This is a genomic window from Allobosea sp. GW822-FHT05A11, from assembly GCF_058800455.1.
Window position 1 is genome coordinate 1 of sequence record NZ_JBXAMI010000005.1, and the last position, 57671, is coordinate 57671.

General features: G+C 64.7%; 45 protein-coding genes and 1 pseudogene (1 of these 46 running past the window's edge). 19 read left to right on the top strand and 27 right to left on the bottom strand.

The features are described from left to right. Nucleotides 1-906: 906 nt before the first annotated feature. The 5 genes from bcsN to AC1RLU_RS17090 are packed head-to-tail and all read left to right on the top strand — an operon-like array spanning nt 907 to nt 9496. Nucleotides 907-1683 carry a cellulose biosynthesis protein BcsN gene (bcsN, locus tag AC1RLU_RS17070; protein WP_492796978.1) on the top strand — a complete coding sequence of 259 codons (777 nt, stop codon included), beginning with the start codon at nt 907-909 and terminating at the stop codon, nt 1681-1683. Nucleotides 1684-1708: 25 nt separating this feature from the next. After that, nucleotides 1709-3892, top strand: a complete 2184-nt coding sequence (gene bcsA / locus AC1RLU_RS17075; RefSeq protein ID WP_492796980.1) for a UDP-forming cellulose synthase catalytic subunit — start codon at nt 1709-1711, stop codon at nt 3890-3892. Continuing rightward, nucleotides 3889-6345 carry a cellulose biosynthesis cyclic di-GMP-binding regulatory protein BcsB gene (locus AC1RLU_RS17080; protein WP_492796982.1) on the top strand — a complete coding sequence of 819 codons (2457 nt, stop codon included), beginning with the start codon at nt 3889-3891 and terminating at the stop codon, nt 6343-6345. The genes bcsA and AC1RLU_RS17080 overlap by 4 nt, the downstream gene beginning before the upstream one ends. After that, nucleotides 6342-7361, top strand: a complete 1020-nt coding sequence (locus AC1RLU_RS17085) for a family 8 glycosyl hydrolase (RefSeq protein WP_492796984.1) — start codon at nt 6342-6344, stop codon at nt 7359-7361. The genes AC1RLU_RS17080 and AC1RLU_RS17085 overlap by 4 nt, the downstream gene beginning before the upstream one ends. Beyond that, a complete protein-coding gene (locus AC1RLU_RS17090; protein ID WP_492796985.1) occupies nt 7352-9496 on the top strand; it encodes a tetratricopeptide repeat protein in 2145 nt (714 codons plus the stop codon). Before AC1RLU_RS17085 ends, AC1RLU_RS17090 begins: the two co-directional genes overlap by 10 nt. A 387-nt stretch (nt 9497-9883) precedes the next feature. Here AC1RLU_RS17090 and AC1RLU_RS17095 read toward each other — a convergent pair whose 3' ends face one another. The 6 genes from AC1RLU_RS17095 to AC1RLU_RS17120 all read right to left on the bottom strand — a co-directional run bounded on the left by AC1RLU_RS17095 (nt 9884) and on the right by AC1RLU_RS17120 (nt 16387). Continuing rightward, nucleotides 9884-10759, bottom strand: a complete 876-nt coding sequence (locus AC1RLU_RS17095) for a flagellar motor protein MotB (protein WP_492796986.1) — start codon at nt 10757-10759, stop codon at nt 9884-9886. A 28-nt stretch (nt 10760-10787) separates the two neighbouring features. Further along, a complete protein-coding gene (motA, locus tag AC1RLU_RS17100; protein ID WP_492796987.1) occupies nt 10788-11891 on the bottom strand; it encodes a flagellar motor stator protein MotA in 1104 nt (367 codons plus the stop codon). A gap of 156 nt (nt 11892-12047) precedes the next feature. Next, nucleotides 12048-13682 carry a class I adenylate-forming enzyme family protein gene (locus AC1RLU_RS17105; protein WP_492796988.1) on the bottom strand — a complete coding sequence of 545 codons (1635 nt, stop codon included), beginning with the start codon at nt 13680-13682 and terminating at the stop codon, nt 12048-12050. 37 nt (nt 13683-13719) lie between these two features. Continuing rightward, nucleotides 13720-14130, bottom strand: coding sequence for a Zn-ribbon domain-containing OB-fold protein (locus tag AC1RLU_RS17110; RefSeq protein ID WP_492796989.1), 411 nt, complete (start codon nt 14128-14130; stop codon nt 13720-13722). After that, the gene (locus AC1RLU_RS17115) at nt 14127-15281 is read right to left on the bottom strand and encodes a thiolase family protein (RefSeq protein ID WP_492796991.1); all 1155 of its coding nucleotides are present in this window, start codon (nt 15279-15281) and stop codon (nt 14127-14129) included. The genes AC1RLU_RS17110 and AC1RLU_RS17115 overlap by 4 nt, the downstream gene beginning before the upstream one ends. Before the next feature lie 83 nt (nt 15282-15364). Continuing rightward, nucleotides 15365-16387, bottom strand: coding sequence for a LysR family transcriptional regulator (locus tag AC1RLU_RS17120; RefSeq protein ID WP_492796993.1), 1023 nt, complete (start codon nt 16385-16387; stop codon nt 15365-15367). 136 nt (nt 16388-16523) lie between these two features. On the opposite strand from AC1RLU_RS17120, the gene AC1RLU_RS17125 reads away from it, so the two are divergent. The 5 genes from AC1RLU_RS17125 (at nt 16524) to AC1RLU_RS17145 (ending at nt 24055) form a co-directional block, all read left to right on the top strand. Continuing rightward, a complete protein-coding gene (locus tag AC1RLU_RS17125; protein WP_492796995.1) occupies nt 16524-17966 on the top strand; it encodes an MmgE/PrpD family protein in 1443 nt (480 codons plus the stop codon). Between the two features lie 98 nt (nt 17967-18064). Beyond that, entirely contained in the window at nt 18065-19147 is a 1083-nt protein-coding gene (locus AC1RLU_RS17130) for an ABC transporter ATP-binding protein (RefSeq protein ID WP_492796997.1), read from the top strand. Between the two features lie 25 nt (nt 19148-19172). Further along, on the top strand, nt 19173-20279 hold the full coding sequence (locus AC1RLU_RS17135) for an ABC transporter substrate-binding protein (RefSeq protein WP_492796999.1): 1107 nt from the start codon (nt 19173-19175) through the stop codon (nt 20277-20279). A 128-nt stretch (nt 20280-20407) separates the two neighbouring features. Then, nucleotides 20408-22111: an ABC transporter permease subunit gene (locus AC1RLU_RS17140; protein ID WP_492797000.1), complete on the top strand. Its 1704-nt coding sequence runs from the start codon at nt 20408-20410 to the stop codon at nt 22109-22111. Nucleotides 22112-22270: 159 nt separating this feature from the next. Then, nucleotides 22271-24055: a peptide ABC transporter substrate-binding protein gene (locus tag AC1RLU_RS17145; RefSeq protein ID WP_492797652.1), complete on the top strand. Its 1785-nt coding sequence runs from the start codon at nt 22271-22273 to the stop codon at nt 24053-24055. Nucleotides 24056-24077: 22 nt separating this feature from the next. Here AC1RLU_RS17145 and AC1RLU_RS17150 read toward each other — a convergent pair whose 3' ends face one another. Both AC1RLU_RS17150 and AC1RLU_RS17155 read right to left on the bottom strand, forming a co-directional pair. After that, nucleotides 24078-25466 carry an MmgE/PrpD family protein gene (locus tag AC1RLU_RS17150; RefSeq protein ID WP_492797002.1) on the bottom strand — a complete coding sequence of 463 codons (1389 nt, stop codon included), beginning with the start codon at nt 25464-25466 and terminating at the stop codon, nt 24078-24080. A gap of 4 nt (nt 25467-25470) precedes the next feature. Then, complete coding sequence (locus AC1RLU_RS17155) at nt 25471-26199, bottom strand: RraA family protein (RefSeq protein ID WP_492797004.1); 729 nt, start codon at nt 26197-26199, stop codon at nt 25471-25473. A gap of 237 nt (nt 26200-26436) precedes the next feature. Between AC1RLU_RS17155 and gcvA the strand changes: the two genes are divergently transcribed. Next, nucleotides 26437-27363 (top strand): transcriptional regulator GcvA, encoded by a 927-nt coding sequence (gcvA, locus tag AC1RLU_RS17160; RefSeq protein ID WP_492797006.1) that lies wholly within the window; start codon nt 26437-26439, stop codon nt 27361-27363. A 15-nt stretch (nt 27364-27378) separates the two neighbouring features. On the opposite strand, the gene AC1RLU_RS17165 is transcribed toward gcvA, so the two are convergent. The 9 genes from AC1RLU_RS17165 to AC1RLU_RS17205 all read right to left on the bottom strand — a co-directional run bounded on the left by AC1RLU_RS17165 (nt 27379) and on the right by AC1RLU_RS17205 (nt 38888). Further along, nucleotides 27379-28398, bottom strand: coding sequence for a 2-hydroxyacid dehydrogenase (locus AC1RLU_RS17165; RefSeq protein ID WP_492797008.1), 1020 nt, complete (start codon nt 28396-28398; stop codon nt 27379-27381). A 735-nt stretch (nt 28399-29133) separates the two neighbouring features. Continuing rightward, complete coding sequence (locus AC1RLU_RS17170; RefSeq protein WP_492797010.1) at nt 29134-29730, bottom strand: HutD/Ves family protein; 597 nt, start codon at nt 29728-29730, stop codon at nt 29134-29136. 99 nt (nt 29731-29829) lie between these two features. Further along, complete coding sequence (locus AC1RLU_RS17175; protein WP_492797011.1) at nt 29830-30765, bottom strand: LysR family transcriptional regulator; 936 nt, start codon at nt 30763-30765, stop codon at nt 29830-29832. Between the two features lie 103 nt (nt 30766-30868). Further along, nucleotides 30869-32449: an ABC transporter substrate-binding protein gene (locus AC1RLU_RS17180; RefSeq protein ID WP_492797013.1), complete on the bottom strand. Its 1581-nt coding sequence runs from the start codon at nt 32447-32449 to the stop codon at nt 30869-30871. A gap of 24 nt (nt 32450-32473) precedes the next feature. After that, the gene (locus tag AC1RLU_RS17185) at nt 32474-33640 is read right to left on the bottom strand and encodes a M24 family metallopeptidase (protein WP_492797015.1); all 1167 of its coding nucleotides are present in this window, start codon (nt 33638-33640) and stop codon (nt 32474-32476) included. Beyond that, entirely contained in the window at nt 33637-35541 is a 1905-nt protein-coding gene (locus AC1RLU_RS17190; protein ID WP_492797016.1) for a dipeptide ABC transporter ATP-binding protein, read from the bottom strand. The genes AC1RLU_RS17185 and AC1RLU_RS17190 overlap by 4 nt, the downstream gene beginning before the upstream one ends. After that, nucleotides 35538-36380, bottom strand: coding sequence for an ABC transporter permease (locus tag AC1RLU_RS17195; protein WP_492797018.1), 843 nt, complete (start codon nt 36378-36380; stop codon nt 35538-35540). The genes AC1RLU_RS17190 and AC1RLU_RS17195 overlap by 4 nt, the downstream gene beginning before the upstream one ends. Continuing rightward, nucleotides 36373-37326 (bottom strand): ABC transporter permease, encoded by a 954-nt coding sequence (locus AC1RLU_RS17200; protein WP_061970776.1) that lies wholly within the window; start codon nt 37324-37326, stop codon nt 36373-36375. The genes AC1RLU_RS17195 and AC1RLU_RS17200 overlap by 8 nt, the downstream gene beginning before the upstream one ends. A gap of 581 nt (nt 37327-37907) precedes the next feature. Further along, nucleotides 37908-38888 (bottom strand): helix-turn-helix transcriptional regulator, encoded by a 981-nt coding sequence (locus AC1RLU_RS17205; protein ID WP_492797020.1) that lies wholly within the window; start codon nt 38886-38888, stop codon nt 37908-37910. Nucleotides 38889-39028: 140 nt separating this feature from the next. On the opposite strand from AC1RLU_RS17205, the gene AC1RLU_RS17210 reads away from it, so the two are divergent. From AC1RLU_RS17210 to AC1RLU_RS17220, 3 genes are all read left to right on the top strand, one after another. Further along, on the top strand, nt 39029-40129 hold the full coding sequence (locus AC1RLU_RS17210) for a helix-turn-helix transcriptional regulator (RefSeq protein WP_492797022.1): 1101 nt from the start codon (nt 39029-39031) through the stop codon (nt 40127-40129). Nucleotides 40130-40379: 250 nt separating this feature from the next. Beyond that, the gene (locus tag AC1RLU_RS17215) at nt 40380-43655 is read left to right on the top strand and encodes an autotransporter domain-containing protein (protein WP_492797024.1); all 3276 of its coding nucleotides are present in this window, start codon (nt 40380-40382) and stop codon (nt 43653-43655) included. Next, the gene (locus AC1RLU_RS17220) at nt 43642-43896 is read left to right on the top strand and encodes a LysR substrate-binding domain-containing protein (RefSeq protein ID WP_492797025.1); all 255 of its coding nucleotides are present in this window, start codon (nt 43642-43644) and stop codon (nt 43894-43896) included. Before AC1RLU_RS17215 ends, AC1RLU_RS17220 begins: the two co-directional genes overlap by 14 nt. A gap of 90 nt (nt 43897-43986) precedes the next feature. Here AC1RLU_RS17220 and AC1RLU_RS17225 read toward each other — a convergent pair whose 3' ends face one another. Beyond that, a complete protein-coding gene (locus tag AC1RLU_RS17225) occupies nt 43987-44859 on the bottom strand; it encodes a PhzF family phenazine biosynthesis protein (protein WP_492797026.1) in 873 nt (290 codons plus the stop codon). 56 nt (nt 44860-44915) lie between these two features. Between AC1RLU_RS17225 and AC1RLU_RS17230 the strand changes: the two genes are divergently transcribed. Further along, nucleotides 44916-45386 (top strand): MarR family winged helix-turn-helix transcriptional regulator, encoded by a 471-nt coding sequence (locus tag AC1RLU_RS17230; RefSeq protein ID WP_492797028.1) that lies wholly within the window; start codon nt 44916-44918, stop codon nt 45384-45386. Nucleotides 45387-45645: 259 nt separating this feature from the next. On the opposite strand, the gene AC1RLU_RS17235 is transcribed toward AC1RLU_RS17230, so the two are convergent. The 7 genes from AC1RLU_RS17235 to AC1RLU_RS17265 form a co-directional block, all read right to left on the bottom strand. After that, a complete protein-coding gene (locus AC1RLU_RS17235; RefSeq protein WP_492797030.1) occupies nt 45646-46662 on the bottom strand; it encodes a Gfo/Idh/MocA family oxidoreductase in 1017 nt (338 codons plus the stop codon). Then, nucleotides 46662-47564: a sugar phosphate isomerase/epimerase family protein gene (locus AC1RLU_RS17240; RefSeq protein ID WP_492797032.1), complete on the bottom strand. Its 903-nt coding sequence runs from the start codon at nt 47562-47564 to the stop codon at nt 46662-46664. The genes AC1RLU_RS17235 and AC1RLU_RS17240 overlap by 1 nt, the downstream gene beginning before the upstream one ends. Continuing rightward, on the bottom strand, nt 47561-48397 hold the full coding sequence (locus AC1RLU_RS17245; RefSeq protein WP_492797034.1) for a carbohydrate ABC transporter permease: 837 nt from the start codon (nt 48395-48397) through the stop codon (nt 47561-47563). The genes AC1RLU_RS17240 and AC1RLU_RS17245 overlap by 4 nt, the downstream gene beginning before the upstream one ends. Further along, nucleotides 48394-49293 (bottom strand): carbohydrate ABC transporter permease, encoded by a 900-nt coding sequence (locus AC1RLU_RS17250; RefSeq protein ID WP_492797036.1) that lies wholly within the window; start codon nt 49291-49293, stop codon nt 48394-48396. The genes AC1RLU_RS17245 and AC1RLU_RS17250 overlap by 4 nt, the downstream gene beginning before the upstream one ends. A gap of 66 nt (nt 49294-49359) precedes the next feature. Further along, a complete protein-coding gene (locus AC1RLU_RS17255; protein ID WP_492797037.1) occupies nt 49360-50580 on the bottom strand; it encodes an ABC transporter substrate-binding protein in 1221 nt (406 codons plus the stop codon). Between the two features lie 24 nt (nt 50581-50604). Then, nucleotides 50605-51534 carry an alpha/beta hydrolase gene (locus tag AC1RLU_RS17260; protein ID WP_492797038.1) on the bottom strand — a complete coding sequence of 310 codons (930 nt, stop codon included), beginning with the start codon at nt 51532-51534 and terminating at the stop codon, nt 50605-50607. Further along, a complete protein-coding gene (locus AC1RLU_RS17265) occupies nt 51531-52196 on the bottom strand; it encodes a GntR family transcriptional regulator (protein ID WP_492797040.1) in 666 nt (221 codons plus the stop codon). The genes AC1RLU_RS17260 and AC1RLU_RS17265 overlap by 4 nt, the downstream gene beginning before the upstream one ends. A gap of 66 nt (nt 52197-52262) precedes the next feature. Between AC1RLU_RS17265 and AC1RLU_RS17270 the strand changes: the two genes are divergently transcribed. Next, nucleotides 52263-53387: a mandelate racemase/muconate lactonizing enzyme family protein gene (locus tag AC1RLU_RS17270; RefSeq protein ID WP_492797041.1), complete on the top strand. Its 1125-nt coding sequence runs from the start codon at nt 52263-52265 to the stop codon at nt 53385-53387. 104 nt (nt 53388-53491) lie between these two features. Here the strand turns inward: AC1RLU_RS17270 and AC1RLU_RS17275 are convergent, their stop codons facing one another. Then, the gene (locus AC1RLU_RS17275) at nt 53492-54436 is read right to left on the bottom strand and encodes a LysR family transcriptional regulator (RefSeq protein ID WP_492797042.1); all 945 of its coding nucleotides are present in this window, start codon (nt 54434-54436) and stop codon (nt 53492-53494) included. Between the two features lie 324 nt (nt 54437-54760). Here AC1RLU_RS17275 and AC1RLU_RS17280 point away from each other — a divergent pair, with 324 nt between their 5' ends. The 3 genes and pseudogenes from AC1RLU_RS17280 to AC1RLU_RS17290 form a co-directional block, all read left to right on the top strand. Continuing rightward, nucleotides 54761-55966 carry an MFS transporter gene (locus tag AC1RLU_RS17280; RefSeq protein ID WP_492797044.1) on the top strand — a complete coding sequence of 402 codons (1206 nt, stop codon included), beginning with the start codon at nt 54761-54763 and terminating at the stop codon, nt 55964-55966. A gap of 12 nt (nt 55967-55978) precedes the next feature. Continuing rightward, nucleotides 55979-56908: an amidohydrolase family protein gene (locus AC1RLU_RS17285; RefSeq protein WP_492797046.1), complete on the top strand. Its 930-nt coding sequence runs from the start codon at nt 55979-55981 to the stop codon at nt 56906-56908. Between the two features lie 81 nt (nt 56909-56989). Then, a pseudogene (locus AC1RLU_RS17290) lies at nt 56990-57388 on the top strand (biotin/lipoyl-containing protein); the annotation flags it as partial. 279 nt (nt 57389-57667) lie between these two features. On the opposite strand, the gene AC1RLU_RS17295 reads toward AC1RLU_RS17290, so the two are convergent. After that, a protein-coding gene (locus AC1RLU_RS17295) for a helix-turn-helix domain-containing protein (protein ID WP_492797048.1) crosses the window boundary here: on the bottom strand, nt 57668-57671 show its final stretch. It continues 584 nt past the right edge of the window; the window shows 4 of its 588 coding nt (coding positions 585-588); the start codon falls outside the window, past its right edge; its stop codon occupies nt 57668-57670.

Sequence of the window (57671 nt, forward strand, 5' to 3'; positions counted from 1 at the left end):
GCCCCGTCGCAATCGCGGCGGGGCTTTCGTGTTCTCAGAGCAAACAGCGAAATCCGCCCCAGGTCGCCGTGGAACTCAAGGTTGATCTCCGCGCCAGGCATAGGTGGCGTCGCCGGTCTGCTTCAGGATGAACGCCTTCTGAGCGTCCGAGAACTTCGAATCCTTCATCGTCTTCCGCTCCTCCCAGCCCAAGGGAAACGACGCCAACCCAAAGCGATCCAGTTTTAAGGGCTCAAATCACCAAGCGCCTGCACGTAGCAAGCGCGTCGCATCGTTCTTGCAGAGCGTCGGTCTCCCGGAAGCCGACCAGGATTTCTTGGCGACCTATGCTTCTCCTGAAAGCTCTGCCGCCTGAACCATGCGTATAGCGCGCCGATGGCCTGAGCGGCGAAGCGCATACATGGCCCTTTACTGACATTCCGAAGGGCTGTTTATGGGCAGTGCGATGAAGGCGGCGGGTGAGAGCCGGACCTTGCCCTTCGCCGCTGGTGTGGGTGAATGCCTCCCGGTACTGGGCCGCACCGGCCGCTCGGGACGGCAGGATCTTCCTCGCCTTTGATTGTGGTAAAGATAGCTCGTTTCCCGACGACGGGAACATTTATCCAACTGTAGGTTGGAATAACCTCACGAATCACTTGTACTGGGTGCCGCAGCCATGCGCGGGCGCCACAGCGCCCCTTCGACGAGAGTAACCGCTCGTTAACCGGCGTTAACCAATGGTGAAGACATGACGATGCTGTACCGACATCGGCACGCGTGCCTATGAGGGCCTGGAGCTTCATCGATCGGGTGTCTTCGGACAGGCTCCGTGATGTGTCTGGGCCCCTTGCAGGGATGCTCGCGGCATGTGGACTGCCTCTCCTCCTTGCAGGCTGCGGCGAGCAACGGCTGTCGAGCGATGAACTCGTGTCGGCCTCGCGCGCGATAACCGTCGACGTGGGCCGCGCCCTGGCGCTGCCTCCGCCCGGCAGCCTGCCTGTGACCGCAGTCTCCCAGAGAACCTATGAGAACGCCGTCTCGCAGACCGTCTCCCTGGCAACCCGTGGCCGGACGCCCGGCGAGAACGCAATCCATGTCGCGTTTTTCACGGCGGCAGATATTCCTGAGGCCACCGGCGTCGAGGGCAACCTGCTGAAGGAGCCCGGCATCGACGACTTCGCCATCGGCAAAGAGATGGAGGAACGTCTTCCCGGTGTCGCGATGGCCCCTTCCGCCGTTTTCGTCCAGAACAGTTACGGTCCATTCGGCTATGCTTTCGGTCGCGGCACCGGTGGCGAGGCCTGCCTCTATGCCTGGCAGCGACTGGTGGGCAAGGACAGTCTCTTCCGCCCGAAATCGGGCATGATCTCGGTGCGCCTGCGTGTCTGCGACCCCACCGCGACCGAGGCCTCGCTTCTGCGCCTGGCCTATGGCTACACGTTCAACGCCAAGCTGAAGCGCTCGGGCTGGAATCCGATTGGCGATGCACCCGAGCCGGCGCCTGAGCTCGGTCAGGCTGGAACCCCTATCTATCCGCAAGCGCCGCAGTCCTCCTTCGGCGAGGCCCCGCAGCGCCCGCAAGCCGTCCGTCCGCGGCCGGAGCATCGGCGCAGCGCGGTTCCCGCGGAGTCGCAGGCCCCCGATCCGACCCCGACCAAGCCGCTTGAAGGATACCCCGCCGTCCCGCCGCCGCCCGCGCCCTGAACCCACCCGGATTGCCGAAAGCCCGATGCGAACAGCGAGCTACGTCATCTTCTGGGCCGTCACTGCGATGGTCGTTATCGCGCTGGTCACCCTGCCGATCAGCCTGCAGGCGCATCTGATCGCCGGGGCGATCGTGGTCGGCGCGATGATGGTCCTGAAGTTCCTGCGGCCTTATGGCGTCTGGCGCCTGATCGCGCTCGGCTTGGGCACCGCGATCGTGCTGCGTTACGTCTACTGGCGCACGACCAGCACCTTGCCGCCGGTCAACCAGCTCGAGGATTTCATCCCGGGGCTGATCGTCTACCTCGCCGAGCTCTACAACATCGGCATGCTGGGCCTCAGCCTCTTCGTCGTGGCGATGCCGCTGCCGAAGCGCAAGACGCCGCCGATCGACCTCGCCAACGCACCGACGGTCGACGTCTTCGTGCCGACCTACAACGAAGAGCCCGAGATGCTCGCGACGACGCTCGCGGCTGCGCAGGCGATGGATTATCCCGCGGGGCGCCTGAACACCTTCCTGCTCGACGACGGCGGCACCGACGAGAAATGCAACGCCGACGACTTCGCCGCGGCCAGCGCCGCCCGCGAGCGCCGCGCGACGCTGACGAAGCTCTGCGAAGGGCTCGGCGTCACCTATCTCACGCGCGAGCGCAATCTCAGCGCCAAGGCCGGCAATCTCAATAACGGCATCGCCAACTCCCAAGGCGAGTTGATTGTCGTCTTCGACGCCGACCATGCCCCTGCACGCAGTTTTTTGACCGAGACGATCGGCTATTTCGGGCAGGACCCGAAGCTTTTCCTGGTCCAGACCCCGCATTTCTTCATCAATCCGGACCCGCTGGAACGCAATCTCCAGACCTTCCGCTCGATGCCGTCCGAGAACGAGATGTTCTACGGCATCATCCAGCGCGGTCTCGACAAATGGGACGCCTCGTTCTTCTGCGGCTCGGCCGCCGTCCTCCGGCGCACGGCACTGGAAACCACCAGCGGCTTCTCCGGACGCAGCATCACCGAAGATGCAGAAACGGCGATCACGCTGCACGCCACCGGTTGGCACAGCGTCTATGTCGACAAGCCGCTGATCGCGGGGCTTCAGCCGGCGACCTTCACCAGCTTCATCGGCCAGCGTTCGCGTTGGGCGCAGGGCATGATGCAGATCCTCATGTTCCACCGTCCGATGTTCAAGCGCGGCCTCTCGCTGCCGCAGCGGCTCTGCTACTCCTCTTCGGCGCTGTTCTGGCTCTTCCCCTTCGCGCGGCTGACCTTCCTGGTCGCGCCCCTGTTCTACCTGTTCTTCGGCCTGGAGATCTTCACCGCCTCCGGCGCGGAATTCATCGCCTATGTGCTGAGCTACATGGTGGTGAACCTGATGATGCAGAACTACCTCTATGGTCGCTATCGCTGGCCGTGGATTTCGGAGCTCTACGAGTTCATCCAGTCGGTCTACCTGCTGCCGGCCGTGGTCTCGGTGCTCATCAATCCGACCAAGCCGACCTTCAAGGTCACCGCCAAGAACGAGTCTCTGGAGACCCGGCGAGTGTCGGAGCTTGGCCGGCCGTTTTTCATCATCTTCGCGGTGCTCTCGCTCGGTGTCGTCGCCACCTACTGGCGCATGCTCACCGAGCCCTACAATGCAGACATCACGTTGGTCGTCGGGCTGTGGAACATTCTGAACCTGTTGATGGCCGGCTGCGCGCTTGGCGTGGTCTCGGAGCGGCCGGAGGGTCGCGGCGCGCGGCGCTTCGCCGTGAAGCGTCGGGGTGAGATTACCATCGACGGACGCAAGGCCCGGATCGTCACCGAAAACGTCTCCGTCGACGGTATCGCCGTCCGCGTGATGTCGAAAGAATTCGATAAGCTTCCGGTCGGTTCGACCGGGGAGATTACCGTCGAGACCACGATCGACATGCCCCGGGGCGCCCTGCCTGTGCGCGTCCGCCGCCTCGCGCCCGACGACAAGGGATTGCTGCTGGGCTGCAGCTACGAGCCGGCGGAGCCGGTGCATAGTCGCATCATCGCCGACCTCGCCTTTTCCGATGCCGAGAACTGGAGCCGGTTTCAGAAGGCGCGGCGCCACAATCCCGGCGTCATCTACGGGACGCTGCGCTTCCTGCGGCTCGCCATTTTCCAGACGAGCCGAGGATTGTCCTATCTCTTCGGTCTCTACCGCCTGTCCCGCTCGACCACCCGGCCGGGAGCGGCGGAATGAAGCGCCTCCGGTTCCAGGCCCATCTCGCCGCGCTCGCATCCTGCGCGCTCCTTGTCGGCTCGCCGCTCCCGGCACAGGAATCTCCGGTCGTCCAGCCCGGCCCGGCACCCTTCATGATCGCGCCGCCCGCGCCGTCCCCGGCTCCGACGAGCCCTGCGCCTTCCGCGAAGCCGGCTCCGGTTCCGGTACATGAGACCAGTCCGACGCCAGCCTCGCTGCTGTTCAAGCCGCTGCTGCCGGCGGGGCGCGTCACGCTGGAAGGCGAGAGCGACGTCCGCAGTTGGGGGTTCTACCTGACGCAGGACGAGGCGACAGCCGATCTGAACCTCGACATTGCCTTTCAGAACGCCCTCGTGGTGATGCCGGAAGCCTCGCGATTGACGGTGCGCATAAATGGCGAGCGCGTCAGCGAAATGCCGATCGCCTCCTCCGACCGCCTGAAGCGCAGCTCCATCGCCTTGCGCAAGGGCCTGCTCCGGACCGGACAGAACACGATCAGCTTCGAGGCCGTGCAACGCCATCGCATCGATTGCACAGTCGGCTCGACCTATGAACTCTGGACGCGTATCGATGGCGCCGGCACGCGGCTGGCTTTCAGGAATGCGAACACCCGATCCTTCGCCCTGCGGAGTCTCGACGATCTGCCCGCTGTCGGCGCCGATGAAAACGGGCTGACGACGATCGCCATCGTCGCGCCCGGCGCGGCGCGCGCGAGCGCCGCGAACAGCATCCTTGCCGTCGCCCAGGCGCTGGCATTGCGCGGCCGCTACGGGCAGGTCACGATCAGCGTAACCGAGCAACTGCCCGCCCGCATCCGGCCGGGCACGCTGACCGTCGCGCTCGGCACGAGCGAGGAGATGCGCGCGCTGCTCGGCGCATTACCGGCCGATGCGGGTGGCCGCAGCTTCGTCGGCTTCGTCCCGAATCCGCAGAAAGGCGCCGATCTCCTGCTCGTCACCGGCGAAGGCTGGCCCGATCTTGAAACCCTCATCGCCAAGTTCCTGACCGCGCCTGTAGCCCGGCCGGCCAATATCAACCGCAAGACCATGGATACCGCGAGCTGGCACGTGCCGGACGCGCCCTTCATCTCCGACAAGGAGGCGATCCGCTTCTCCGAGCTCGGCATTCCCACTCAGGAATCGACCGGCCGGCGCATGCGCGTGCGCGCCATCGTCGCGATGCCCGGCGATTTCTACGCCAATGCCTATGGCGAGGCGACGCTCTATCTCGACGGCGCCTATTCACAGGAGGTCCTGCCGGGCGAGAGCCATATCGAGGTCTTCGTCAACGGCAACGTCGCGGCAACCGTGCCGCTCAATGCGGCGACGGGCGGGTTGCTCCAGCAGTTCCCGATCACGATCCCGCTGCGGCATTTCCGGCCGGGGATCAACGAGATCTGGTTCGAGGCGGTGACGCTGGCCAAGTCCGATCTCGCCTGCGGCCCCGGCGCGACCCTGGCCGGCAAGAGCCGCTTCGCCCTGTTCGACACCACCGTCCTGTCGATCCCGAACTTTGCGAAGATCGGCGTCAGCCCCAATCTCGGGGCCATCGCCGGCACCGGCTTCCCGTATTCGGTCGCTTCCCGCGTCGCGCTGGTCATGGGCCGTCAGGACAATGCCAATCTCAGCGCGGCAGCGACGCTGCTTGCGCGCATCGCCCGCAATGCCAGCCGCCCGCTTGCCATCGATCTCCTCGCCGGGACAGCGGCCGTGGGCGACAGGCCGGCGCTGATCGTCGGCGCCGCCGGCCAGATGCCGGCCGGCCTATTGCCCCGGGTCGGCGTCGCCGACAATGTCCGCGCCACCTGGCCCCAGCGTGCCGATGCCGTGGTGGTGACGCCGGATGCCGAGGGTGCGGCCGTCTTCGACGCCGTCATCAACCGCTTGCAGGGCCGGGAGGCCACGCCCGAGGCCTCCGGCGGCGTGGCTCCGACCACCGAAGCGGTCCGCGATCGCTGGCGCGGCTCGCTCGGCGGCCCGCTGGCGCGCTATTTCATCGGCTTCGATCAATGGCTCCAGCACACCTTCGATCTCTCCTTCGCGCAATTGCGCGCGCCATCGCGCGCGGCCTCGCTCTACGAGCCGGCGGAAGGGACGGAACTGATCGCGGCTCAGGCCGCCGATCCCGAGACGCGGCAGGTCTGGACCGCTTTCATCGCCCGCCGCGACGAAACCCTGCAGAGCGCCGTCAACCGCATCGTCACGCCGGGCAACTGGGCGGGCATGGCCGGCCGGATCACCGCTTTCCGCGGCGCCCAGGACGCGCATGTCATTTCCGCCGATAGCACCTCCTTCGTCATGACGCGGCCCTTCAGCCTCGCGAATATGCGGCTCGTCTTCGCCAACTGGATGTCCAGCAATATCGGCATCTACGCGCTGGCGCTTCTGATCGCCTGCATCGGGCTCGGCATTGGAACCTCCCTGATGCTCGGGCGGTTGGGTCGGCGATCATGAGATGGACGCTGGCAGCGATGATGGCGACCTTCCTCGGTCTGGCGCCGGGCGTGCGCGCAGCCGTGCCGGCGGATGCCTGGGCGCTCTACCGACAGAAATTCGTCACTGCGGAAGGGCGGGTCGTCGACGATCTCAACGGCGGCATCAGCCATAGCGAGAGCCAGGGCTACGGCCTGCTGCTGGCCTGCCTGGCCGATGATCGCACGACCTTCGCCAGCATCTTCGCCTTCACCCGGACCGAGCTTCTGATCCGCGATGACGGGCTCGCAGCCTGGCGCTGGGACCCGAAGGCGAGCCCGCACGTCACCGATATCAACAATGCCAGCGACGGCGACCTGTTGATCGCCGATGCCCTCGCTTGCGCAGGCACGCGCTGGAACATGCCGGCCCACAGCGCCGCCGCACGCCAGATCGCGACATCCCTCGCAAAGGTCGCGCTGCGCCAGCACGCCGGGCAGACCTGGCTCATGCCGGGCGCTGTCGGTTTCTCGGAGAAGGACCGCGCCGACGGGCCGGTGATCAATCCGTCCTATTGGATCTTCGAGGCCTTCCCGACCTTGGCGAAGCTGACCGGGGACCCGCGCTGGATGCAGGTCCAGACCAGCGGTCTGAAGCTGCTGGACGATCTCGCCAAGCGGAAGATGCCGGCGCCGGAATGGCTCTCGGTCAAGGCCGAGCCTCGGCCGGCGGAGGGCTTTCCGGCCCAGTTCGGCTACAACGCCATCCGCATCCCGCTCTACCTGCTGCGCGCAGGGCTGGGCGACAAGGCGCGGCTCGCGCCGTTCCGACAGGCCTGGGCCGGCGGCACGGCGGTCGTCGATGTCGCCAGTGGCAAGCCCGTCGAGCCCTTGCCGGACGCAGGCTACCGCATCCTCTCCGCGTCGCTCGCCTGCGCACTCGACGGCACGCCGATTCCCGCCGAGCTCAAGGCCTTCCAGCCTACCGCCTATTACCCGTCGACGCTGCATCTCCTCTCCCTCTCGATGCTTGACGAGAGGTATCCGCAATGTCTGTGAAACCCATTTTGATCGCCGTCGCCGTCTCGGGTCTCGCTTTTTACACGCTGGGCCGCTACGGCCATGACATCGCCTCGCGTGAAGCCGTGCAGCCCGTGATCCAGCCGGCACTGGCGCAACAACAGCCTCCGCAGGCGCCGGCCGAAGCTGTGCCGGCACCGAACGATGCCGCGCAAGCCAAGGCCCCGGACCGCCCCGCCGCCGCCCAACCCGCTGCGCCGAAGGTTGACGAGACCGCGCTGCGCTATTTCGCGGGGCAGGGCGACACCCGCCGCTACGAGGCCGAGCTCGCGCGGCTCAGGGCGCTCTATCCGGATTGGAAGCCGCCGACGGACCTGAGCTCGCAAGGGAAGGGACAGGCCGGCGATCCTGAGCTGGAGCGGATGTGGCGGCTCTTCGCCGAAGGCAAATATGGCGAGGTCCGTGCCGCGATCGCCCAGCGGGGCAGCACCGATCCGAACTGGCGCGCTCCGGCCGACCTGACAACCCAGCTCGACACCGCCGAGGCACGTCAGCGCCTCGTCAACGCGTCGAACGCCCGGCAATGGGAACAGGTCATCCGTCTGGGCACCGAGATTCCAGCCATGCTGACCTGCGCCAGTGTCGATGCGCTCTGGCGCGTCGCCGAGGCCTTCGTCCAGATCGGTAAGCCCGAGCGTGCGCGCGACGCCTATGCCTATGTCCTGACCAATTGCACCAATCCGGCCGAGCGCACCGGCACGATGCAGAAGGCGCTCGCCACCCTACCGGAAAACATCGTCGAAGCCTTGCTGTCGCAGGAACAGCAGAACGAGTTCGCGAGCATCCGCGACGAGATGGCACGACGCCATATCGGCAAGGCCGCCGGCGATCCGACGCAGAAGGCGACGCCCGCGGAAATCCAGCGCATCGAAGCCCTAGCCAATGCGGCCTCGACGCCCGATGACGCTATCCTGCTAGGCTTTTACACGCTCCACCATGACGAGCCGGCCAAGGCCGCGACTTGGTTCCAGACGGCGCTCGCGCGCAATGGCGGGGCCAAGGCGGCCGAGGGAGCGGTGCTCGCATTGGGCGATACCAAGAAGTATCAGGAGGCCGAAACGCTCGGTGCCCAGTGGCTCGAAGCCGGCGCGGCCAATCGCAAGGCCTATCTCGATGCCATCACCGCCCTGCTCACCCAGGAGCCGCCGCCGCGCCTGGACCGCGCCGTGATCGAGCGCATCGTGAAAACCGTGGGGCAGGACAAATACGCCGCCGGCGCCGGAGCGCTCGGCTGGTATGCCTACAACGCCGGGCAGATCAGCCCGGCGGGAACCTGGTTCGAGACGGCGCTCTCCTGGGATCGTGGCAATGAGCCGGCGGCGTACGGGCTGGCCCTGGTCCGCGAACGCCTGCGCGACCAGGCTGGCTTGCGTACCCTCGTTGCCGAATGGGGCAGCCGCTCGCAGAGGATCGCGGACATCCTCAATCCCCGGCGCCCGCGCTCGGCCCCGACAGCCGAGCATGAGCGCCAAACACGTCAGATGCCGGCGGCGGAATCGGCCCATCGCCGACCAACTCCTATCGTCAGGTCCGGCTCCGACGAGCCGATCGCACGCGACGCGGCTCCGGAGCCGGCGAGACGGTCGGACGCTCCCCGCGCGACCGGTGGCAGTTGCGGAGGTGGCAGCTCAGGCGCCGCCGCCTTGCAGCGCGGCTGGTGTCTCCTCAATCTCAAGCGGCCGGTCGCAGCAGCGCAGGCTTTCGAAGCCGCACGGCGCGGCGGCAATGCGCAGGTTACCTCCGATGCCGCCGCAGGCGTGGCTTATGCCAAGATGCAGCAGGGGCTGACGGCCGAAGCGACCGTAGCGGCCAGCGCCGCCAACCTGCCACCGGCGCGCCGCAAGGAGCTGTCCACGCTGCTCCTCGCCGAGCAATTCTATGCCCAGTATGATGCCAAGGATTACAACGGCGCGCTCATCACCCTGTCGCAGCGCCGCCGCCTCGCGCCCGAGACGACAGACCTGATGCTGATGCGCGGATGGTCCTATTACAATCTCGGCCGCTACGACGACGCCGCGCACATCTTCGAGGCGCTGTACAAGGCCAACAAGTTGCCCGAGGCCCTGTCCGGCCTGACGGCGATCCGTGATGTCACCAAGCGCAACGCCCAGTGATCACGGCGCCATGCGAAGCTTCGTACCGACCATCTCCGGGAATGTGTGTCGGCTTCCTAGCGCAACATGCCAATCTTCTCCGTGATTGGCGACGACGGCTAATGATTGCATTTTTTCCGACGAAAATGGCTAAGTCGCTCTGAACGTTGAACGATGGATGCGAGCCTGCAAGCCTCATGAAGCGCCCCCTGTTTCAGGCTCGCATCACTGACCTCGAAGCCCTTTTCGAGCGTCGCGTCGATGATTGCTAGCGGCGCCCTGCCCGTAGCTTCGCGCAGTACATCGACGTTTCCGAGGCCTTGGTCCGCGTCGCGATGGTCCCCGTTTGCAGGCCAGCCACTGAACTCAATCTCAAACGGTCACTGAGGCGATCCACGCGCCTTGCCGTCAGGGAAAGGTTCCCGGGGGTAGCGGTGGCTCCGCATTGAGGAGCGTGATCGTAACGCGTCGGTTAGACGGGCTGTAAGCATCGTCGATGAAGAGCGGCTCGGTGTCGGCGTGTCCCACCACGGAAGCGAAGCGGGTGCTGGGAAGCCCGGCCCCCGACAGGATCTCGCGCACGGCGAGTGCGCGCCCGGCGGTGAGGGCCCAGGAATCGGTGGCCTGCACCGAGCCCGGGCGCGCGGCGGACGTGTGGCCGGCGACAGACAGCTGGTTGGGCAGCCGGCGCAGGGTGGGCGCGAGCGCCTCCAGCACGAGACGGGTGCGCTCGTAGGGCCGGACCGAGCCTTCGGGGAACATGGAGCGGCCGTACTCGTCCACGAGGGAAACGTTCAAGCCCTCCTTGGTCGGCTCGATCACGATGTTGCGCGACAACTCGGAAATTTCGGGCATTTTCTGGAGCGCCTGCCGCAGGCTGGCTACGGCGCTGTAGTTGGCCTGCATGTCGGCGGCCGGGCGGCTGGCCTCGCGGTCGCTGGCGCGGCCCGAGCTGGTCGGGCGCGCTTTGTCGTCCTGCCCGGAAGTCCCCCTCGCCGCGTCGCGGGGCACTGAGGGCCTGTTGCCTGACTTGTCCAGGGCACTGCCCATCAGGACGCCACCAGAGCCGCTGGTCGTCGGACTCACAGATGCCGGCGCAAAGTATTCCGCCAAGCCGATCTTCTGCTCTTGCGTCGTCATGCTGATCAGCCACATCAGCAGAAAGAACGCCATCATGGCGGTTACGAAGTCCGCATAGGCGATCTTCCAAGCCCCGCCGTGGTGCGCATGAGCGGCCTTCTTGACCTTCTTGACGATAATCGTCGGCTGGGTGGGCTTAGTCATCGAGTCTCTGCCGGAGATTGGATCAGATCTAGGCGGGGAGGCCGGCGGTTGCCGCTTCCACTTCGTTGAACGTTGGGCGGACGTCGCTCATCAGAGCCTTGCGGGCAAATTCTACCGCCATCACCGGCGGCTGGCCGCCGATATGCGCGAGGAGACCCGCCTTGAGTGAAAGAAAGTATTTGGATTCCGCCTCGAACGTGCCCTTGAGCGACTGCGCCATGGGCCCGAAGAAGCCGTAGGCGACGAAGACACCGAAGAAAGTGCCTACGAGCGCGCCGCCGATCAGATGTCCCAGCACCTCCGGCGGCTCGGTGATCGCCCCCATCGTCTTGATCACGCCGAGCACGGCGGCGACGATGCCGAGCGCCGGTGTACCGTCGGCAAGCGACTGCATTGCCGCAACCATACGCTCCTGCTCCTGATGGTGCGTCTCCAGTTCCTCGTCCATGAGAGCGTCGATCTCGTGGACGTTGTTGGCACCCATCGTCAGCATTCGCATGTAGTCGCAGACGAACTCGACCGCATGATGGTTCGCTGCAAAAGTCGGGAAGGCATTGAACAAACTCGACTCGCTCGGATTTTCGATGTGCTCCTCGACAGCGAGCATGCCCTTCTGCTTTACAAACTTGTACAAGGAATACTGCATCCCGAGCAGTTCGACATAGCATTCCTGCTTGTACTGGGGACCCTTCATGAGCGTGCCGAGCATGGCGGGCACAGCCTTGAGCACCGGCGCAGGGTTGCCGATGACGAAGGCACCAATCGCTGCACCGAGGATGATGACAAACTCGAACGGCTGCCAAAGCACCTCAAGGTGGCCGCCCATCGCCGCGTAGCTTCCGAAGACGCAGACGAAGACGATTATTGTGCCGACGATCAGCCGCATGGTCTGCCACCCTCGCGCCGCAGCAGGTACAGCCCGCGCGAAGCCACTAACTAGCCCAACGAACTGACCGATTAAGGTTAAGGGCGAGTTTATGACCAGCGGACGGCAGGGTTGTAAGCGTCGTCCTTCGACGACGGCTTTGAAGTTTGGGTCGGTAGGGTAAGTGATCAGGAGTGCCCGGATTTGGGCATTGAGATCGAGCCGGCGGGTCTCGGCGAACATCAGCAATTGGCCCTTAGCGGACATCGAGAAGGTCCGCTTCCGGGCGGGTTTGACGAGGCTGATAGTGGGGCAGCCGAACGTCAGGCTCCGCTTATCGCACTGTGCAACCGTGAGTTTTTTGGCTCGCCGTCCGGCAGTTAATGCTCGCAGCGCTCCTTGTTGCAGATTTAGCCTCGGCCGCTACTTCCAGCATTTCTCGACGGCATCGTAACTGCCGCTGGTGAGATTGGCTCGCGCTGCCCGCAGCTCGGACTTCTTCACCTTGCCCCCGGGCGTTCGCGGGAAGGCTGAGACGTACTCGAAATAGCGCGGGATCTTGAAGCGCGCGAGTTGGGAAGAGCAATCAGCGATGATCCGCTCAGGCGGCACGCTGCCGGCCGTCTCGCCCTCTAAAAGCAGGATATAGGCCTTGACCTCTTCGCCACGAACCAGATCAGGAACCGGTAGGATCGCCGCCTCGACGATCCCCTCGACGCTGCGCAGCACCGCCTCCACCTCGGTTGCGGAGATACTCTCGCCGCTGCGCTTCACCATGTCCTTCAGACGGCCGAGATACCAGAGCCAGCCCTCGGCGTTGCGTCGGGCCAGATCGCCGGTCCTGAACCAGCCCCCTTCATGAAAGGCCTCGCGGGTTGCCTCCGGCTTGTTGTAGTAGCCCAGCAGGATACCGGGCCCGCGGACGCAGAGTTCGCCGAGTTCGCCGGCAGGAACCTCGACCCCGTCGGGATCGCAGACCCGCACCTCACGGAAGGCCGCTGGAATGCCGGAAGTGCCGGTGCCCGTCATGTGGTCGGCCTCGACAGGGACATAAGAGACGAGTGCGGTCTCGGTCATTGAGAAGCCCTGCCGCGCCACGCAACCGTAGCGCTTCTCGTACCAGCGATAGTTCTCTAGCCGGTGACTGTAGCAGTAGAGCGTCTTGAGATCGTTCGCAGCATCCTCCGGCTGCTCCGGCGCGCGCGAGACGATTTCGGGGAAATTGCAGAAGTGGATGCGATACCGCTTCACCCACTCCATGAAGCGGGTGGAGCTTTGTCGGCGAGGCATGAAGGCAGTCCCACCCTGGAACAGGGTCATCAGGAACTGCCACTGAGCGGTGATGTAGTGGAAGGGCTGCGCGATCAGGATATTGGTCGCGGCGTCCTGCAACTGGGCTGAACCGACCCGCCCATGCATCATCAGCCCGCGATGCGACAGCATCGCGCCCTTCGGCAGGCCGGTCGTGCCGGACGTGTACTGGATGTTCAGAACGTCATCGAGCACCGGCTCCCGCGCCGGAACGAAGTTCACATCGCCCGCCGCCAGCATATCGTCCCAGCGCAGGCGCGGCGTCGCCGCATCCCCCACCACGACCACGCGCTTCTGCGGCAGCGGCGCGGGAACGATCGCATCGAGCAGGGGCACGAACTCCTCCTGGATGACCAGGAAGCGGCAGTCGGCATCCGACAGGACATAGGAGAGCTCGCGGCTCGTATAGGCGGAATTGACCGGGACAGTGACGGCGCCGAGCGTGCCGAGCGCCAGCCAGGTGATCGGATATATCGTGTTGGTGCCGACCATCACGCCAACATGGGAGCCATGGCCGATGCCGAGCCGGGAAAAGCTCGATGCCAGCTTTGCGACATCGCCCGCCAGCTGCGCATAGGTCAGCACGATCCCGTCGTCGAACATCTCCAGCATCGGCCGATCGGGATGGCGCTCGCGCCGCTCGCGCAGGAGCGCGGCGACGTTGCGCGGCAGCGGGGTCGCCTCGACCTCGCGCATCAGCCGTTCCGAGGGGTAGTCCTCGAACGGCGTTTCGGGGGCAATGGTCATCGCAGGCTCGGTCGACATGGACATGGCTGCAGCGCGATCAGGCAGGTCTGGCGAGTTCGAAGCGCGGCAGCACCGACCCGTCCGGGAGTTCGGTGTAGACCAGCCGCACCTGAGAGCCGATCCATGATCCCGCGGGCTCGTCACCAACGAGATTACTGGTCAGGATCGGCCCTTCCCTGAGCCGCACGCTGACCACGTTGTAGGGTGCCGGGTACGTCTCGAGATACTGGCGGTGATAGACCACCCAGGACAGGATCTCTCCTTCGCCGGACAACGGTGTCCAATCGAGTTCCTCGCTCAGGCACTCGACGCAGGCCGGCGCCGGCGGGTACTGGAAGGCCCTGCACGCCCGGCAGCATTGCAGCTTCATCGCCTTTGACGCGATGCTTTCCCACATCGGGGGATCGAAGAAGCCCATCAGCGGCTTTGGGAAGAACTGCTCGGTCATGGCCGGTTTCCATAGAGCACCGAGACAGCGCGGCCTGCCACGCTGCTGGCATAGTGGGCGAAGCGGCAATCCGGAACCTGGCGCTCGCCGGTCTCGCCGCGCAGCTGCCGCACGCATTCGATCTGGTGGTTCCAGCCCTGCATGTAGCTCTCGGAGAGATGCCCGCCGCCGGTATTCGTCGGAAGACGGCCGCCCGGGCCGATCCGACTTTCCCGAAGGAACTTCCCGGCCTCGCCGATGCCGCAATAGCCGTGGCCTTCGAGCGCGAGCGGAATATGCGGAGAGAAGCTGTCATAGACGCAGAGCATGTCGACGTCTTCGGGCCCGATCGAGGCACTGTCGAACAGGCGCGCTGCGACGTCCTGCTGCACCGGCCGATAATGGTCGACGATCCGCGGGCTCATGCTCGTCGTGCGCTGATTGAGGTCATGACGCGCGGCGGCTTCGATGTAGACGGGCTTTCGGGCAATTTTCCTGGCGCGATCGGCATCGACGATGATCATCGCCACGCCTCCGTCGTTGAAGATGCAGTAGTCGTAGAGGCGAAGAGGTTCGCAGATGAACGGGGCGGCCAGATAATCCTCGATCGAGATCCGCTTGCGCATGATGGCGTTCGGGTTGAGCGAAGCCCAATGACGCTGCGCGACCGCGACCTCTCCGAGTTCCGCATCGGTCATGCCGGTCGCATGACGATAGGACTGGTAGAGCATGGCGTAGAGCGAACCCTGCGACGTCAGGCCCCAAGGCGCATGATAATCCTCTGTATGGAAGGAATCGCCCGATCCCGCAGGCGCGCCCCCCCATTTGACTCCGCCGGAACGCTGGTTGAACCCGAAGACGATGGCGACGACGCTGGCGAGCCCGCTCTGGATCGCCATGCACGCCTTGATGACGGAGATCGCAGCATCGCCATTATCGTTCCATTTGGGGTTGAGGCCGAGCAGCTCAGACATGCGCTCGCAGCCCGTATGCGGCCCGGCGATCAACCCGTCGATGTCGTCGCGCTTCAACCCGGCATCATCGAGCGCCCGCTTGAAGGCCCGGATTCCGTAGCCGAACGAATTGGTCGGCTTCTCACCGTTGCGCGTCCGAACCCAATCGTCCGCCCAATCGGTGTGTCCGACACCGACAACTGCCGCCACCCGCTTCATCGACAACGCCTCATATCAGACAATCATTAGCAAAACTGATTGCCTGAATTAGCGTAGATAATTACGCATGAAGCGTCAAGCGGTCACTCGCTATCGGTCCGCTTGCCCCGTGAGCGCCGCGTAGAGGTGGCGCTGAGGGAGAAATCCGTCCGGAACGTCGCCCAGGGCGCGATCCCGGCGAGGTCCGGCAGACAGCGCTCGATCAGCGCCTCGCGGGCGGATTCGGCGATCTGGCGAGCGATCGTATCGTCTTCCGAAGGACGGGCGATGAGCGCGATTCGCCGCGTCGGCGCCGAGCGCGGCAACGGCAGGCAACGGAAGCGGGGAGAACTCATGCGTGCCTTGAGGACGCTGAGCGGGGTGCTGATGGTCCAGCCCATCGCCTCCTCCACCATGGCGAGCACGGCATCCGAGGTATCGAGCCGGTAGCGGTTCGGCGGGATCGTGCCGGAGCGCTGCAGATAGGCGTCGACCGCCTGGCCGATGAAGGTATGGGTGCCGTAGCGGATGCAGGGCGCAGCAGCGGCCAGCGCTTCAATCGTACGGTGTGTCTGGGCCAGATCGGTCGGGGCCACGAGGAGGTAAGGCTCCTCGAAGATCGGAATGTTGATGAAGTCGTCGCTCGGGGGAACATCCTCCGAGGTGATGATGAAATCCACCTTGCGCTCGATCAGGGAGCGGACGCCGGTCTCGCCATAGCCGGACCAGATCACCCACTGCGCCGCGAGTTTGTCGAGCTTGCGAACCAGGTAAGGTCCCGCCGTGCTGGCGACGGTATTCGCAACACCGAGCCGCAGCATCGGAATCGCGTCGTGCAGGTGGAGTTCAACCGCCTGGTCGAGATCGCGGACGCGATCGAGGATCTCAATGGTGCGTTTGTAGATGATGTCGCCGAGCAGCGTCAGCTTCGGCGGGCGTGTTCCACGATCGATCAACTGTGCGTTGACCGAGGCCTCCAGATTAGCCACCGCCTGCGATACCGCAGATTGAGTCAGGTTGAGAGCGCTTGCCGCGCCGGTCATGCCATTGGCGCGCACGACCGCGGCGAAAATTTCCAGCAGCCGCAGGTTGAGCCCCCTGCGCGCGGTGTTCTCAGGCTCTGCCACCCGTTCCTCCCTCGTTATTCGTCCGACCGGCATAGCCTCGATTTCGCCGCTTGACACCTGTTCTCGGAAATGCAGCATTACTAATTATTAAAATAAGCAATGCTAATATAATGCGTTGACGAGGAGCCGGCAAGGAATGGGCATCACCGCGAACCTCGCAGCATGGGCGGCCGGCTGGACCGATGCTTCGCCGCTCGCTCGCTCGCGTGCGGCCGACGCGTTCTCCGACACGCTGGGCTGCATGGTCGCCGGCGCTGGCGATCTCGCCGCCGACAAGGCCCGCAGGATCGTGGCGCCGTGGAGCGCTGGAGGGGCGGCGACTGTCGCGGGCGGTCTGCACAAGGCCCCGGCGCCCTTCGCCGCCTTCGCCAATGCGGTGGCCGCCCATGCCCTCGATTACGACGACACCGTCGCGCATGCGCTGACCCACCCCTCAGCGGTGATGGTGCCGGCTCTCCTCGCGCTGGGCGAGCAGGAAGACCTGTCCTGTGACGCGTTGCTGACCGCCTGGATCGTCGGGCTCGAGGTTCAGGTCGCGCTCGGCCGGGCCGTCAACCGCACCCATTACGACAGCGGCTGGCACGCGACCTCCACGGTGGGTCTGATCGGCGCAGCCGCTGCCTGCGGGCGCCTCATCGGTCTCGACCCGGACCGCATGGCGGCGGCGCTCAGCCTCGCGACCAGCATGACCAGCGGCAGCAAGGGTCAGTTCGGCACCATGGCGAAGCCGATCCATGCCGGGCTTGCCGCCCAATCGGCGATTCTGGCCGCGGTGATGGCGCGTGACGGAATCAGCGCGGCACCGGATGCGATCGAGGGCGAATACGGCTTCCTGAAGCTATATTGCGCGGGCGGATGGCGGCCCTTCCAGCCGATCCTGGCCAGCCTGGGTGCGCCGCCGGCGATTGAGTGGCTCGGGCTCGACACCAAGCCCTATCCCTGCTGCTCCAGCATTCATCCCGCGCTCGATGGCTTCGCCGACCTCCAGGCCGAGCACGGTTTCGATGCGTCCTCGGTGGCCGAGGCGACGGCTGTGATCGGACGCGGTCCGGCGCTCGCCCTGATCGCCGCGGCACCGCGCGACGAGATCGAAGCCCGCTTCAGCCTGTCCTACGCCGCCGCGGCGCTGCTGACGGGCCATCAGCTGGAATTGTCGGATTTTACCGAAGAAGGCTTCGCGAGGACGGGCGTTCAGGCGCTGCTGCGACGCATCACGATGCGGACCTGGCCGGCAGAGCAGGAGCCGGCAGGCCATCCGGTACCGAGCGAGGTCACGGTCGTGCTCTCGGACGGCCGTCGTTTCTCGAAGCTGGTGACCCGCGTTCGTGGAACCTTGGCTCGGCCGATGACCGCGGCCGACTACGCCGCGAAATTCGCCGACTGTTCCCGTGGCGTGCTTTCGGAGGATCGGTTCGAGACTCTGACGGCGCTGCTCCGCACTGTCGACGGGCCGCTGCGGATCCGGGAACTGGCGGGGCAGTTCGCCTTCGACGCGGTGGTCGATAGAGGGAGCCGCTTCATGGCACGCGCAAGCGTTGGCGCCGAGCCGGCCGCGCCGCGGCCGGCGATGGCAGTCTGAGCACCATGGAAAGAAATCGCAACAGCATGAATGCAGTGGCGGGCATTGCGGGGACGCGCTTGCCGACAGCCAATCCGCCACGCAATGGCGCGGAGGTCTTGTTCCGGTCCGTAACGCGCCGCTTCGGCTCGGTGCTGGCCGCCGACGCGCTTTCCTTCGACGTCCGGCCGGGAGAGTTCCTGACGCTGCTGGGGCCGAGCGGCTCTGGCAAATCGACCCTCCTGATGCTTCTCGCCGGCTTCGACACGCCGAGCTCGGGCGAGATCCTCATCGACGGCAAGCCGATGTCGCATGTGCCGGCCTATGCGCGGAATCAGGGCATCGTCTTCCAGAGCTATGCGCTGTTCCCGCACATGACCGTGGCGCAGAACCTCGCCTTCCCCCTGTCCGTGCGGGGCATTCCGCCGCGTGACCGCGATCCGCTGGTCGAGCGAGCGCTGAAGCGCGTGCGGTTGCGTGGATTAGGCGACCGCTTCCCTCATCAGCTCAGCGGCGGCCAGCAGCAGCGCGTCGCGCTTGGGCGAGCGATCGTCTTCGAGCCGCCGGTCCTCTTGATGGACGAGCCGCTGAGCGCGCTCGATCGTAATCTCCGCGAGGAGATGCAGCTCGAGCTCAAGGAGCTGCACGCGACGCTCGGCTGCACGACCGTCTATGTCACGCACGACCAGCAGGAGGCGGTCACGATGTCGGACCGCGTCGCCGTGCTGCGCGCGGGGCGGATCGTTCAGTTGGCGCCGCCACAGGATATCTATCAGCGGCCCGCCGACGCCTTCGTGGCGGGTTTTATCGGCGAGACCAACTTCATCGAGGCGACCATCCTATCGAGCGCCGGCGGCAGCGCTGTCGTGGATATCGGCATCGGCGAGCTTTCGGCGCTCGATGATGGCGGACGTGGGGATGAGAAGGCGGTGTTGCTCACTGTCAGGCCGGAGACGATCCAGCTCGCCCCGGCCGGTGCGGCTGCCGCGCATGCCGGGCGCTGCCCTCTGCCGGGCTGCATCGAGCAGGCGATCTTTCTGGGCGAGGCGATGCGCTACGTGATCCATGCCGGCCCGCATCGCCTCGTCGTCAAATCGCCCTCCGATCCGACGCGGCCGGCGTTCCTTCCTGGCGACGCGGTCTCGCTGATGTTCAATCCGGCGGCGATGCGGCTGCTGCCGCGCCCGTCTGCACCACACTGAAAAACGCACCAAAAGGGGAATGATCATGAGCGAGATCGGGTGGACTCGTCGCCGCTTTGGGCGGAGTGCGGGTGCGATGCTGATCGGGGTTGCAGTCCCGGCAATCCTGGGACGTGCCGCGCAGGCGCAGGCGGGTTCGCTGACGGTGCTGATAAGCGGCGGCCTGTTCGCCGACGGCAATGTGGAAGCCTATGTGAAGCCTTTCGAGGCCGCGACCGGCATCAAGGTCAATGCTGTGCGCGAGCAGATGAACCTGCCGAAGATGAAGCTGAAGGTCGAAAGCAACAACGTCGATTTCGACGCCTGCTACATCTCGGCCCAGGCTGGAACCATCGCGGCGCGCAATGGCTATCTGCAGGACCTGGATTACAGCGTCTTCGACAAGGAGGAGCTTTCAGGCATCGCCGAGAGCGGGCGCAAGCCCTGGGGGATCGGCTCGTTCTACTACGCCTTCATCCTGAGCGTGAACCGACGGCTCTACAAGGGCGAGGCGCCGCCGGCGACCTGGGCCGATTTCTGGGACGTTAAGCGCTTTCCCGGCCCGCGCGTGCTGCATTCCGGCGATAACGGCGCCGATGGCCCGTGGGAATTCGCGCTGCTGGCCGATGGTGTCGCTCCCGACAAGCTCTACCCGCTCGACATCGACCGGGCCTATCGCAGCCTCGACCGGATCAAGCCGCACATCCGCAAATGGTGGAAGGTCGGCTCCGAGGCACAGCAGCTATTCCACGACAACGTCGCCCATCTCGGCGAAAATTACGAGGGCCGCGCCACCGAGCTGCAGGCACAGGGCAAGCCGATCGACATCATCTGGAACCAGGGCAAGCTGGCCTGGAACTATTGGGCGATCCCGAAGGGCGCGCCCAATGCCGCCAATGCGCAGAAGTTCATAGCTTTCGCGATCCGCGGCGAGCAGCAGGCGATCCTCGCGCGCAAGACCGGCACCGCGCCGAGCAACGCGCGTGCCTTGAAGCATCTGACGGAAGCCGAGGCGCTTCGCCTCGCCACCCACCCGACAAATCGCGCGAAGCTCTTCGAGACCGGCGCCGACTGGTATGCGCAAGTCGGTTCCGACGGCCGCAGCAACATCGAGCGGCTTGCGGAGAGCTGGCAGGAATGGGTCCTGAAATGACGCTGCCCGGGCCGGCCGGCACAGCGGCCTCTCACCCGGCGAGGTCCGCCTCCGGAGTCGCCGGCGGGCTGCGCATGTTCGCGGCCCGGCGGCCCGCTTGGCTGCTGGCAGGCCCGGCCGTCTTCTTCATGCTCTTATTCTGCGGCTATCCGCTGGTCAGGCTGTTCATCGTGAGCCTCGGCAACGGCAATGCGCCGCTGGCGAACTATACTCGTCTGTTTACCAGCGCCGCCTATCTGACCGTCGTCAAGAACACCTTCGTCGTCAGCTGCGGCGTCACCTTGACCTGCCTGCTGATCGCCTATCCCACCGCCTATGCGCTGACCCAGTTGATCTCTCCCCGGTGGCAGCGACGCCTGATCATCCTTGTGGTGGTGCCGTATCTGACCAGCCAGCTCGCGCGCATCTATGCTTGGAAGGTACTGCTCGGCGATCAGGGGGCGATCAACGCCACGCTCGGCTGGCTCGGCCTGATCGGCGAGCCGCTTTCGCTGCTCTACAATACCACCGGCATGTTCATCGGCATGACCCACATCATGCTGCCACTGATGATCATGCCGCTCTACGCGACGATGCGCGGCATTGATCCGCGCCTGACCCAGGCTGCCTGCGCCATGGGCGCCGGACCGTTCAGGGCCTTTCTCTCCGTGTTCTTGTCGCTGAGCACTCCCGGTATCCGCAGCGGCTGCGTGCTGGTCTTCGTCGCTACACTTGGCGCCTACATCATCCCCTCGGGCCTGGGTGGGCTCGGCAACGCCATGGTCTCGAACCTCATCCAGTCGCAGATCGAGGGCTCGCTCAACTTCGGTTTGGCGGGCGCTGCCGCCTTCATCCTGCTGACGATGACGCTGCTCGCCTTTGCGCTCGTCGGCGGCGACCTCGCTACGGTCTACGGTGCCCGCACGGGCGCCGTGGCCTCGCGGCGCAGCCCTTCGCCCGGCGCACGCTTCGCCATGCCGCGCTGGTTCGCCGAGCTCGCCGCAGGCGCCAGCCGGGGCACCTGGCGGCGTCGGCTCGCAGCGCCGCGCCGGCCAAGCGGGGCCGGGCGTGCCGCGTTGCTGGCGACAAGCTTCTCCGTGCTGGCCTTTCTGGCCGTGCCGAGCCTGATCGTCATGGTCATCTCCTTCAGCGCCGACAGCTTCCTCTCCTTTCCACCAAGCGGCTATTCGCTACGCTGGTACGAGGCCTACCTGCAGTCGCCGCAATGGCGCAGCGCGACGGGTCTGAGCTTCCTGATCGCGCCGCTCAGCATGGTGCTCTCGCTCGTGCTCGGCCTTTCCGCCGCCTATGCGCTGGTGCGCGGAGTGCTGCCGCTGCGCAGCACGATCATGGCATTGCTGCTCGCGCCTATGATCATTCCCTCGGTGGTCAGCGGCATCGCGATCTTCGGCCTGCTCGCCGAATGGCGGCTGATCGGCACCCATGCCGGCATCCTGATCGCGCACACGATCGGCGGCGTCGCCTTCGTAGTGGTGATCGGCATGACCTCGCTCAGCGGTTTCGACCGCCGGCTCGAACTCGCGGCGATGAGTCTCGGCGCCCGGCCGCTGACCCTGTTCCGCCGTATCATCGCTCCGCTGATCATGCCGGGCATCGTGGCGGGCGGGCTGTTCGCCTTCATCCACTCCTTCGACGAGGTCATCATCACGAGCTTCGTGTCGGGCACGCGGTTGCAGACCCTCCCGGTCAAGGTGTGGAACGACATGGTTCTGGAGGTCGACCCGACGATTGCCGCGGTTTCGGCCCTGCTCGTGGCGCTGCCCCTGATCTGGCTCGCGGTAATGGAAGGCTTCGCGCTGCGGCAGGGACGCCCGGCCGAGCCAAGCACCTGACAGACATGCGGCCGCAACCAGAGAGACTGATGAGTTGATTAGAATATCCGCCTTTACAGCGGAGCATCACGAGATGCGAATACTCGATTGAGCCTTTCGGGTGATCAACCCAAAATCAGAAAGCGCTGCCTAGAGGCAGCCTGCAGGGGAAAGAAGAGAATGGACAACTACTTTGGCAAGCTGGCGAGCGACGTGAAGACGGGTGCGATGTCGCGCCGTTCCTTTATCCGTCGCATGGCTCTCGCCGGGATCTCGGCCCCGCTCGCAACGCAGTTACTGGCCCATCACGGCGTGGCGATGGCCCAGACGGCTCCGGCCTACAAGCCGACCAAAGCCGGCGGCGGTGGGACTCTGAAGATCCTGTACTGGCAGGCGCCGACTGTCCTGAACCCGCACTTTGCAACGTCCACCAAAGATCAGGATCCCTGCCGGATCTTCTACGAACCGCTGGCGGGATGGGACAAGGAGGGCAATCTCGTTCCGCAACTCGCGGCGGAGATCCCCAGCAAGGCGAATGGCGGGCTGTCGGAGGACGGAACCCAGGTCACCTGGAAACTCAAGAAGAACGTCAAATGGCATGACGGCATGCCGTTCACGGCGGACGACGTCGTTTTCACCTGGGAGTATGTCAGCGACCTCGCCACATCGGCCTACACCACCGGCACCTACAAGGACATTCGCGTCGAGAAGATCGATGACCACACGGTCAAGGTGATCTTCAAGGAGCCGACGCCGTTCTGGGCCGACGCCTTCGTGGCAGTGGCCGGACAGATCATCCCCAAGCACCATTTCGCGCCCTACAAGGGCGCAAAGTCGCGAGAGGCGCCGGCCAATCTGAAGCCCGTCGGCACCGGTCCTTATAAGCTCGTCGACTTCAAGCCCGGCGACATCATCACTGCCGAGCGCTTCACCGAATACCACGTCTCCAACCAGCCCCATTTCGATGCCCTAGAACTCAAAGGCGGCGGCGACTCGATCTCAGCGGTCCGCGCCGTGATACAGACCGGGGACTACCACTACGCGGCCAATGTTCAGGTCGAGGACGAAATCCTGAAGCGTCTCGAAAACGGCGGCCGGGGTCGCGCGATCTTCGCAGCGAGCGGGAACATCGAGATCATGATCCTCAACACCACCGACCCCTGGACGGAGGTCGATGGTGAGCGATCGAGCATGAAGAGCAAGCACCCGACGCTGTCAGACCCCGAGGTTCGCGAAGCCATCAATCTGCTGATCGACAGAGATTCGATCCAGAAGCACATTTACGGCCGTGCCGGTATCGCGACGGGCAGCTATATCAACGAGCCCAAGCAATTCAAGTCGAAGAATCTGGGTTACGAATTCAATATCGACAAGGCCAACAAGCTGCTCGACGAAGCCGGGTACGCGCGGAATTCCGCGGGCATTCGCGAGAAGGACGGGAAGAAGCTGACTTACGTCTTCCAAACCTCGATCAACAGCCCGCGCCAGAAGGTGCAGATGATCGTCAAGCAGGCGTGCCAAAAAGCGGGGATGGACATCGAGATCAAGACGCTCAACCCGGCCTCCTATTTCTCATCTGATGCGGGCAATCCCGATACGTTCTCGAAGTTCCACGCCGACATGCAGATGTACACGATCACGCAGCCGGCGCCGGACCCGGCCAAGGCGCTGATCCAGTTCAACTCCTGGGATATCGCCAACAAGAACAACAAATGGCTCGGCCGCAACGCCTCGCGCTTCTCCGATCCGGTGGTCGATCAGACCTTCGCGGCCGCGCAGAAGGAGATGGACCCGGAGAAGCGCGCCGCGCTCATCATCGAGATCGACGAGATCGTATGCGGCTCGCATATCATCCTGCCGCTGCTGTGCAGGACGCGCGTGGCCGCTGCCGGGAACGATCTGGTGACGGACTTCAGTGGCTGGGACGCGGATACCTGGGCGATCGCCAGCTGGTATCGCGGCTGAGGACGGCAACGCCCGCGCGCGTTCAGCGCCCGGGCGTCAGCATTTCCGCGAGCGCCCGGGACGTGGATTGGTCGAGCGAAGCCAGCAAGCGCCAAGCCTGCGCGGCCCGCTCGACGCCGAGAGGCGGCGCAGCGCCGTCCATGAATTTGCCTTCCAGCACGCGCGGTGGAAGCGGATTGCTCCAATGCCCGCGTGGCTTGGCCTGTTCCCTGCGCCAGAGCGGGCGTCCTCGCCGGACGACGTCGAGAGCCGCCCTGTCCGGGTTCGTGTCGTCGAAGCCATCCCCCACACGCAGTTCGATGCGCTCGGCCATCGCTGTGATCGCGCTATCGCCGAGCGCTTCTTGCGTGAATTCCCGCTCGCCGACGGCGCCGCGCGTCAGTGCGCAAGCCAGGACATGCTCGACGCTGAACTTCGCCTGCAGTCCGGTTGACGGACGCGACGGCTCTCGCATCCGTTCGAGCCGCGGTGAAATCGAGACGATGATCCGTTCGATTTGGGCCGGATGAAGCGCCCCTTCGTGCAACCCGTCGAGCGCAATGTCGATCGCGGCATGGACGAGCGAGCAGCAGGGATAGATCTTGAACGTCACCCCCGGCCGCTCGATCTCCAGCGGATTACCGGCAGCGCAGGGAGATCGCTCACGGGCCACCTCTCCGGAAAACAGCGAGACGAAGCCTCCGGGCGCGTCGAGCGCTGTGGGATTGGCGGTGAAGCCGCCTTCGGCAAGACGCGCCGCGAGCACACCGTTCTGCGCCGCGAGCCCGGGGCCAAGCGCCTTGGTCATCGTGCCGAAATTGATGCGAAGACCGCTTGCCATCGTTGTCGCGATGCCGAGCGCGTGGCTCATCCGAGTGGGGTCGAGGCCGAGCAACCGCCCCGCCGCCGCGGCCGCGCCGAGCGTGCCGAGCGTCACCGTGGTATGCCAACCGCCTTCGGCGTGGGCGGGGTTCATCATCCGGCCGAGCTGCCCCGCGACCTCGATCCCTACGATGTAGGCATCGACCAGCGCGGTGCCGGGAGCATCGACGGTCTCGCCCAGGGCGAGGATAGCCGGCACGATCGGAGCGGAGGGATGCCCCTTCATCGACTCGTTGGTATCGTCCACCGCCAAGGCATGCGCGGCAGTGCCGTTGAGAAGCGCCGCATCGCGCGGCGGGGCACGCAGCGTCGTCCCCCAGACGCAGGAGCCGGTCTGGCCTGCTTCGACGGCGGTGCGAGCGATGACCGACGCCCCGTCCTCCGCGCCGGCAAGCGCGCTGCCGATGCAGTCCGCGATCGCCAACATGGCCATCTGGCGTGCGGCAGGTGCCACCACGCCGAGGTCGGCCGCCGCCGCAAACTCCGCGAGCCTTCCGCACGCGGAGATCGGGCTGACCTCAGCCCCGGTGGGAACCCTCTCGGCAGCCACCGCTTCAGTCCAGGAAGACGCCGCGACCGGCGCGGAAGTAGTCCTCGATATGGCGCTCCATCGTTGCGAGATACTCCTCGGTGGCGTGGTCGACCTGCTCCTCCGTCGGGTTACCGCGCCGCGCGAGAGCTTCGGCCACATCGGAGAGCGCCCGCTGCGGCACGACCGCGATGCCCAGGTCGCTGGCGGCGATGACATCTCCGGGGTGGATGATGACGTTGCCGCAGTTCACCGGAACGTTGATCTCGCCGGGGCCGAGCTTCGGCCCCGAGAACGGATGCATCGCGATGCCATAGACGGGAAAATCGGCCTCCTGGGCTTCACCGACATCGCGATAGGCGCCATTCACGACGATGCCCGCGAGCCCCCTGTCGCGCCGCGCCATCTTAAGCATCTGGAATCCGCCGACCGCCCATTCTGTGAAGCCCTGCGCATCGACGACCAAGACGTCGCCAGGCTCGACCATGTTCAACGCCCGGAACACCGCGAGATTACAGCCCGGGGGGCATTTCACCGTGGTGGCAACGCCGACCACTGGCTTGCCGGGCGAGTAGAGCGACCGGATCTGGGAGGACATGGTGTACATGCGGCCGACCAGATCGCAAATCAGGCTTGTATCCAGCCCCTCGAGCTTCCGGACTGTCTCGGGGTCGGGGCGGGAGAAACTCCGCGCGATGGTGAATGGCACCAGCGGATATTTCCAGCGCCGATCACTGTTGAGTTCGAACGTCATCGCGTTTCCTCGCATCGTCTGACGGTGGTGTGCTGAGCAGCGCCTCCGCCCCGGCTCGTAAAAGGCCGAAAAGCAAAATAGAATCGAGAATAAAACTCCTGCGCGGCAGTCGATTTCATGCGCCGTGCAAATACTGCGTCGCAGGATTACATCATCGAGAATTCTCGCACTGCATGTTCAGCGCTGTAAAGCGATGTGTTATGATCGACTGGTTAGGTTTTCTAATCGGCGGTTGCCATGAGCAGGGTTCCAACAATCGCCGCTTTGCAGGCTTTCGAGAGCGCGGCGCGACATGGCAGCTTCACGCGGGCCGCGTTGGAGCTCCATCGGACGCAAGGGGCGATCAGCCAGCAGATCAGACAGCTGGAGCAGCAGCTGAATACGGCACTCTTCGAGCGCGTCCAGAAGCGCGTGGTGCTGACCGCGGCTGGCACGCGCTATCTCGCGGATGTCCAGAAAATCCTCCGCACATTGTCCGAGGCAACGAACCGCGTCGTCGCATCGGGCGGCAGGAACATGCTCAGCATCGCGGTGGTCCCGTCCTTCTCCAGCCGTTGGCTGATCCCGCGCCTGCCAGATTTTTTTGCTGGGCATCCCGATGTGGTGATCGATTTCGTCTCTCGCGGCGACCGGTTCGACTTCAAGGACTGCGATGTCGATGCGGCGATCCATTACGGCAAGCCGGCCTGGGCCGGCGCCTCGGTCGAGTTCCTGATGGACGACGACAAGGTGGCGGTCTGCAGCCCCGCCTTCCGGCGGCGCCATGGCATCAAAGGGCCGGAAGAACTCGTCGTGACGCCACTCCTACAGTTGCGCACGCAGAGCGCGGCCTGGCCAGATTGGTTTGCCCGAGCCGGCGCCCCCGCGCGTGATGTTGCCATGGGCATTTCCTTCGACAGCTTCAACATGATCGCGGAAGCCGCCAAGGCAGGGCTGGGCGCAGGGCTGGTCCCGCGTGTCCTCGTCGAGCGGGAACTCGCGAGCGGCGAACTCGTGCTCGTTTCCGACACGACCGTGCCGGGCGACTCGGCATATTACTTCGTCAGCCCCGAGCACAGCATCAACCTGCCGCTGGTGAAGCAGTTCAGGCGGTGGATCCAGAAGCAGGTCGAGGCCACCGCGCCCGGGGCTCGCGGCCCCGCCAAGGCGCGGACGGGGAACTGAGCCGGACCCGGCCAGCTAGTCCAGCACCTGGTTGCGCATCGGCTGGCCCGCGAAGAAGCGCTCGATCTCCAACCAGAGCTCACCCATCTTCATCAGCACGGCATCGGCCGTTCCAGTGCCAACATGAGGCGTCAGCACTACGTTGTGAAAGCTGGCGAGCGGCATCGGCTGCGGAGGCGGCTCGACCTCGAAGACATCGCATCCGGCCCCGCCGAGATGGCCAGACCGCAGCGCTTCCGTAAGCGCAGCCTCGTCGACCACGGGTCCACGGGCGCAGTTGATCAGCATCGCGCCGGGCTTCATCAGGCCAAGTGCGTGTCGGTCGATCAGATGGCGCGTCCCCTCCGTCAGCGGAACGTGCAATGTGACGATGTCGGAGAGGCCCAGCAGCGTATCGAGCGGCTTTCGGGCCGCATTGAGCTCGTGCTCGACCTCGGCCGGTATCTCCGCAATGTCGTGGTAGAGAATGGAGACGCCCCATCCGGCGAGCCGCCGCGCCACCTCGCGGCCGATCCGTCCGAAACCGACGATACCGACCGTCTTGCCGCAGATGTGGCGCGATTCCGGCCGAAGGTTCTGGGCGAGCCAGACGCCTTCCCGCAGTTGCGCATCTAGGAAGGGCAGCCGTTTGCCGACTGCGAGCATATGCATAATGGCATGCTCGGCGACGCCCGGCCCTGTACCAGCGGGAAGGATCGTCAGCGCGATGCCGCGGCGCCGCAAGTCGATGCTGTCGCAATAGTCGTGATAGCCCACCCCGTTGAATGCGACGACGCGCAGCTTCCCTGCCGCGTCGAGATAGTGCTCCTTGAGCGGATGCCCGCCGAGCAGGAGGGCATCGACTTCAGCGATTTTCACGATCCGCTCCGCCTCCGAACCGGTTTCGAGCGTGACCAGTTCCACCCAGTCAGGCATCGACCGGCGGATAAAGCTCAGCATCTCCTCGTTCGCAAGCGCGAAGTAGAGAAGCTTTATCGTGTTGGGCATGGACACCTCGCGGCCGGTCTGAAACTCGAGCGCCCCAACAGTCTCCATGCTGCACAATGTCATCCGCAGGACAGGCCCAATGATAGACGGTTGGAGTAAGAGAAGAACAATTTGTATAGCGTATCCAAAGATCATATCGAGCGAAATAAATTTGGATTCTGATTAGTTTTCCTATTGATTGAAACTGGGAGATACCGCTTTTGATCATCGGTGGAACGGCTGCAGGTCCGCCGTATGCACGAATTCCATTTGGGTCTCTTAGCGGAATGGTTTGCGGTGGTGAATTTTTTTACGCTCGGACGGCGGCCTCGCGCGGCCCATAATTGAGGGATCTTCTTCAAGTATTTCTCGACCATCTCGCGAATGGATCGCTCGATAGCAATACGCTGCACTCCACCATCTCCGCCGAGTTCGACCGAATATATGGTGTCGCTATTGGGGCCCTTCGACGGTAAGTACAGTCGCAGTCTCGCCGGCAAGGACGCTATTCGCTACAAGTGGTGAGCAGGATCGCCGAGCCGCCGGCGGGAACAGGCAGACAAGCGGACTTTCCGATACGGATGGTTATCAGACATCTTGGCAGAAATTGTTGCCGGGATAACTTATCGACGAGAAATTCTTGCTTACTACCCGGGCGTGCCGCGTCGCTTTGTCTGTCAGCAATGCGCTCATTGTCCGCAACGTGAACTGCCACCTGGACCAGAACTGGAAACCTCGGCTTCCCGGCAAGGACCGAATGTCCGCCCATGGCGCAACGCTGCAGAACGTACGGCGGTCATCCGCTCATTTGGCATAGATCGACGCTGCGATCAAAGTCCCGGTCTGGACGGTAGCCACGAGCGGCTCTGCCGCTTCAAGGGCGATCGCGTCTCCCGCTGAGACGTGATGCGCGGTGCCGGTTAGACAAAGGTGGGCGTCTTCCTTCACGGCATAAAATGCATGGGCGCCCGGTCGAAAATCTGCACTGCTCCCTGCGCCCATGGCCGTCATTCCACCGGTGGCCTCGGATCGGTTGATCATCAGATTGAGGACTTTTACCGGTCCATTTTCCAATCGGCTGACAATCTTCAACTCGCCGCCATACTGAACCGGCTTCAAAGGCTCGGACAGGTCGATCGTCGCTGAGCCCGCGTCGAGAAACAGGCCTTCGCCTTCTACGACAACCTGATGGCGATCGTAGCCAGTATGGTCGGAGAAGGCTGAGGCCGAGATGATCTCGGTTCGCGCAAGACGCCAGACCAGTCCATCCCATCCGGTTGCGAGACCGCCTTCAATGCGAGTCTCGGCAACAATGTCCGTTGAACCCAATCCGTTCTTCCACGGCTCGATCACGTAGGAAGACTGCGGAATATTGCACAAGTTCATCATTTCAGAGGCCATCCGGAGCAGTTTTCGAAGCAAGGGGCGAGCGGCCGGGCTCGATGACGCAGCCGTAAGAAATGCCTGGGTGCAATTTCGGCAAATGGAAACACAGCGAGATTAGATGTCGCAGTACATTTTCTGGATTCGCTCCGCGTAATCCGACAGCCAGTTCGCGATCTTTGCAACCGAGGGATCATGGCTGCGCAGCGGCGATGCGATGAGGTATTCGCCGAACTCGCTCTTCTGGACCTCCCGGTTGATCCGCACCAACCGTCCCGCTCGAATGTGAGGCCCGATCGAGTATCGCCAACCGAGAGCGACGCCGCGACCTGCTATCGCGCCCTCCAGGGCCTCCGCATAGGTCGCCTGCAGACGGATGTCCATCCGATCCACCTCGTCCGGATAGCAGGCACGCCAATCGAGCGATGCGGTGAATGGCTTCTCCATCTGGAGCAACGGGCATTTCAGGAGCTCCGCATCCGAACGCGCGACAAATTCCGGACTAGCAACTTGAAGGACCTCGCCCGGCAGCAGCAGGCGATGAAAAGAGTTTGGCTGCGCTCCAGCCATGAAACACAACTGAAGGTCGTACTCGGTCGCGGAAGGGTCCGCCCGGAAATCGAGGCAGACGAGATTGACGGGTATCTCGGGAAACGCGTTGCAGAGCGGCCCGAGCGCCGGCAGGACCCATCCGGAAGCAGACGGGGTGATACGAAGCGTGACGCCTTCGGCCGGCTTGGCGCGCATGGTCCGCTCCAGCTGATGGTCGATATCGACGAAGGCCCGCGCAAGCGCGCTCTGTAACTCAAGGCCTGCGTCCGTTACTTTCAGGCGCTTGCCGTTACGCTCGAACAAGGCAACGCCGAGCCTTTCCTCGAGATCAATGATACGGCGGCTGATCGCCGGCTGCGAGATCCCGAGTTCGGCCGCAGCCTTGGTAAAGCTTTCGAGACGCACAGCGGCCTCGAGTGCGGTCAGGTTGTCCCAGGAGCCTATCCTGCGCCGCAAGCCTCTGATCGAAATCGGATATCGGCTGTTTCCAGACTGGGTCATGCCCGAACGCTAGCACGCGGAACTTCGCGCTTTCGAGCACCTTCGCTTGATCGACGCCACGGAGGCACATGGTGCGAGGAGGCACGCACCATGTGCCTCACGATCACGAGCGCGTACGGGCCGGCGCGCTCTCGGCCAGCCAAACGCGTTCCATGAAATGCGGATGAATGAGCGGATGCGTGGTGTATTCGTTCACGTACTGGCCGTGGGCGGAAAGATAATCGCGGTAGAAGGGCACGAGCCAGGGTAGGTCTTCCATCAGCATCTTCTGCGCCGCGGCATATTTCTGCGCGCGCTCCTTGTCATCGGCGGTCATGCGCGCATCGGAGACGAGCTTGTCGAACTCGGGCTTCTTGTAGCCTGAATCGTTATAGGGCGCGTCGCTCGTCAGGAATTGTGTGAACATGCCATCCTCGGTCGGCGCCATGTTCCACAGGGCGACGTAGCAAGCCGCCTTCTTCCAGACATTGGCGACGTATTCGTCATAGGGCACGACCTGGACATCGACTTCGATGCCGGCGGGCTTGACCATTTCCTTGAATGCAACCGCCAGCGTCGCACGCTCCTTCGGCGAGTTGCTGGCGTAGCAGGTGAACCGGATCCCCTTCGAGTGGCCGGCTTCCGCGAGCAGCTTGCGGGCCAGCGCATGATCGGGCTGGAACGGCTCCAGCGGCAGGCCGAACCGGTATTCCGGCGATATCGCATTGTCGTAGGCGGCCCGACCATAGCCTTCGAGAACGATTTCTTGCAGCGCATTGCGATCGAGGCACAGGCGGATGGCCTGGCGGACCCTGACATCCTTGAACGGGTCGGCATCATTTCGCAGGACGATGTTCATGAAGCCGCCGGTCTGCTGGCGGCGGCCGACGATGTTGCGCGCCTTCGAAATCCGGCCGTAATCGGCATTGCCGACGCGCAGCATGACGTCGCTCTCGCCGTTCAGGAACGCCGCCGATTCCGCCGCCGCATCCGGGTAGATCGCCACCTCGATGGCGTCGAGCCGCGGATAGTCGGGATTGAAGTAGTTCTCGGAGCGCACGACGAAGGTCCTGCGTCCTGGCTCGTGCCTGTCGAGCTTGAACGGGCCAGAGCCATGAACGACGGTCTCGAGTACCTTCGTGTCGCCTTCGAGGATCTTCTGCGGGATCAGCCGAAGATTGATGTGCGCCAGCGAGACCGGCAGATTCGCATCGCGCGTCCGGAGCGTGACCTTGAAATGCTGCTCGTCGATCACCGAAACGTCCTGCACGGGACCGATCGAGCGCATCGCCGGCGACGAGTTCTTGGCATCCAGCACGGCCTTGATCGAGGCCGCAGCGTCAGCCGCCCGAGCCGGCGAGCCGTCGTGAAATGCGAGACCGGCGCGCATCTTGAAGGTGTATTCGGTCAGCTCGGCGTTCGCCTGCCAGCTCTCCACGGCGTCGCCCTGCGGCTTCATCTCACCGTCTAGACGCGTGATGCCCTGGTAGAGCATCTCGTTCAGGAGATAGCCGGTGCTGTTGAGCTGCACGAACGGGTTCAGCGATGCCGTGCGCTCGGCGACGCTGACGCGCAGGCGTCCGCCCTTTCGCGGCGTGCCGGTCTGGGCCAGCGCGGGATGCGCGGCGCCACCGAGCAGAGCCATGCCGAGGGCGGTGCCGCCTGCGATCACGTTCCGGCGGGAGAACTGACGGGTATCGGTCATTCGTTTGCTCCTCCAAGCTGTCGATCAGAATACGGAACTGAATGTCGGAGCAGGCCGCAGCGAACGGCAGCCGGTCTCGGTCATTTCGAACGAGGCCGAGCGCAGCATGAACCCATGACCGGGCACATGGAGCGCCGGCACGATATGCATCGTCATGCCTGGCTTGATTTCGGAATGGTCGCCCGGCTTGAGCTGGACAAGGCTTTCCATCCAGCTGACGAAAGACAGGCCGATTCCATAGGCTGCACGATTCATGAAGTGCTCGGACAATCCGGCTTCTTCGATGATGCGGCGGCACAGCAGATCCCCCTCGTGCGAGGTCATGCCTGGCCGCAGACCTTCCATCACGGCCGCCGTGGCCTCGTCGCAGGCAGCGAGCAGGCGCGCGCGCTCGCGATCCGGCTCGCCCTTCGTCAGCGTCCATTCGATGGGCGCGTTGTAGCGCTCGCAGGTGCCGGTCATGACCAGGACGGCGCAGTCTCCGGGCCTGGGTGTGTCATGGTTCCAGGCACTGTGCGCCATTGCCGTGCGAGCCCCGGAGGTGACATGGGGGCCGGACACCGGCGTCTGCCCGCCGGACGCGCCGATGAGGGCGGCGAAGGCCGCGGACGTCGCGTCCGAGCCGTTGCCGCCGGCACCCAGCACCGCAACCGCCGCCGATGCGCCTAACATCGTGATCTCGCCGGCGCGGCGCAGGGCGCGCAGCTCGGCCTCGGACTTGATGCGCCGCAGATCGGTGATGCAGCCGGTCACATCCAGGGCCTCGCCGGCCTTGCCGGACAGATACTGGGCATCGCTGAACGACAGCGACGGACGCGCCAGTTCCAGGCCCAGGCGCCGCGGCGGGCCGCCGGCAAGATCGGCGGCGAGGCGAGCGAGCGCCTGCGCGAGCGTTTCGACGTCCTCGTGGAACCCCCAGTCGACGCACCAGGTCCGCGTTGCCCAGTGGGGTTGCCAATGACGCTCCAGGGAACGCGTGACGAAGAAATGGCGGCCATCCGCCGCCAGGAGCACGGCTTTGCCACGCACGCGGCCGCCGATATCGATGCCAGTCAGATAGACGATGCTCTCGGGATCGGTGACCGCGACCACGTCGACATTATGCTCGCTCATCCAGGCTCGCACCCCGTCGCGACGGCGCGCGAGCTCGGTCACGGGCATGGCCCATGCGTCATCCTTCAACGTAGTCATGTCTCTTCTTTCAGGCGTTCGGCCGGGGCCCAGAGTGGCGGTACGGCTTCGAGTTCGGGTGTCGGAATGTGGCAGGCGACGAGATGGCCATCCCCGACATCGCGGAGCATGGGCCTTTCCTTCGTGCAGACCTCGCCGAGGCGGCGTGGACAGCGCTGGTTCAGGCTGCAGCCGGGAGGCGGATCGCGGGGGTCCGGGCGGTTGCCTTCGAGGCGCACACGCCGCGTGTCCAAAGCCGGATCGAGAGAGGGAACGGCGCTGAACAGCGCTTCGGTGTAGGGATGGTACGGGGCCGCGCGTGAGGCCGTGCCTCGCATTTCGACGATGCGCCCGAGATACATCACCACGATGCGGTCGGCGATGTGCTGGACCACATTGAGATCGTGCGAGATGAAGAGATAGGACAGCCCGTGCTCATCCTGCAGATCCGCCAGCAAGTTGAGGATGGCGCCCTGAACTGAGACGTCCAGGCCGGAGGTGATCTCGTCGCAGATCATCAGCGATGGTCGGCCGGCCAAAGCGCGCGCGATGCAGACGCGCTGCTTCTCGCCTCCGGACAGTTCGTGCGGATGGCGCGAGGCGTAGTGCTCCGGCAGGCGCACCATTTTCAGCAATTCCGAAACCCGCGCTGCGAGGCTGGTGCCACGAATGCCGTCACGCACGGCCGCCGGGCGGCCCAGTATCTGACCGATCGTCCTCTTGGGGTTCAGGGCCGCGTCGGGATGCTGGAAGACGATTTGAACGTCCTTGCGATATTGCACCGAGAGCGCGTGCATCGACTTGAAGGTCGTTCCGCGATAGCTCAGCGAACCGTCGAACTCGACGAGTCCGGCGATGGCCTTCGCGAGGGAGGACTTGCCGCAGCCGCTTTCGCCGACCAATCCAACGGTTTCGCCCGGAGCGATCGCCAGATCGACCGTCTTTGTCGCCCGGAAGGTCCGGTCGATCGAGCGAAACCTGTCGAACAGGCGAGGCTTGCCGTAACGAACATCGACGCTTTCGAGCCGAAGCAGGGGCGAAGCGTTCGGTGCGAGCGCCCGTTCGGCCGGCTGCTGCCAATGCGGCTCGGCTGTCTGCCCATAGGCCAGCACGCGGCGCCGGATCGCCTGTTGGCCAGAATTCACCTGGCTGCGCAGCAGGTTGCGGGCGTAGGGATGCCGCGGGCTGCGCAATAGAGCCTCGGTCGGCCCTTGCTCCACGATCTCGCCATGCTGAATCACGGCGACGCGGTCGGCGATCTCCGAGACGGTTGCCAGATCGTGGCTGATGTACAGCACCGAGACCCCGGTCTGCTGCTTCAGGCTTCGCAAGAGGTCGAGAACCTGCGCGGCCGTCGTCGGGTCGAGAGCCGTCGTCGGCTCGTCGCAGATCATGAGGCGTGGCCGCATGGAGAAGGCCATCGCGATCAGGATTCGCTGTTTCTCGCCACCGGAGATTTCGTGCGGGAAGCGCTGCATCATCGCGCGCGGATTGGGGAGATTGACCTGATCGAGAAGCTCATGTGCTCGCTTCAACTGCTCGGCCGCGGAGCCCTTCTGGCTGAGGCGGATATTCTCGAGCAGTTGATCGCCGACGCTCATGATCGGGTTCAGCGACGCCATGGGGTCCTGATAAACCATGGAGACGAGCCCGCGCCTTAGCTCGCGTAGCCGCTGCGGCGAGACAGAGAGGATATCCTCGCCATCGATGGCGATGCTGCCGCCCTCGACGACGGCGTTGCGCGCGAGATAGTTCATCACCGCATAGGCGAGCGTGCTCTTGCCGGAGCCGGATTCCCCGACCAGTCCGACGACCTCGCCCGGTGCGACGCGCAGGTTCACGCCCTTGAGCACGGTGGTCTCGCCGGCCCTGGCGCGGTAGCCGATCTTCAGATCGGCAATGACGAGCTCCGCCCCGTTCATCGCGAGGCCCTCAGGTTCAGCGCGTCCCGGAGACCGTCGCCCAGCATGTTGAAGCCGATGGCGGCCAACGCGATGCCGAGGCTCGGCCAGAACACCAGCCAGGGATTGCGAAACATGAATTCGCGGGCATTCGAGATCAGCAGGCCCCAGTCGGAAGAGGGCGGCTGCGCGCCGAGGCCGAGATAGCTCAGCGTCGCCCCCAACATGATCGCGAAGCCGACTCGGATGGAGGCTTCGATCAGGATCGGCGGGATGACGACCGGCAGGATCTCCCGGAACATGATGTAGCTGCGCGGTTCGCCACGGGCGATGCAGGCCTGGACGAAGTCGCGTTCCCTGACCGTGAGCACCGCGCTTCGGGTGATGCGGGCGAGGCTCGGCGCAAAGCCCAGCGCGACGGCGGCGATGGCGTTGATCGTGCTGCCACCGAGTACGGAGACGATGAGCAGGATGATGATCAGGTTCGGGATCGCCAGGAAGACATCGACGATCCGCATGATCAGATCGTCGAGCCGGCCGCCGAGAAATCCCGCGAGCAGGCCGATGGTGGCGCCCGCGGCGGTGCCGAGTACCGTGGCTGTAATGCCAAACAGGATCGTCGCCCGGGCGCCATGGAGCATGCGGCTGAACAGGTCCCTGCCGAAATTGTCGGTTCCCAGCCAGAATTCCGCGCTCGGCCCGGACAGGCGGCGCGTGACGTGGAAGGCCTCGGGGTTGTAGGGCGCGAGCGCGGGCCCGAAGACCACGGCCACCATCAGCACCGAGAGGATGACGACCCCGGCAATACCCAGGGGGTTCCTCAACAGGCGGCCGAGCCAGGGCGGCATGAGGTCAGTCATACTTGATGCGCCTGTCGACGAGAGCATAGGAGAGATCCGCGATCAGGTTGGCGAGCGCGTAGATCGCCGAGATGATCAGCGCGACGCACTGCAGAAGCGGCAGGTCCCGGTTCTGGATCGCGAAGATCATCAGCCGCCCGATTCCGGGATAGGCGAAGACCTCCTCCACGACGAGAATGCCGCCGATGAGGTAGCCGACATCGAGGGCGATGATCGTGATTGTCGGCAGCAGGCTGTTGGGGAGCGCGTGGCGCCAGAGCACGGCGCGGTGCGAGAGCCCCTTGAGCCGAGCCGTTCGGACATAGTCGCTCTCGAGCACTTCGACCATTTCCGACCGGGTCTGGCGTGAGATATGGGCGGTCATGACGATGGTCAGCGTCACCGCAGGCAGGACGAGATGGCTCAGGAAGGCGGCCACGCCGCCTTCGGCGACCGAGACATATCCACCGGCAGGAAACAGGCCGAGCTCGGGGCGGGTGAAGATCACCAGCAGCAGCGTGGCGGTCACGAACTCGGGCAACGAAACGCCGATATAGGACCCGACGCTGACCGCGACGTCCGTCGGCCGCCCCTGCCGGTCGGCAGCGAGGACGCCGAGGGGGATCGCTACGATCGTCACCAGAATGAGCGCGACGGCCCCCAGGACCGCAGAGCGCGCGAGCGCCGTCAGCGTCAGGTTGAGGACAGGCTGTCCGATCGCCAGCGAGGTGCCCCAATCGCCTCGAAGAATGCCGCCCAGCCAGTCGCCATATTGGACGATGCTCGGCCGGTTCAGCCCAAGCTTGATGACGAGTTCTTCGATCTGCCCGGGCGCGGCATGCTCTCCCAAGATCATCTGGGCAGCGTTGCCCGGGAGAATTTGGGTAACAAAAAATATCGCAGCCGAAATGAGAAATAGCGTAACAATGATGTAAGCTAATCTCTTGAGGATAAACTCTGCGGACATCCTGTTCTAAATTCCCCTGCGTCGTCAGGTCGCCTCAAATCAAAGGCGTTCTTATGCCGACTAAGGTAGGTTAGAAGCATTCAATCCGATCTCAAGATGGTTTCTCGTTATGTCGTTATACGGTCAGATTATAAGCGAGCCGACGAGCGAGAAGCACTCCTATGGGCATCTTCGATTGGTTGTGGCTCGCCATTGCTTAGGCAGCATGTCGGAAGGGACACGCAGACGAGCGCTCGGATGCGCGAAATCCGTTCCCCAGGCCTGCAACGCCAGTCCGGCTTGAGTGTCGACGTGCGCACCGAAATTATCGACAGCCCCGTTCTGGTCGATGCCTAGATCGGCCCAGCGGGCTAACAAGACAGGACAGCTGAACTTCAGCTCATCGACCGCTTTTGCGAGCGGCAGCAAATGACCGCTTTTCGGCTGGATCCCAAGGTCCGCTTCTGGCGCGAGGCGGCTGACGTCTGGAGTTCGTGTCGAAGCTGGTGCCGGCCATCGTAGGTGCCCCGGCCGCGGTGCTGAACGGACCACGTTTCTCTCTGGGCAATCGTTCGCTGCGGCATCTGGCGCGGTGGAACGCGTCACGAACTGACGGTAGAAGCGTCGTGGCTTAGTGCGGCATGTCGGGCTTCCGCTGGCGTAAGGCCATAGCGCGCCCGGAACTGCCGATAGAACGTCGAAGGCTCGGTGAAGCCGGCTTCGAAGATGATGTCCGCGATCCGCCGCAGCACCTGCCGGCGATCACAGAGACAGGCATGGACATGGGCCAGCCGCCGCTCCGCGAGATAATCTGAAAAGCTCGTGCCGTCCTCGGCAAAGAGTTGGCGGATATAGCGATCGCTGATGCCGAAGGTCCGCGACAACTGCCCGGCCGAGAGGGCGGGGTCGAGGAGATTGCGGTTGATATGCTGCTTGAGACCGGCCAGCCGCGCCGCCCGGACGCCGGACGAGGGAGGGCCGCTGCTCCCCGTCCTGAACGCCTCCGCCAAGATGTCCGCGATGTGCCGCGCGGCCAGCGGTGCAAGAGCGGCTGGCGTCTCCATCCTGTGGAGCGACATGAGGTAGTCGAAGAGCAATTGATGCGCCGGCTGGGTCCGGCCGATATGGTCCGGTGCGATATCGTCGAGATTGCCGACCAGCGGTGCCAGGAGCGAGCGCTTGAACTGCAGCGCCATGGTCCATTGCGAATCCTCGGTCTGGATCGACCAGCGTCGGTCGAGCGGCAGGATCGCGGCCGTGCAGGGCCTGGTCTCGACATCGCGCCCCGCCATGGCCAGCCGGTAGCCGCCGCGGTTCCAGGACAGGATGATGTCGTCGTTGTCGTCCGCCATCAGCGCCGACGTGCGCTGCCAGCTCATCGGCGAGACCGCGCCCAGCGTGCACATCATCTCCGGCAGGATCAGCGTCCTGGCGTCGAAGGCAAGATCATGGCCGCGGGCTGGCTCGATCTGCAGGCGCATCTGGATGCGGCCGTAGAAGTCCCGGATGAATTCGTCGCGATGATGCTCGGGGACGTCGCTGACTGAGAACGAGGCCGTTTGGACGACGTTTTCGGCGGGCATGGGCGGTGATTTCCAGGGAGCGTTGCAAAAGGTGAGCGAGTTTTCCCGCGATCGCAAGAGCGCTACGGCGACCGAGTGCCGCCAGTGCAAGCTTTGGTTCCGCGGGTGCCACACGCGATCCGAAGGGCTGTGCTAGCGGAATGATGCTGGCCGTGGCGCCGGTCGCGGAGGCGGCTCATGCCGGAGGGGGCGAAGTGGCGACATCGGTGGCGGTGAATGCCGCGAATCCGGTCCAGTACATGGCGATGGATACGGCCGGCCTCGCGCCTAGGGACGCCGTCGCGCTCTGGCAAGAGAGCATCGGCGTGTTCTACGATGCGCGGCCTCATGGCGATCCCGATGGCCGCTTCCATTTCTTCGCCGATGCCTCGCATCTGGGCGATGCCATCCTGACCCGCTACGCCTGCACGGTCCATAATCACTATGATCGGTCGCCGGCCCGCATCAGCCGCGACGGGCTTGACCATGTCACGCTGCAGCTGCTGCGCGGGGGCCGGCACGGCCGCCGCGATGCGGCATCGGGCGAGCATGCGCAGGCCGGCGACCTGATCGTGGCCGATCTCGCGCAGACCCAGGCGACCGTGGCCTTCGATCTCGACAGCTTCAACCTGACCTTCCCGCGCCGCATGCTCAGCCCGCTGCTCAATGCGCCGGACGAGCACAATATGCGCGTCGTTTCCGGCAAGGCTCCGCTGACGGCTCTGCTGCGGAGCCATTTGGAGAGCCTGCACCGCCAAGCCCCGCGCATGCGCCGCGACGAGGTCGAGGCGATCATCCGCCCGACGCTCGAACTGGCGGCGGCTGCGCTCAACATGTCGGTGACGGAGGAGAGGGCCGCCGCCGTCAGGCTGGCGCTGACAGGGCAGATCCGGCGCCATATCGATGAGGCCATCGCGGACCCCGCGCTCTCGGCCGAGACCGTCGCGGCAGCCTTCGGCATCTCGCTGCGGAAGCTCTACTATCTCTTCGAGCCTTATGGCGGCGTCTCGGCCTACATCACCGCGGGGAGGCTGCGGCGAGCCCGCGTGATGCTCGTCGAGCCGTCCTATCTGGCGATGAGCGTCGCCGATGTCGCCGAAGCCTGCGGGTTCGCCTATCGCACGAATTTCGTCCGCGCCTTTCGCAAGCTATTCAGCGTGACGCCGCGCGAGGCGCGAGCCCACGCAGCCGAAGGGCGCCGAATCGTGAGCCAGTATCCGAGCGGGCCGAACATGTGGCACTGGATCCGCCGGCTGCGCTGAAGCAGGGCTGCCGGCTTCCGCTCCCGCTGTCGGTTTTGCAGGGACGGATACGAACGCCGCAGCCAGAGATACAATTGAACCGGCTCGGCTCCATTTCCTTGCAGGCCCACCGAACCTCCCCCCAAAAGCGCCAGAGAGAGGCTGAGGGAACGATCTCCCGGCTCGGCGCCCTGCGCCCCGCATCAGCCGGGTGCAAGGCGCCCTGCGGGTTGCCCCCGAAGCAACGAGATGGCGTTTCGAGGGGCGATCGATGCCGAAGGCGAATTCCATTATCTGGTCCGGCCAGGCCACGCAGGCAGGGCGCGCCGCTGCGGCGAGGCCGGTGGCCAGTCCGTGGTCAAAAGGCAGGTCGCAGGATTACAGGATCGGCCTGTGTCGCCTGCTCCTGGCGAGCACGGCCTGTATCGCGCTCGCGCCGGCGCTGCCCGCCGGAGCAGCCGACTGGACCGGCGTCGTTTCCACCGACTGGTTCGACAACGGCAACTGGAATCCATTCGCCCCGACGATCGGCACGACCGCGAATATCAACACGGTCGCTCCCGGGCCGAACATCGTCGGCCTCGGCGCGATTGCCGACGAGCTTAATGTCGGTTTCACCGGGCCCGGGGGCCTCACGGTCATGGGCGGCGGGTCGCTGCTCACCACCAACACCTATATCGCCCGCACCACTGAGCTCGGAGCCGTTCTGGTGACCGGCAACGGGTCGAGCTGGACGAACACAGTCGATCTTAATGTCGGCTATCAGGACCAGGGCACGTTGACGATCGCGGCGGGCGGCTCCGTCATCGTCCACGGCAAGAGCGCCATCGGCTTTTCCGCTTCCGCCCTGGGGCTCGTCAGCGTTTCCGGCCTGAACTCGGCCTGGACGGTGGTTGGCCCCCTCTCCATTGGGAATTTTGGCGATGGCACCCTCAATATCGGTGCCGGAGGGACGGCGAACAGCGCCGATGCAACGCTTGCCGTTCAGGCCGGGTCGCAGGGCAAGGCCGCGGTCACCGGCGGCACCTGGGCGAGCTCGGGCCAGATCGTCGTCGGCGCGGCCGGCGCGGGCGCACTGGAGGTCACGGCTGGCGGCGTGCTCAATAGCGGCTCCGGTGTCGTCGGCAATGTCGCGACGGGTACGGGCGAGGCCATCGTCTCGGGCGTCGGATCGCGGTGGACGACCACCGGGAACCTGGTCGTCGGCGCCCAGGGCAACGGTCAGCTCACCATCGCCAATGGCGGCGCCGTGCTGAACAACAATGACGCCATCGTCGGCGATGCCGGGATCGGGCAAGTTACCGTGAGCGGGGCGAATTCCAACTGGACGGTGACCGGCACCAACATCCTCATCGGCAATGGCGGCAGCGGTGGCGCCCGCGTCGAGGCTGGCGGCGTCGTCCAGACGGGGAATGTGCGGCTTGGCCAACTGAATGGCGGCGGAAGCGGTAACGTCGAAGTCACCGGCGCAAACTCGCGCTGGGACAGCAGTGGCGCGTTCTCGATCGGTCGCGCCGGAATCGGCACGATGACGGTGCTCGATGGCGGCAAGGTCACGTCCGGCACATTCGAGCTCGGCTTCAATCCGACCGGCGTGGGAACGCTGACCGTCTCGGGTACTGGGTCGAGCTGGCTCGGCAGCGCCGATCTCCATATCGGCGCTGCCGGCGCCGGCACGCTGACCATAGCCGATGGCGGGGTGGTCAATGTCGCCGGCACGGCGCATATCGCCGCGGCTGCCACCTCGGTTGGAACGTTGAACATCGGCCGGGCGAAGGGCCAGGCCGCCGCCGCGCCGGGCTCGTTTGCGGCAGGCGCGATCTCTTTCGGATCGGGCAGTGGCAAGATCGTCTTCAATCACAGTTCGGACAGCTACCAGTTCGCTGCCGGCATGAGCGGAACCGGAGCGATCGAGGTGGTTTCCGGCAGGACCAGTCTGACCGGCGATTCCAGCGGCTTCACCGGCACGACGACGGTCGAGAGCGGGGCGCTGGCGGTGAACGGGCAGCTTGGCGGTGCGCTGGATGTCTGGACGGGCGGGCGCCTCGGCGGCGTCGGTACCGTGGGCAGCACCGTCGTCTCCGGCACGATCGCGCCGGGCAACTCGATCGGGACGCTCAACGTCGCCGGCAACATCACCTTCAACCCCGGCTCGACCTACGAGGTTGAGATCGACGCCGCCGGCGCCTCGGACAGGATCGTCGCTGCGGGCACGGCGACGATCAATGGCGGCGCGGTCAATGTCCTGGCGGGAGCGGGCAACTACGCCCAGCAGACGCAGTACACCATCCTGACCGCGGTGGGCGGGCGCAACGGCACCTTCACCAGCGTGACCTCGAACCTCGCCTTCCTCGATCCCGCGCTCGGCTACGACGCCAACAACGTCTACCTGACGATGACCCGCAACGATGCGACATTCGTCGGCATCGGCCTGACCTGGAACCAGATCTCCGCCGGCGGCGGCGTCGAGAGCCTTGGGCCGGGCAATCCCGTCCAGAACGCCGTGCTGAGCCTCTCAGCGGATCAGGCGCGCAATGCCTTCGACCAGCTCTCGGGCGAGATCCACGCCTCGGCCCGCACCGCCCTGATCGAGGACAGCCGCTTCCTGCGCAACGCCGTTAACGATCGCCTGCGCGCGGCCTCCGGCAGCACGGGCGCGGCCGGCGAGCCGGTCGTGACCTATCAGAACGGCAAGCCGGTCGCGGCGCCTGCGACGACCGATCGTTTCGCGCTCTGGGGCCAAGGCTTCGGCTCGTGGGGTCGGACCGACGGCGACGGCAACGCGGCGAAGCTCACGCGCAAGACCGGCGGCTTCTTCATCGGCGCCGACGCTCCCGTCTTCGGCAACTGGCGTCTTGGCGCGGTCGCCGGCTACAGCCGCACCGATTTCGACGTGAAGGGCCGCAATTCATCCAGCACCAGCGACAATTACCATCTCGGCCTGTATGGCGGCGCGACCTGGGGCGCGCTCGCCTTCCGCACGGGTGCCGCCTATACATGGCACGACATCGCGACCAACCGGACGGTCAGCTTCCCCGGCTTTGGCGACCGGCTGAAAAGCGACTACGGCGCCGGCACCGCGCAGCTCTTCGGCGAGCTCGCCTATGGCTTCGCGCTGGGCGCTACCCGGATCGAGCCCTTCGCCAACCTGGCCTATGTGAACCTGCACACGGACGGCTTCCGCGAGACGGGCGGGGCTGCGGCGCTGGTCGGAAGCTCGGCCGATACCGATGCGACCTTCACGACGCTCGGCCTGCGCGCCCAGACTGCGTTCAATCTCGGCGGGGCCAACCTGACGGCCAAAGCGACGCTCGGTTGGCGCCATGCCTTCGGTGACGTCACACCACTTGCGAGCCTGCGCTTCGCCGGTGGCGGCAACGGCTTCGACATCGCCGGCGTGCCGATCGCACGCAATGCGGCGGTGATCGAGGCCGGGCTCGACTACGCGATCGCGCCCAATGCCTCGCTCGGCCTCAGCTATGGCGGGCAGTTCGGCTCAGGACTGGCCGACCATTCGGCCAAGGCCAACTTCAATGTCAGGTTCTGACGAACCCGCATCCGCAAAAGCAGATCCGCCAACTGTTCGGGGGATCGCCTCATCGTCAGTGAACGGCTATGGCATCACCTACGTCCCCAACGACATAGTGGGGCGGCAGCTCGCGTCGGGCGAACTGGCCCTGGTGCTGGACGACTGGTCGCCCTTTTTCGGCGGCTATTTCCTTTGCTATCCCAGCCACCGCCAGAATCTTCCCGCCTTCAAGGTCGTTGTCGATGATTTGCGCTACTGAAGCCAGGCAGGATCAGGACGGTCTTCTAACATGTGCTGAAAGCCCGCTTTCCGGCAGGGCTCGAATGTCCGGAGTTGGCGCTGGGTAGCCTCAGATGCTGACCTGACCATCGACGGTGGTTACGCACTGGCCGCCAACGAAGATGGCTCCAGCGGAATCGATCCTCACTGAGATCTTGCCATCCCGGCCGACGCAACGGCCTTGCGATGCCTGATATTCGACGCCGCCTTCTGGCATCAGGCTCCGCAGGGCACGGAACACCCCCACACTGCCGTTTCCGCTTCCGCAAACCGGGTCTTCGGGAACGGTCACGACCGGAGCGAAGGTCCGGACTTCGATGTCCTGGCTGCCACCGGGCTCGAACGCGAAAGCAGTGACGCCGGTGATGGAGTGGCGTCGGCTGAATTCGGTCAGACGTCCCATGTCGGGCTTCAGATCGAGAAGCCCTTCGACACTCGGCACCTGCGTGATCAGCCAGTTTGGGCCGACATCGACGGTTGCTGGCTCCGCGTCCCATACGATCCGGGTGCCGAGGATGTCTTCAAGCTCGCGCACATCTTCGATCAGTAGTGTGGCGACCTTCGCCTTCGGCAGAGAGAGCGTCAGCAGCCGGCTCGCCCCCGTGCCTTCCACGGCTATATCAACGAATCCGGCTCCGCACTCCTGCACGAGCTTGCCGTCCTTCGGCTCCGCGATGCCCGCTTCGAGGATGGCATGGGCGCTGCCGAGCGTCGGGTGACCGGCGAACGGCAGCTCATGGAGAGGGGTGAAGATGCGGAGGAGATAGCTCGCCTCCGGTTTCGTCGGTGGCAGAACGAAGGTGGTCTCGGATAGATTGGTCCAGCCCGCGATAGCCTGCATCTGCACAGTCGTCAGCCCCGTGCCGTCGAGCACGACCGCCACCGGATTCCCTTTGAACGGGGTGGCGGAAAAGGCGTCGACGACCTTGTAGGCACGGGTCATAGCAGGCTCCGGTTCAAAAACGTTGGCATATGCCACTATCTTTGGGCAGGACGCCGATGTCTGCCCTGTCAACAGCAAGCGTCATGAGAAACAGAAGGCAAAAAGAACGTCCAGCCGAGCGCTGCAACGGAACAGCGTTGCGCAAGGCCAGCCGTCACTTGTCGCAATTCTATGATGTCGCGATCGCGCCGAGCGGCCTTGGCTGCACGCAAAAGGCGATCCTGGCGACCATCGAACGAGAGGGGCCGATCACGATGGGAAGGCTGGCCGACGAGTTGCTCATCGACCGTTCGGCACTGTCACAGAACATGAAGCCGCTGGAACGGGATGGCCTCGTCGTGGTCGCGGTAGATCAAACGGATCGTCGCGCGAAGAGGGTTTCCCTCACCAACCACGGGCGGGAGCGACATGCGGTTGCACACCCGCTGTGGGAGGCGGCGCAGAAGCGGTTCGAGGAAACCTACGGCCCCGAGGACGCGCTTCAACTGCGTCATCTGATGGCGCGCATCACCAATCTCAATCTGTAGTTAGCAGAAGCGGTCACTCCGATGTTCGACCTTCCGACCATTGAACCTCTATCAGCAAACGTTTGAAGCTCCGAGGACTGGTACGAACGGCCCTCGGCTAGCGAAGTAGGAATGTGTGCTTTCAGCCACGGATCCAAGGTCTGCTGTTGGCGCTGTGATGCCGTCGCAACTGCGCGTTGCTACCGGTGATAACGGATGTCCCTTGCGCGCTCTTGTGATGGAGCATGGCGCGCTTTGTGGCTCCTTGCGCTGAGGATCATTAGCTAAGCATAGCTTCAGCGGAAGCGACAGCCTGTTCGAGCAGGGCTAGCGCCCGCGCCCCTGCGGTTGCATCGGGATAATCCAGCATCTCGCCGCGAGCGGCGCGGACGAAATCGCCGAGGATTGCGTGATAGCCCTTGTGGTCCTCGTTGGCGGCGACCGTGAAATTCGGCTCCCAGACCAAGGTATCCTCGGCTTCCGCCAGCGTGGCATCGCCGCGCGACACCTTGAAGGGCGGAGCCCGGAAATAGCGGACCTCGTGCAGGTTCCGCACTTCGACGCGGCGATGGTCGCCCATCACTTGCCACCATTCCATCGGCGTACCGCGCGATTGATGCGTGCCCATCACGAGCGTGCCGATGCCGCTGTTGCGGAACCGGAAATCGACATGGAGGAGCAGCTTGCCGGGCTCCAGCTCGTGCCGGCGCGCGCCGACATGCGCGACCTCGCCCATCAGATGCGGGATTAGGTCGAAATAATGCACGCAGTGGTGCAGGTAGAAGCCGGTGTAATCGACGTCTTTGGCAAAGTATGTCGGCGCCGTCATGTATTGGCCGAGGAAGCTCGCCGTTTCGCCGAACTCCGCGGCGTGGATGACGTTGGCCGCGATGCGATTGGCGGTTGAATAGCGCTTCATGAAGCCGACGACGACCGGAACGCCGCGGGCCTTTGCGGCATCTGCCAGTTCCTGTGCCTGCCGGGATGTCGCGGCCGGCGGCTTCTCGATGAAGAGCGGCAATCCCCGCGCGATTGTCGCGAGGCCGACCTCGTGATGCTGCTTCGGGCCCATGGCGAGGCCGACGGCGTCGATATCGGTGCGGGCGAGCAGGGCGCGCCAGTCGCTCATCCGGTTCTCGGGCGCGACGCCGTAACGCTGTCCTGTCGAGGCGAGGCTCTCCTGCGAGATGTCGCAGATCGCCTGCAGAATGACATCGTGGCGCGTGACCTGCGGCAGCAGCATCTCGTTGGCATGCGTGCCGCAGCCGATCCAGCCGAGGCGGAGAGGGGATGTCATCACGCAAGTCCCTTCGTCGTCACGAGCCGGTCGGCAAAGGCGAGCGTCGCCTTGAGATAGTCGATGCTGGCCTTGAGTTCCGCATCCTCGTTCCGGGCTGGCGCACGCCATTGCGCCAGCGTCACGCCCGCCGCCTCGTCGTCGCGCCGGAACGGCTCCAGCACGATCGGTCCCTTGTAGCCGCTTGCTACGAGCGCACGCGCGATCGCCGGCCAGTTGATATGGCCGGAGCCCACGAAGCCGCGGTTGTTCTCGTTTGCCTGGAAATGCACGAGCCGCGACCCCGCCAGCCGGATCGAGGCGGCAAGGTCGAATTCCTCCATGTTCATGTGGAAGGTGTCGAGCATCACGCCGACGGCCGGCGAAGCGACGGCCTCGACATAGTCCAGCGCATGGCGGCAGGTGTTGCACATGTCGGTCTCGAAGCGGTTCAGGGGCTCGACTCCGAGGACGACGCCCTTGTCGGCGGCGCGCTTCGCGGCCTGTGTCAGGCCGCGCACGACGGCATCGACCTTGCGACGGCGCTCTGCCGGCTCGACCGGATGCGGCGCCCGGCCGGCGAAGACGAGCGGCGCGCCATAGAGCGGCCCGCCGACGATGCCGGCGCACAGCGCGGCGGCGATGTCGACGCATTGCTCGAGATAGACGATGCCGGCCTGATGTGCTGCCGGATCGGGGCTGGCGAGATCGCGGGTCAGGTTCACCCGCGCCGCCAGTACGATGGCGAGGCCGGCATCGGCGGCGGCGGCCTTCGTCTCGGCGAGATCGAGTTCGCCCGGCTCCGGCACGAGCAGTTCGACGACATCGGCCCCGGCCTGTTTCATGCGCTGGAAGGTCGGGAAATGCTCGCGCCCGAAGGGGCGCGCATAGAACATCGAGATCACCCCGATCGCATTGGTCATGATTTGACTGCTCCTGCCGTCAGGCCGCCGACGAGGCGCTTCTGCACAAAAAGGAAAAGGATGGTGACGGGCAGGGCAATGATCGTGCCGCCCGCGGTGAGGATGCCCCACTGCACCGTGAATTCGCCGATGAACAATTGCAGGGCGACGGTCACCGGCCGCACCGTCTCGCCCGAGAGCATCATCGCGAACAGGTATTCGTTCCACGAGGTGATGAAGACATAGATCGCGGTGGTGACGATGCCGGGCATCACCAGCGGCAGCACGACCAGCCGGATCGTCTGCGGACGAGAGGCGCCGTCGATCGTCGCGGCCTCGTCGAGATCCCTGGGAATCGCGTTGAAATAGCTGACCAGCATCCAGATCGAGAACGGGATCGAGAAGGTCGAATGGCCGATGATGACGCCGATGAAGGTGTCGATCAGCCCCAGCATCCGCATCAGCACGAAGAGCGGGATGATCAGCAGCACTATCGGGAACATGTTGATGACGAGGAAGCTCGTCATCAGCGTACGCCGCCCGGCGAAGCGGAAGCGCGAGAACGAGTACGCCGCCGGCACGCTCGCGGCCAGTCCGAGCAGGACGGCTCCGCAGGCGATGATCAGGCTGTTCAGCAGGTTGACCGGGAAGCTCGTGCGCTGGATGAGCGTTTTGTAGTGCTCGAAGGTGGTGGTGCTCGGCAGGTAGCGCACCGGGAATTGCGAGAGGTCCGCATTCGGCTTGATCGAGGTCAGCAGCATCCAGACGAAGGGCGCCAGCGCGAAGACGAGCACCAGCAGGACGGGGATTTCGACCTGGATCAGGTTTCGGGCGAAGGAGCGACGCCGGATCATTTCTCCATCTCCCCGGCCTGCCGGCGGACATAGACCCAGACAATGCCCAAGAGGATCGCGGTCAGCATCAGCGACAGCGAGGCGGCGTAACCGAACTCCATGCCCGTATAGGCGCGCAGGAAGGCGTAGAGCGGCAGCGTATGCGTGGCATAGCCCGGGCCGCCGCCGGTCATGACAAGGATGACGTCGAGGGAGTTGGCGACCCAGATGAGGCGGAGCAGCACAGCCGTGGCGATGACGCCGGCGATCGAGGGCAGGGTGACGTGGACGAACTGGCGCCATGGGCTCGCGCCGTCGATCTCTGCCGCTTCGTAGAGTTCGCCCGGAACCGTCTGCAGGCCCGCCAGGATGGTGACGGTGAAGAACGGGAAACCCTGCCAGACGAGTGCCAGCATGATGCAGGCGAGTGCCGTCGAGGGTTGGGCGAGCCAGGGATGTGGGGCCGAGATCAGGCCGAGGTGCAGCAGAATGTCGTTGAAGACGCCGAGGTTGAAATCGTAGATCCAGGTCCACATCAGGCCGATGATCACGCTCGGCAGCGCCCAGGGAATGATCACCAGCGCCCGCGCCATGCCGCGCCACCAGAAGCTCTGGTTGAGCAGCAGCGCGGCTCCGAGACCCAGGAGAAGCTGGAGCGAGACGACGCCCATGACCCAGATCGCCGAGTTCGCGAGCGCGATCCAGAAGACCTCGTCCGAGAGCGCGGTCGCGAAATTGCGCAAGCCGACGAAGCGGAAATTGTCGGGGTCGTAGAGGACGTAGTCGTGCAGGCTGTACCAGGCCGTCTGCAGGACCGGGAACAGGATGACCAGCGCCGTCACCAGCAGGGCCGGCAGCAGGAAACCATATGGGGTCGCTGCGCGAAGCACCGCGCCGCTCGCCGTTGCCTTGTTCATGGCGTCGTTCCTTCGATCGATGGCTGGCGCCGGGGCTCACCCGGCACCGTGCGATGCGATCCGGCCTTAGCCGTAGAAGGTCTGTTCGACCGCCTTCATGAGCTCGTCGGGGTTGATCCCGCCGGTCAGCGCCCGCTGCAGGTTGGTGGGCAGAACACGGCCAACGAAATCCGGCGTCTTCACATGGTCCGGCAAGGGCCGGGCGATGGGCAGGGACGCGTCGCTCGCCTCGACGAAGCGCTTGGGATGCACGGTCCAGTTCTTCGTATCCGAGATGGTGATGGGCAATTGGCCGCTGAGCTTGGCCTGCTCGGCATTGTTCTCGGCGCTCGACAGGAAGCTGATCCAGCGGAATGCCGCTTCCTTGTTCTTGCTGCCGGCGAAGATCGCGTTGGATTCGTCGCCGAAATAGGTCCAGCCGCTGCCGTCCGGCCCGCGCGGCACCGGCACGGCAGAGACCTTGTCGCCGAGCGCGCCGACGACCTCGGCGACCGAGCCGATATGGTGGATCGCCATTCCGGTCCGGCCGGCCTTGAAGGCGTCGACGATCTGGCGGAAGGCGTCGGTCGGCGCCGAGGGGGGCACGACCTTATGTTTTACGGCGAGGTCGACGAACCAGCGATTGGCGGCGAGTGCCTTCTCGGTGACCATGCCGCCCTTGTCGAAGCTGGCGCCGCCGCCGAGGACGAAGGGGCCCCAGTTGTCGTGACAGCCGGCGCCGCCGCGCATGCCGTAGCCGAAGACGCCGTCCTTGGTCAGCGCCTGCGCGGCGGTGAGGAAGCTTTCGAATGTCTTGGGCGGCTGGAGCCCGGCCTGCTGAAGCATGTCCTGCCGGCAGTAGAGATAGATCACCACGTAGTGCAGCGGCATGTAGTACTGCTTGCCGTCGGGCGAGCGGTTGATCTTCCAGACATCTTCGGCGATGTCGCTGCGGCCCTTCCAGTTGGCGAGGAAACTGTCCAGCGGCTCCAGCGCCTTCATCTGCCCGAAGCGCGAGAGATAGGACAGGCGCACCATGGCGCAGTCGGGCTGGTTGCCGGCGACCAGGGCCGAGAAGATGCGATTGATGTAGTCGGTGCCACCGCCCCACGGGATCGGCTCGGCCTGGATCTTGATGTCCGGGTTTTCGGCTTCGAATTTCGCGACGAGGGCGGCCGGCGTGTTCTGGGGATTGTCGTAGTGGTACCACCAGCGCACCGTCGCCTTGCCCTGGGCGATAGCCGGGCGGGCGGCCTCGAAGGAGAGCGCAGCCGCTCCCGCGAGCTTCATGAAGGTCCTGCGTTCCATGAGTTTCACTCCCCTGATATTTTTTTATAGTCGTTCGGTGATGTAGGCGGCTCCGGCGTCGATCATGGCTTGCGCCGGTGCGAGTTCCCGGCTCATGCGCAGGCAGCCATGGATCACCCCCGGCACATGGTCGTGGCGGAAGGCGCACCCCGCCGCTGCCAGGCGCTCGGCGAGGCGGAGCGTGTCGTCGGCGAGGGGGTCGAGCCCGCCCGCCGTGAGATAGAGCGGCGGCAGCCCGGCGAGATCGGCGTTCAGCGGCGAGGCCAGCGTTGGCGGCGCGTCGAAGGCTGCGGCGAGATAGTTGCGCCAATACCAGCGCATGTTCGCCGTGGTCAGGATGTATCCCTCGCCGAACCGCGCATGGCTGCCGGTCTCGAAATCGGGGGCGTAGCAGCCGTAGAACAACGCCGCCGCCGCGGGGAGGGCGAGCCCGGTATCGCGGCGGTGGATCATGGCCGAGAGCGCGAGCGTTGCCCCGGCGGAGTCTCCGGCAAGCGCCCAGCGCCGCGCTTCGACATCCGGGCCGAGCGCGCCCTGCAAGGCGAAGGCGATGGCAGCGAGCGTGTCGTCCAGAGGGGCGGGGTAGGGGTGCTCGGGCGCCAGCCGATAATCGAACCCGAAGACAGCGCAGCCGGAGGCCGTCGCGAGATGGCGCATCGTGCCGTCATGGGTATCGACCGAGCCGAAGGTCCAGCCGCCGCCATGAACGTAGACGATGACGGGCAGGGCCGTTCCCGGCTTCGGATGATAGAGCCGGCCCCGCAGCGTTCCTGCTGCCCTCGTGACGGCGAGATCGAGGGCCGGAATCGCGGGCGCGCCCTCGTTCCACGCGATGGAGCCGGCATCCGCCGAGGCGCGCGCTTCGGCGATCGGCAGGGTCTTGAAGTCGACGCTGGGCGCCGCCGCGAAGCCGGCGAGGATCCGGGCCATCTGCGGGTGGATGAAAGCGCTCACGCGGCAACCTCGTCGCTGCCCTGAAGAACGATCGTGTCGATATGGGAGCCGAGCGCGGCCGCGAGCCCGCTTCCGTCTCCCGCGGCGAGGCGCTCGTAGAGAACGTCGTGGCGTCGCGCGGTCTCGATCAGGGGGCGGCGGTGCTCCGGCGCCCAGAGCTTGTAGCGATTCGAGTGCATGATGCAGCGCGCCAGGATTTGGCCGAGAGCGTCGAGACCCGAGAGGCGGAACAGGGCGAGGTGAAAATCCTTGTCGGCCTCGATGACGCGGTACTCGTCGCCCTCTGAAGCCGCTTCCGTCATCGCTGCCAGGATGCCGCGCAGGTCGTCGAGGGCCTGGCCGTCAGCCTGGAGCGCGGCCTTCAGCGCCCCACGCGTCTCGATCCTGCGCCGCAGGGCCAGCATCTCGTCGGCTTCTTCGGCCGTCAGTCGCGTCACGATCGTCCGCCGCCCCGAGCGGACGACGAGGCCATCCTCCTGCAGGCGCAGCAGCGCCTCGCGGATCGGCCCCTGGCTACAGCCGATCTCATGGGCAAGGCCGAGCTCGGTCAGCACCGTCTCGGGCGTCAGCTCGTTGAGGATGATCCGCCGCTTGACGATCCCGTAGACCAGATCGGAAGGGCGGCTGAGCTTTGGGATCAAGGCGAGAGCCTCGCTGGACAAGATCTATCGATGTGAATATCGATATCATTATTGATAATGATGTCAATCTGAGCGGGGAGGAAGCTGATGCGTCACAGGATCCGGAAGATCGACGTTCACCTCGTCTCCGCCCCCGTCCTCGGCGGCTTTGCCGACGCGACGCGCAAGGTCGAAACGATCGGCTTCGTGATCGTGCGCATTACGACGGATCATGGGCTCGAGGGGATCGGCGTCACCTATCACGAGGTCGGCGGGGAGGCGACCTGCGAGCTGATCAACCGCAACATGACGCCCAAATTGATAGGTCGCGACCCGCTTGAGACGGAGGCGATCTGGCAGGAATTCTTCCATTATCTGCGCGGCGTCGGCCGCAAGGGCCTGATGTATTGCGCCCTCAGCGCCGTCGACATCGCGCTGTGGGATCTCAAGGGCAAGATCGTGGACCTGCCCGTCTACAGGCTGCTCGGGGGCGATCGGACTAAGGTGCCGGTCTATGCCAGCGGCGGCTGGACTTCGTATTCCGACGAGGAACTCGTCGAGGAGATGAAGGGCATGGTCGGGCGCGGGTTCACGACGATCAAGTTCAAGGTCGGCTTCGAGGGCGGCTGCAACCCGCGCCGCGACGCCGAGCGCGTCCGCAAGGTCCGCGAGGCGGTCGGCCCCGATATCAACCTCATGGTTGACGCGAACAATTCTTTCGACGCTGCGACGGCGGTGCAGCTCGCCAACCGCATTCGCGAGTACGACATCTTCCTGTTCGAGGAGCCGGTCTTCGCCGACGATATTCCCGGCCTCGCCCGCTTCAAGCGCGGCACCGACATCCCGCTGGCGACGGGCGAGCACGAATATACCAAGTTCGGGGTCCGGGACCTGCTCATGCGCGACGCCGCGGACATCGTGCAAGTCGATGGCGCACGGGCCGGCGGCTATACCGAGATGCTTAAATGCGCGGCTCTCACCCAGGCCTGGAATGTCAAACTCGCGCCCCATGCGATGGAGAACCTCCATCTGCATCTTGTAGCGGCGGTGCCGAACGCGCTCTTCCTCGAGCGTCTGCTAATGTTCGAGGATATCACCGCGCAGGTTTTCGACGGGGCGCCGCTGCCGATCGACGGCCACATGCATGTGCCGGACCTGCCGGGGCTCGGCCTGAAGCTCAACGTGGATTTCATCCGGGAGCGGGATGAAACCTCGCCGGCGAGCCGTACGTGAAGCAGGCTCACAAGCGAGCTGCAGCCGCTGACTTGTCCTGACTGCTACCATGAATGTCCGCTTGCTGGCGGAGAACCAACGTCCGCGCCTGGCGCAGTCCGGGTTCAATTACTGCCTTCGGCCAGACACTGCTTCAGGCAACGCACAAATGCGGCCGTGCTGGCTGAGCGTGGCTGCTCCTTGAGGCTCAAAATACCGTAAGAGCCCATGATCGGCGGCAGCGCGACATCCAGATGGTTCAGCAGACCATGCTGAACCGCGAAGGTCGCGACGTCTCCCGGCATCACGGCCAGCATATCGCTTTCCTGAAGCAGCGCGATCATCGTCATTATCGACGAGGTCTCGACGACATCCAAAGGCTGATGGGCCATCATCGCGGCGAAAAGCGGCGCGAGCACCTTTCGCATCGGGCTGTTGGCCGGCAGAAGCGTCCATGGCCAGGAGGCCAGATCCGCCATGCTCAAGGCCCGAGCCGATGCCAGGGGATGGTCGACGCGAGAGACGATGTGCAGAGGCTCGTCGATCAGATCTTCGTAGTCGAAGTCCGACCGGCCGGCGAGCGCCAGCGGGCGGGCAAGCAGGACATCAAGTTCCCCTTTCGCCAGCATGGGGACGAGCGCGTCACTGGTTCCCACCTCGATTGCGATGTCGAGCCGTGGTTGATCGCGCTTCAGCGCCGCAACGGCGCGTGCAAGGAGAAAGGGAATGGCGCTGATGACGGCGCCGATCCTCAACCGGCCCGTCGCCCCCGAAGCCAGCGACTCCAGCTCCCGGCGGGTCCGTTCAAGGTCGTTCAAGATCAACCGGGCATGGCGGATCATCACCTCGCCATAGACGGTTGCTCGAACCCCGCGCCTGCCGCGCTCGAAGAGTGAAAGCCCCAATGTGGCTTCGAGATCCTGCAGCAGCTTCGTTGCAGTTGGCTGCGTCATATTCAGCGAAGCCGCCGCGCGCCTCAGACTTCGACTTTCATCGATAGCCGTCAGAAGCAGCAGCTGCCGGCTCTTGAGCCGCCGCAGCAGCGACGGTGCGTTTGCAACGGGAAGCATCAGTCATTCCCAATGATATCGTTTTTATAATCACATCATCATTAAACTTCATTGCATGGGCATACCAGAACGCATGTAGCGTCGGCCTCGATAACACCAGCGGCACGTATCGCCGGTGACGAGGAGGGGTGTCCTGCACGTTGGCCCGGCGGCCTCCGCAGCTGCATCCTCAGGAAACGCAGAAGAGAGCCCGGTCAGCCGGGCGGAGGGCAAATCATGTCGGGACTTGAGCGGGTTCACACGCCGCAAGGCGGCGTCGCACATGCTGACGCAGCAGCGACCGGAGCGACAACAGTGCGTTGGCGCATCTTCGGAATCGTCTTCGTGCTCGTCGTCATCAACCTGATTGACCGTACTGCACTATCCATCGCGATGCCGACCATTGCCAAGGAGTTCGGGCTGGAACCGGCGATGCAGGGACTGATCCTGAGCGCCTTCTTCTGGAGCTATGCCGCCCTCCAGATCCCCGGCGGCTGGCTGATCGACAAATTCGGCCCCCGCGCCCTCATCACCGGCGCGACCGTCGGCTGGGGCATCTTCCAGACAATCGCCGGCCTTTGCACCGGTGGCATCACGCTGCTGCTCAGCCGCATCGGCCTGGGCGCGGCCGAGGCGCCGCTGTTTCCGGCTGGCGCCAAGCTCAATTCGATCTGGCTGTCGCCTCGTGAACGTGGACGAGGAGCGGTGCTGATGGACAGTGGCGCTCCGCTGGGCGCCGCGTTCGGCGGCGTCATCATCGCCTGGCTCATCCTGACGCTCGGCTCATGGCGCACAGCCTTCATCGTCGCCGGTGTGGCCACCATCCTGCTCGGTTATCTTTCCTGGTGGTATCTGCGCGACAAGCCTTCGGACCATCCGGGTATCAACGATGACGAGCTGCATCTGATCGAGGCTTCAACGGCCGGCGGAGCTCCAACAGTGAGCGCGGCTCCGAAAGCCATTTCGCGCCGCTCGCTTTCCGCCATCCTCACGGGGCGAATGAGCTGGGCCATGATCAACTTCGGCCTCCTGACATGGGGGCCAAGCTACCTCGCTCAGGCCCGCGGCTTCGACCTCAAGCAGATGGGCGGCGCAACCTTTGTGATCTTTCTTTCCGGCATGTTCGGCTCTCTGCTCAGCGGTTTCCTGGTCGACAAGCTACAGGCCGGGGGCATGCGGCGCAGCACGACCTACAAGGCCGCCCTCGGCATCAGCGGGTTCGGTGTGATGCTATCCTTTCTCATCCTGCCGCAGGTCGCGGATCCCGTAATGGCGGTCGCCGTACTCTCAGTTACTCTCTTCCTGCTGTATTTCGGAAGCCTTTATTGGAGCCTGCCCGCCATCCTCGCACCTCGCGAGAAGGTCGGCATCGTCGGTGGCGCCATGAACTTCGCGGGCAGCGCCAGCGGCATAGCCATCCCGATCATCACGGGTTTGATCCTTCAGGCGACCGGCGCCTACCTCATGGTTCTCTATTTCTTCGCCGCCTGCGCCGCGCTCTATGTCGTCGCGACCATGCTGATCGATTTCCACGACGCCGAGACGCATTGAGGACCGAGAGGCATGACGCAGCTGGAACTCTGGCAAGGGCCAATCGTCGATGCGCACCAGCACTTCTGGGATCCACTGCGCAATCCTCACCCCTGGCTGAAGCCGAACGCCAACATCCCATTCCGCTATGGTGACTATTCGGCGATCAAGCGACGCTACTTGCCAGGCGATTATTTTGTCGACACGGCTGGGCACGACGTTCGCCAGACGGTCTATGTCGAGACAGAGTGGGACGAGAACGATCCAATCGGCGAGACCGCCTACGCAGCCGGCCTCGCCAAAGAGTTTGGTGTTCCCAACGCCATCGTGGCGCAAGCCTGGCTCGACCGCGCCGACATCGGCTCCGTTCTAGCAGGCCAGGCCGCGTTCGGTCTGGTGCGCAGCGTCCGGCACAAGCCGGGCGGTCCGCAGCGCCCTGAAGAAGTCGGCACCGGGCGCACGCTCATGTCGAGTGACCGCTGGCGGCAAGGATTCGCCCTTCTGTCGCGTCATGGCCTGAATTTCGATCTGCAGACACCGTGGTGGAACCTTGAGGAAGCTGCCGACCTGGCTCGCAGTTTTCCCGACACCATCATCGTCCTGAACCACGCGGGGCTGCCATCCGATCGCGGCGAGGGAGGCCTATCGGGCTGGCACGCTGCCATGGCGAAGGTTGCCGAGTGCGCCAATGTTCGTGTCAAGATCTCGGGCATCGGGGTCGCTGGCCGCCCCTGGACGGTCGTCGACAATCGCTGGATCGTCGAGGAGATCATTGCGATGTTCAGCGCGGATCGCGTGATGTTTGCCAGCAATTTCCCGGTCGACAGCCTCTGCGCGTCCTTCAATACGATCTACACCGGCTTCAAGACGATCGCAGCGCGCTACCCAACCGGCAAACAAGCGCGGCTGTTTGCCGGGACTGCATGTGAGACATATGGGCTTTCCGAGCTTGAGGGCTCCTGAAGTGTATGGGTAAACCAAGAAAGTGCGCCCGTTTCGGTATTCACCAGCGCCGAGAGCCCAACATATGCGGAATGCCTGGTGGAAGTCCGGCCGGAGATCGAGACGGGCAAGGCGCTGGTCATCCAGCACGTTGCCACCGCCGAGCCCGACGAGCAGGCCATGGTCAAGGTCTTCTTCGAGCTGAACGGCCAGCCCCGCATGGTCAAGGTGCCGGACCGCAACCGCGTCGCCAGCCGCCCGGTCCGGCGGAACGCCGATATCGGCCAGCCGGGGCAGGTCGGCGCGCCGATGCCGGGCGTGATTTCGACGGTCGCCGTGGCAGTCGGTCAGACCATCAAGGCCGGCGACATTCTGCTCTCAATAGTAGCCATGAAAATGGAGACATCACTCCACGCTGATCGTGACGGAGCTGCGAGCGAAGTGCTGGTCCGGGCCGGAGACCAGATCGACACCAAGGATCTACTCGTTGTTCGCTCCTGAAAGAACGGTCCATGGCTTGTTCGTAGCGCCTCCGATAGGTAGGAAATTTATATCGCTATATCAGTAATATAGATGTTCCTAGTTTTATCCTGAATGGCGCGCTGAAAGGAATCGGACTGGTTTGTGAAGAAGGGATTGTTGGTGTCGGCCAGGAGACGTCAGATCGCCACCTCCAATGAGTGGCGGTATCGGTAGTTGCGAGCCCCCGCAACCAAACAAAATCTCCGTCGCAATCGCGGCGGGGCTTTATACGTTCGAGGTGCTGCCCTTCGGGGGAGGCTAC

Bases quoted from the DNA above. Each gene is read 5' to 3' on its own strand.
- AC1RLU_RS17285 (WP_492797046.1), top strand. From the start codon at position 55,979: ATGACGCAGCTGGAACTCTGGCAAGGGCCAATCGTCGATGCGCACCAG.
- gcvA (WP_492797006.1), top strand. From the start codon at position 26,437: ATGAGCAGGGTTCCAACAATCGCCGCTTTGCAGGCTTTCGAGAGCGCG.
- AC1RLU_RS17240 (WP_492797032.1), bottom strand. From the start codon at position 47,564: ATGACCAATGCGATCGGGGTGATCTCGATGTTCTATGCGCGCCCCTTC.
- AC1RLU_RS17185 (WP_492797015.1), bottom strand. From the start codon at position 33,640: ATGACTACGTTGAAGGATGACGCATGGGCCATGCCCGTGACCGAGCTC.
- AC1RLU_RS17195 (WP_492797018.1), bottom strand. From the start codon at position 36,380: ATGACTGACCTCATGCCGCCCTGGCTCGGCCGCCTGTTGAGGAACCCC.
- AC1RLU_RS17110 (WP_492796989.1), bottom strand. From the start codon at position 14,130: ATGACCGAGCAGTTCTTCCCAAAGCCGCTGATGGGCTTCTTCGATCCC.
- AC1RLU_RS17140 (WP_492797000.1), top strand. From the start codon at position 20,408: ATGCTCTTATTCTGCGGCTATCCGCTGGTCAGGCTGTTCATCGTGAGC.
- AC1RLU_RS17215 (WP_492797024.1), top strand. From the start codon at position 40,380: ATGCCGAAGGCGAATTCCATTATCTGGTCCGGCCAGGCCACGCAGGCA.
- AC1RLU_RS17245 (WP_492797034.1), bottom strand. From the start codon at position 48,397: ATGATCCGGCGTCGCTCCTTCGCCCGAAACCTGATCCAGGTCGAAATC.
- AC1RLU_RS17080 (WP_492796982.1), top strand. From the start codon at position 3,889: ATGAAGCGCCTCCGGTTCCAGGCCCATCTCGCCGCGCTCGCATCCTGC.
- AC1RLU_RS17175 (WP_492797011.1), bottom strand. From the start codon at position 30,765: ATGACCCAGTCTGGAAACAGCCGATATCCGATTTCGATCAGAGGCTTG.
- AC1RLU_RS17210 (WP_492797022.1), top strand. From the start codon at position 39,029: ATGATGCTGGCCGTGGCGCCGGTCGCGGAGGCGGCTCATGCCGGAGGG.
- motA (WP_492796987.1), bottom strand. From the start codon at position 11,891: ATGTCCGCTAAGGGCCAATTGCTGATGTTCGCCGAGACCCGCCGGCTC.
- bcsA (WP_492796980.1), top strand. From the start codon at position 1,709: ATGCGAACAGCGAGCTACGTCATCTTCTGGGCCGTCACTGCGATGGTC.
- AC1RLU_RS17145 (WP_492797652.1), top strand. From the start codon at position 22,271: ATGGACAACTACTTTGGCAAGCTGGCGAGCGACGTGAAGACGGGTGCG.
- AC1RLU_RS17205 (WP_492797020.1), bottom strand. From the start codon at position 38,888: ATGCCCGCCGAAAACGTCGTCCAAACGGCCTCGTTCTCAGTCAGCGAC.
- AC1RLU_RS17275 (WP_492797042.1), bottom strand. From the start codon at position 54,436: ATGCTTCCCGTTGCAAACGCACCGTCGCTGCTGCGGCGGCTCAAGAGC.
- AC1RLU_RS17180 (WP_492797013.1), bottom strand. From the start codon at position 32,449: ATGACCGATACCCGTCAGTTCTCCCGCCGGAACGTGATCGCAGGCGGC.
- AC1RLU_RS17220 (WP_492797025.1), top strand. From the start codon at position 43,642: ATGTCAGGTTCTGACGAACCCGCATCCGCAAAAGCAGATCCGCCAACT.
- AC1RLU_RS17085 (WP_492796984.1), top strand. From the start codon at position 6,342: ATGAGATGGACGCTGGCAGCGATGATGGCGACCTTCCTCGGTCTGGCG.
- AC1RLU_RS17105 (WP_492796988.1), bottom strand. From the start codon at position 13,682: ATGACCATTGCCCCCGAAACGCCGTTCGAGGACTACCCCTCGGAACGG.
- AC1RLU_RS17135 (WP_492796999.1), top strand. From the start codon at position 19,173: ATGAGCGAGATCGGGTGGACTCGTCGCCGCTTTGGGCGGAGTGCGGGT.
- AC1RLU_RS17200 (WP_061970776.1), bottom strand. From the start codon at position 37,326: ATGTCCGCAGAGTTTATCCTCAAGAGATTAGCTTACATCATTGTTACG.
- AC1RLU_RS17225 (WP_492797026.1), bottom strand. From the start codon at position 44,859: ATGACCCGTGCCTACAAGGTCGTCGACGCCTTTTCCGCCACCCCGTTC.
- AC1RLU_RS17270 (WP_492797041.1), top strand. From the start codon at position 52,263: ATGCGTCACAGGATCCGGAAGATCGACGTTCACCTCGTCTCCGCCCCC.
- AC1RLU_RS17230 (WP_492797028.1), top strand. From the start codon at position 44,916: ATGTCTGCCCTGTCAACAGCAAGCGTCATGAGAAACAGAAGGCAAAAA.
- AC1RLU_RS17155 (WP_492797004.1), bottom strand. From the start codon at position 26,199: ATGACGTTCGAACTCAACAGTGATCGGCGCTGGAAATATCCGCTGGTG.
- AC1RLU_RS17235 (WP_492797030.1), bottom strand. From the start codon at position 46,662: ATGACATCCCCTCTCCGCCTCGGCTGGATCGGCTGCGGCACGCATGCC.
- AC1RLU_RS17095 (WP_492796986.1), bottom strand. From the start codon at position 10,759: ATGACTAAGCCCACCCAGCCGACGATTATCGTCAAGAAGGTCAAGAAG.
- AC1RLU_RS17115 (WP_492796991.1), bottom strand. From the start codon at position 15,281: ATGAAGCGGGTGGCGGCAGTTGTCGGTGTCGGACACACCGATTGGGCG.
- AC1RLU_RS17190 (WP_492797016.1), bottom strand. From the start codon at position 35,541: ATGAACGGGGCGGAGCTCGTCATTGCCGATCTGAAGATCGGCTACCGC.
- AC1RLU_RS17170 (WP_492797010.1), bottom strand. From the start codon at position 29,730: ATGGCCTCTGAAATGATGAACTTGTGCAATATTCCGCAGTCTTCCTAC.
- AC1RLU_RS17165 (WP_492797008.1), bottom strand. From the start codon at position 28,398: ATGGAGACTGTTGGGGCGCTCGAGTTTCAGACCGGCCGCGAGGTGTCC.
- AC1RLU_RS17255 (WP_492797037.1), bottom strand. From the start codon at position 50,580: ATGGAACGCAGGACCTTCATGAAGCTCGCGGGAGCGGCTGCGCTCTCC.
- AC1RLU_RS17125 (WP_492796995.1), top strand. From the start codon at position 16,524: ATGGGCATCACCGCGAACCTCGCAGCATGGGCGGCCGGCTGGACCGAT.
- AC1RLU_RS17090 (WP_492796985.1), top strand. From the start codon at position 7,352: ATGTCTGTGAAACCCATTTTGATCGCCGTCGCCGTCTCGGGTCTCGCT.
- AC1RLU_RS17250 (WP_492797036.1), bottom strand. From the start codon at position 49,293: ATGAACAAGGCAACGGCGAGCGGCGCGGTGCTTCGCGCAGCGACCCCA.